At 68.7% G+C, this 53,799-nt stretch carries 56 protein-coding genes and 1 pseudogene (2 of these 57 only partly in view); 29 read left to right on the top strand and 28 right to left on the bottom strand.

Translation table 11 applies throughout. From position 1 onward, the window contains the following. Positions 1-409: the 5' end (the start) of a DNA primase regulatory subunit PriL gene (gene priL / locus DVH23_RS03450; protein WP_114576044.1), read on the bottom strand. 659 nt of this gene lie to the left of the window's left edge; the window shows 409 of its 1,068 coding nt (coding positions 1-409); it begins with the start codon at positions 407-409; the stop codon falls past the left edge of the window. A gap of 78 nt (positions 410-487) precedes the next feature. Between priL and DVH23_RS03445 the strand changes: the two genes are divergently transcribed. From DVH23_RS03445 to DVH23_RS03435, 3 genes are all read left to right on the top strand, one after another. After that, positions 488-1,366, top strand: a complete 879-nt coding sequence (locus tag DVH23_RS03445; RefSeq protein WP_114576043.1) for an alpha/beta fold hydrolase — start codon at positions 488-490, stop codon at positions 1,364-1,366. A gap of 70 nt (positions 1,367-1,436) precedes the next feature. Then, positions 1,437-2,546, top strand: coding sequence for an alanine--glyoxylate aminotransferase family protein (locus tag DVH23_RS03440; RefSeq protein ID WP_114576042.1), 1,110 nt, complete (start codon positions 1,437-1,439; stop codon positions 2,544-2,546). A 215-nt stretch (positions 2,547-2,761) separates the two neighbouring features. Continuing rightward, the gene (locus tag DVH23_RS03435) at positions 2,762-3,043 is read left to right on the top strand and encodes a hypothetical protein (protein ID WP_114576041.1); all 282 of its coding nucleotides are present in this window, start codon (positions 2,762-2,764) and stop codon (positions 3,041-3,043) included. Between the two features lie 290 nt (positions 3,044-3,333). Here DVH23_RS03435 and eif1A read toward each other — a convergent pair whose 3' ends face one another. Beyond that, complete coding sequence (gene eif1A / locus DVH23_RS03430) at positions 3,334-3,621, bottom strand: translation initiation factor eIF-1A (RefSeq protein ID WP_114576040.1); 288 nt, start codon at positions 3,619-3,621, stop codon at positions 3,334-3,336. Between the two features lie 95 nt (positions 3,622-3,716). Continuing rightward, a complete protein-coding gene (locus DVH23_RS03425; protein WP_114576039.1) occupies positions 3,717-5,201 on the bottom strand; it encodes a heme-binding protein in 1,485 nt (494 codons plus the stop codon). An 89-nt stretch (positions 5,202-5,290) separates the two neighbouring features. Here DVH23_RS03425 and DVH23_RS03420 point away from each other — a divergent pair, with 89 nt between their 5' ends. Next, positions 5,291-5,812, top strand: a complete 522-nt coding sequence (locus DVH23_RS03420; RefSeq protein ID WP_114576038.1) for a PadR family transcriptional regulator — start codon at positions 5,291-5,293, stop codon at positions 5,810-5,812. Here the strand turns inward: DVH23_RS03420 and DVH23_RS03415 are convergent. The 3 genes from DVH23_RS03415 to pyrH are packed head-to-tail and all read right to left on the bottom strand — an operon-like array spanning position 5,809 to position 10,131. Continuing rightward, on the bottom strand, positions 5,809-7,647 hold the full coding sequence (locus DVH23_RS03415) for a site-2 protease family protein (RefSeq protein ID WP_114576037.1): 1,839 nt from the start codon (positions 7,645-7,647) through the stop codon (positions 5,809-5,811). The two genes, DVH23_RS03420 and DVH23_RS03415, sit on opposite strands and share 4 nt — an antisense overlap. A 46-nt stretch (positions 7,648-7,693) precedes the next feature. Then, positions 7,694-9,394 carry a lysine--tRNA ligase gene (gene lysS, locus DVH23_RS03410; protein WP_114576036.1) on the bottom strand — a complete coding sequence of 567 codons (1,701 nt, stop codon included), beginning with the start codon at positions 9,392-9,394 and terminating at the stop codon, positions 7,694-7,696. Further along, positions 9,391-10,131, bottom strand: a complete 741-nt coding sequence (gene pyrH, locus DVH23_RS03405; protein ID WP_114576035.1) for a UMP kinase — start codon at positions 10,129-10,131, stop codon at positions 9,391-9,393. Before pyrH ends, lysS begins: the two co-directional genes overlap by 4 nt. A 126-nt stretch (positions 10,132-10,257) precedes the next feature. Between pyrH and DVH23_RS03400 the strand changes: the two genes are divergently transcribed. After that, complete coding sequence (locus tag DVH23_RS03400) at positions 10,258-11,103, top strand: molybdopterin synthase (protein WP_114576034.1); 846 nt, start codon at positions 10,258-10,260, stop codon at positions 11,101-11,103. A gap of 62 nt (positions 11,104-11,165) precedes the next feature. Here the strand turns inward: DVH23_RS03400 and DVH23_RS03395 are convergent, their stop codons facing one another. Beyond that, positions 11,166-12,158, bottom strand: coding sequence for a ribonucleotide-diphosphate reductase subunit beta (locus DVH23_RS03395; RefSeq protein WP_114576033.1), 993 nt, complete (start codon positions 12,156-12,158; stop codon positions 11,166-11,168). 35 nt (positions 12,159-12,193) lie between these two features. After that, positions 12,194-14,578: a ribonucleoside-diphosphate reductase subunit alpha gene (locus DVH23_RS03390; RefSeq protein ID WP_114576032.1), complete on the bottom strand. Its 2,385-nt coding sequence runs from the start codon at positions 14,576-14,578 to the stop codon at positions 12,194-12,196. A gap of 200 nt (positions 14,579-14,778) precedes the next feature. Here DVH23_RS03390 and DVH23_RS03385 point away from each other — a divergent pair, with 200 nt between their 5' ends. The 5 genes from DVH23_RS03385 to DVH23_RS03365 all read left to right on the top strand — a co-directional run bounded on the left by DVH23_RS03385 (position 14,779) and on the right by DVH23_RS03365 (position 19,337). After that, positions 14,779-15,681 (top strand): DMT family transporter, encoded by a 903-nt coding sequence (locus DVH23_RS03385; RefSeq protein ID WP_114576031.1) that lies wholly within the window; start codon positions 14,779-14,781, stop codon positions 15,679-15,681. A gap of 36 nt (positions 15,682-15,717) precedes the next feature. After that, positions 15,718-16,416, top strand: coding sequence for a molybdopterin-binding protein (locus DVH23_RS03380; RefSeq protein WP_114576030.1), 699 nt, complete (start codon positions 15,718-15,720; stop codon positions 16,414-16,416). Positions 16,417-16,618: 202 nt separating this feature from the next. After that, positions 16,619-17,692 (top strand): ATP-NAD kinase family protein, encoded by a 1,074-nt coding sequence (locus DVH23_RS03375; RefSeq protein ID WP_114576029.1) that lies wholly within the window; start codon positions 16,619-16,621, stop codon positions 17,690-17,692. 82 nt (positions 17,693-17,774) lie between these two features. Beyond that, the gene (locus tag DVH23_RS03370; protein ID WP_114576028.1) at positions 17,775-18,806 is read left to right on the top strand and encodes a phosphate uptake regulator PhoU; all 1,032 of its coding nucleotides are present in this window, start codon (positions 17,775-17,777) and stop codon (positions 18,804-18,806) included. Between the two features lie 27 nt (positions 18,807-18,833). Continuing rightward, positions 18,834-19,337 carry a DUF5797 family protein gene (locus DVH23_RS03365; RefSeq protein ID WP_114576027.1) on the top strand — a complete coding sequence of 168 codons (504 nt, stop codon included), beginning with the start codon at positions 18,834-18,836 and terminating at the stop codon, positions 19,335-19,337. Here DVH23_RS03365 and DVH23_RS03360 read toward each other — a convergent pair. Next, the gene (locus DVH23_RS03360; protein WP_114576026.1) at positions 19,334-20,374 is read right to left on the bottom strand and encodes a DUF5787 family protein; all 1,041 of its coding nucleotides are present in this window, start codon (positions 20,372-20,374) and stop codon (positions 19,334-19,336) included. The genes DVH23_RS03365 and DVH23_RS03360 overlap by 4 nt on opposite strands. A gap of 74 nt (positions 20,375-20,448) precedes the next feature. Beyond that, positions 20,449-20,898, bottom strand: a complete 450-nt coding sequence (locus DVH23_RS03355; RefSeq protein WP_114576025.1) for a bis(5'-nucleosyl)-tetraphosphatase — start codon at positions 20,896-20,898, stop codon at positions 20,449-20,451. Between the two features lie 128 nt (positions 20,899-21,026). Here DVH23_RS03355 and DVH23_RS03350 point away from each other — a divergent pair, with 128 nt between their 5' ends. From DVH23_RS03350 to DVH23_RS03340, 3 genes are all read left to right on the top strand, one after another. After that, positions 21,027-21,353 (top strand): uS10/mL48 family ribosomal protein, encoded by a 327-nt coding sequence (locus DVH23_RS03350; protein ID WP_114576024.1) that lies wholly within the window; start codon positions 21,027-21,029, stop codon positions 21,351-21,353. A 38-nt stretch (positions 21,354-21,391) separates the two neighbouring features. After that, positions 21,392-21,778, top strand: coding sequence for a hypothetical protein (locus DVH23_RS03345; RefSeq protein ID WP_114576023.1), 387 nt, complete (start codon positions 21,392-21,394; stop codon positions 21,776-21,778). Positions 21,779-21,840: 62 nt separating this feature from the next. Continuing rightward, positions 21,841-23,142 carry an amidohydrolase gene (locus tag DVH23_RS03340; protein ID WP_114576022.1) on the top strand — a complete coding sequence of 434 codons (1,302 nt, stop codon included), beginning with the start codon at positions 21,841-21,843 and terminating at the stop codon, positions 23,140-23,142. Between the two features lie 140 nt (positions 23,143-23,282). Here the strand turns inward: DVH23_RS03340 and DVH23_RS03335 are convergent, their stop codons facing one another. The 4 genes and pseudogenes from DVH23_RS03335 to DVH23_RS03320 form a co-directional block, all read right to left on the bottom strand. Beyond that, complete coding sequence (locus DVH23_RS03335) at positions 23,283-23,549, bottom strand: hypothetical protein (RefSeq protein ID WP_232833691.1); 267 nt, start codon at positions 23,547-23,549, stop codon at positions 23,283-23,285. Positions 23,550-23,568: 19 nt separating this feature from the next. Continuing rightward, a pseudogene (locus tag DVH23_RS25125) lies at positions 23,569-23,685 on the bottom strand (RNA-guided endonuclease TnpB family protein); the annotation flags it as partial. Positions 23,686-23,783: 98 nt separating this feature from the next. Further along, a complete protein-coding gene (locus DVH23_RS03325; RefSeq protein ID WP_114576021.1) occupies positions 23,784-24,107 on the bottom strand; it encodes a helix-turn-helix domain-containing protein in 324 nt (107 codons plus the stop codon). Positions 24,108-24,401: 294 nt separating this feature from the next. After that, entirely contained in the window at positions 24,402-25,790 is a 1,389-nt protein-coding gene (locus DVH23_RS03320) for a geranylgeranyl reductase family protein (RefSeq protein ID WP_114576020.1), read from the bottom strand. Between the two features lie 84 nt (positions 25,791-25,874). On the opposite strand from DVH23_RS03320, the gene DVH23_RS03315 reads away from it, so the two are divergent. Beyond that, positions 25,875-26,204: a 2Fe-2S iron-sulfur cluster-binding protein gene (locus DVH23_RS03315; RefSeq protein ID WP_114576019.1), complete on the top strand. Its 330-nt coding sequence runs from the start codon at positions 25,875-25,877 to the stop codon at positions 26,202-26,204. Between the two features lie 151 nt (positions 26,205-26,355). Next, positions 26,356-26,556 carry a hypothetical protein gene (locus DVH23_RS03310; protein ID WP_114576018.1) on the top strand — a complete coding sequence of 67 codons (201 nt, stop codon included), beginning with the start codon at positions 26,356-26,358 and terminating at the stop codon, positions 26,554-26,556. A gap of 67 nt (positions 26,557-26,623) precedes the next feature. On the opposite strand, the gene ftsZ is transcribed toward DVH23_RS03310, so the two are convergent. From ftsZ to DVH23_RS03295, 3 genes are all read right to left on the bottom strand, one after another. Then, the gene (gene ftsZ / locus DVH23_RS03305) at positions 26,624-27,745 is read right to left on the bottom strand and encodes a cell division protein FtsZ (RefSeq protein ID WP_114576017.1); all 1,122 of its coding nucleotides are present in this window, start codon (positions 27,743-27,745) and stop codon (positions 26,624-26,626) included. A 191-nt stretch (positions 27,746-27,936) separates the two neighbouring features. Further along, positions 27,937-29,277, bottom strand: coding sequence for a D-aminoacyl-tRNA deacylase (locus DVH23_RS03300; protein ID WP_114576016.1), 1,341 nt, complete (start codon positions 29,275-29,277; stop codon positions 27,937-27,939). A gap of 1 nt (position 29,278) precedes the next feature. Continuing rightward, positions 29,279-30,607, bottom strand: a complete 1,329-nt coding sequence (locus tag DVH23_RS03295; RefSeq protein WP_114576015.1) for a sodium:calcium antiporter — start codon at positions 30,605-30,607, stop codon at positions 29,279-29,281. A 183-nt stretch (positions 30,608-30,790) separates the two neighbouring features. Here DVH23_RS03295 and DVH23_RS03290 point away from each other — a divergent pair, with 183 nt between their 5' ends. The 4 genes from DVH23_RS03290 to DVH23_RS03275 all read left to right on the top strand — a co-directional run bounded on the left by DVH23_RS03290 (position 30,791) and on the right by DVH23_RS03275 (position 34,565). Next, positions 30,791-31,618 carry a shikimate dehydrogenase gene (locus DVH23_RS03290; RefSeq protein ID WP_114576014.1) on the top strand — a complete coding sequence of 276 codons (828 nt, stop codon included), beginning with the start codon at positions 30,791-30,793 and terminating at the stop codon, positions 31,616-31,618. 26 nt (positions 31,619-31,644) lie between these two features. Further along, a complete protein-coding gene (locus tag DVH23_RS03285; protein ID WP_114576013.1) occupies positions 31,645-32,298 on the top strand; it encodes a helix-hairpin-helix domain-containing protein in 654 nt (217 codons plus the stop codon). Between the two features lie 88 nt (positions 32,299-32,386). Continuing rightward, positions 32,387-33,916: an aminodeoxychorismate synthase, component I gene (pabB, locus tag DVH23_RS03280; RefSeq protein WP_114576012.1), complete on the top strand. Its 1,530-nt coding sequence runs from the start codon at positions 32,387-32,389 to the stop codon at positions 33,914-33,916. Further along, a complete protein-coding gene (locus DVH23_RS03275) occupies positions 33,900-34,565 on the top strand; it encodes an aminodeoxychorismate/anthranilate synthase component II (RefSeq protein ID WP_255565193.1) in 666 nt (221 codons plus the stop codon). Before pabB ends, DVH23_RS03275 begins: the two co-directional genes overlap by 17 nt. A gap of 119 nt (positions 34,566-34,684) precedes the next feature. On the opposite strand, the gene DVH23_RS03270 is transcribed toward DVH23_RS03275, so the two are convergent. Together DVH23_RS03270 and DVH23_RS03265 are read right to left on the bottom strand one after the other, a co-directional pair. Continuing rightward, positions 34,685-37,138, bottom strand: a complete 2,454-nt coding sequence (locus tag DVH23_RS03270; protein ID WP_114576011.1) for a cation-translocating P-type ATPase — start codon at positions 37,136-37,138, stop codon at positions 34,685-34,687. A 12-nt stretch (positions 37,139-37,150) separates the two neighbouring features. After that, entirely contained in the window at positions 37,151-37,957 is an 807-nt protein-coding gene (locus tag DVH23_RS03265; RefSeq protein ID WP_114576010.1) for a sulfite exporter TauE/SafE family protein, read from the bottom strand. A gap of 432 nt (positions 37,958-38,389) precedes the next feature. Here DVH23_RS03265 and DVH23_RS03260 point away from each other — a divergent pair, with 432 nt between their 5' ends. The 5 genes from DVH23_RS03260 to DVH23_RS24085 all read left to right on the top strand — a co-directional run bounded on the left by DVH23_RS03260 (position 38,390) and on the right by DVH23_RS24085 (position 42,732). Then, positions 38,390-39,565 (top strand): sugar phosphate nucleotidyltransferase, encoded by a 1,176-nt coding sequence (locus DVH23_RS03260; RefSeq protein WP_114576009.1) that lies wholly within the window; start codon positions 38,390-38,392, stop codon positions 39,563-39,565. Next, a complete protein-coding gene (gene glmS / locus DVH23_RS03255) occupies positions 39,565-41,361 on the top strand; it encodes a glutamine--fructose-6-phosphate transaminase (isomerizing) (protein WP_114576008.1) in 1,797 nt (598 codons plus the stop codon). Before DVH23_RS03260 ends, glmS begins: the two co-directional genes overlap by 1 nt. A 91-nt stretch (positions 41,362-41,452) precedes the next feature. After that, positions 41,453-41,707: a hypothetical protein gene (locus DVH23_RS03250; RefSeq protein WP_114576007.1), complete on the top strand. Its 255-nt coding sequence runs from the start codon at positions 41,453-41,455 to the stop codon at positions 41,705-41,707. Between the two features lie 3 nt (positions 41,708-41,710). Next, on the top strand, positions 41,711-42,508 hold the full coding sequence (locus tag DVH23_RS03245; RefSeq protein ID WP_114576006.1) for a hypothetical protein: 798 nt from the start codon (positions 41,711-41,713) through the stop codon (positions 42,506-42,508). Positions 42,509-42,576: 68 nt separating this feature from the next. Continuing rightward, complete coding sequence (locus tag DVH23_RS24085) at positions 42,577-42,732, top strand: hypothetical protein (protein WP_198667824.1); 156 nt, start codon at positions 42,577-42,579, stop codon at positions 42,730-42,732. Here the strand turns inward: DVH23_RS24085 and DVH23_RS03240 are convergent. The 4 genes from DVH23_RS03240 to DVH23_RS03225 are packed head-to-tail and all read right to left on the bottom strand — an operon-like array spanning position 42,729 to position 45,523. Then, positions 42,729-44,015, bottom strand: coding sequence for an amidohydrolase (locus DVH23_RS03240; RefSeq protein ID WP_114576005.1), 1,287 nt, complete (start codon positions 44,013-44,015; stop codon positions 42,729-42,731). The genes DVH23_RS24085 and DVH23_RS03240 overlap by 4 nt on opposite strands. Before the next feature lie 26 nt (positions 44,016-44,041). Then, on the bottom strand, positions 44,042-44,644 hold the full coding sequence (locus DVH23_RS03235; RefSeq protein WP_114576004.1) for an L-threonylcarbamoyladenylate synthase: 603 nt from the start codon (positions 44,642-44,644) through the stop codon (positions 44,042-44,044). Between the two features lie 43 nt (positions 44,645-44,687). Next, complete coding sequence (locus tag DVH23_RS03230; protein ID WP_114576003.1) at positions 44,688-45,182, bottom strand: redoxin domain-containing protein; 495 nt, start codon at positions 45,180-45,182, stop codon at positions 44,688-44,690. Beyond that, positions 45,182-45,523 (bottom strand): glutathione S-transferase N-terminal domain-containing protein, encoded by a 342-nt coding sequence (locus tag DVH23_RS03225; RefSeq protein WP_114576002.1) that lies wholly within the window; start codon positions 45,521-45,523, stop codon positions 45,182-45,184. The genes DVH23_RS03230 and DVH23_RS03225 overlap by 1 nt, the downstream gene beginning before the upstream one ends. Positions 45,524-45,641: 118 nt before the next feature. On the opposite strand from DVH23_RS03225, the gene DVH23_RS03220 reads away from it, so the two are divergent. Next, positions 45,642-47,006, top strand: coding sequence for a hemolysin family protein (locus tag DVH23_RS03220; RefSeq protein WP_114576001.1), 1,365 nt, complete (start codon positions 45,642-45,644; stop codon positions 47,004-47,006). A gap of 6 nt (positions 47,007-47,012) precedes the next feature. Here the strand turns inward: DVH23_RS03220 and DVH23_RS03215 are convergent, their stop codons facing one another. Next, complete coding sequence (locus tag DVH23_RS03215; RefSeq protein ID WP_114576000.1) at positions 47,013-47,693, bottom strand: hypothetical protein; 681 nt, start codon at positions 47,691-47,693, stop codon at positions 47,013-47,015. 45 nt (positions 47,694-47,738) lie between these two features. Continuing rightward, complete coding sequence (locus tag DVH23_RS03210) at positions 47,739-48,935, bottom strand: inorganic phosphate transporter (RefSeq protein WP_114575999.1); 1,197 nt, start codon at positions 48,933-48,935, stop codon at positions 47,739-47,741. A 151-nt stretch (positions 48,936-49,086) separates the two neighbouring features. On the opposite strand from DVH23_RS03210, the gene DVH23_RS03205 reads away from it, so the two are divergent. From DVH23_RS03205 to DVH23_RS03190, 4 genes are read left to right on the top strand one after another with little or no spacing between them, the layout of a single operon-like run. Continuing rightward, positions 49,087-50,103, top strand: a complete 1,017-nt coding sequence (locus tag DVH23_RS03205) for a transporter substrate-binding domain-containing protein (RefSeq protein WP_114575998.1) — start codon at positions 49,087-49,089, stop codon at positions 50,101-50,103. 3 nt (positions 50,104-50,106) lie between these two features. Then, positions 50,107-50,943, top strand: coding sequence for an amino acid ABC transporter permease (locus DVH23_RS03200; RefSeq protein WP_114575997.1), 837 nt, complete (start codon positions 50,107-50,109; stop codon positions 50,941-50,943). Then, positions 50,940-51,722: an amino acid ABC transporter ATP-binding protein gene (locus tag DVH23_RS03195; protein ID WP_114575996.1), complete on the top strand. Its 783-nt coding sequence runs from the start codon at positions 50,940-50,942 to the stop codon at positions 51,720-51,722. The genes DVH23_RS03200 and DVH23_RS03195 overlap by 4 nt, the downstream gene beginning before the upstream one ends. Then, positions 51,715-52,683, top strand: a complete 969-nt coding sequence (locus tag DVH23_RS03190; RefSeq protein WP_114575995.1) for an amino acid ABC transporter permease — start codon at positions 51,715-51,717, stop codon at positions 52,681-52,683. The genes DVH23_RS03195 and DVH23_RS03190 overlap by 8 nt, the downstream gene beginning before the upstream one ends. Before the next feature lie 30 nt (positions 52,684-52,713). On the opposite strand, the gene DVH23_RS03185 is transcribed toward DVH23_RS03190, so the two are convergent. The 3 genes from DVH23_RS03185 to DVH23_RS03175 all read right to left on the bottom strand — a co-directional run. Then, on the bottom strand, positions 52,714-53,430 hold the full coding sequence (locus DVH23_RS03185; RefSeq protein WP_114575994.1) for a DUF5828 family protein: 717 nt from the start codon (positions 53,428-53,430) through the stop codon (positions 52,714-52,716). Between the two features lie 63 nt (positions 53,431-53,493). Continuing rightward, positions 53,494-53,700 carry a hypothetical protein gene (locus DVH23_RS03180; protein WP_114575993.1) on the bottom strand — a complete coding sequence of 69 codons (207 nt, stop codon included), beginning with the start codon at positions 53,698-53,700 and terminating at the stop codon, positions 53,494-53,496. A gap of 41 nt (positions 53,701-53,741) precedes the next feature. Next, positions 53,742-53,799: the 3' end of a GTP-binding protein gene (locus DVH23_RS03175; protein ID WP_114575992.1), read on the bottom strand. 1,142 nt of this gene lie beyond the right edge of the window; only the last 58 of its 1,200 coding nucleotides appear in the window; its start codon lies off the right edge, out of view; it ends in the stop codon at positions 53,742-53,744.

Below are 53,799 nucleotides of genomic sequence, written 5' to 3'. Positions count from 1 at the left end.
AGCCCCCCTCGACCGCCCGAACGTCGCCCGCGAGGTCGAACTCCGAGAGGAGCGTCTCGCGGGTGAGTCCCGACGAGGCTGCCGACTTGAGCTCGACCGTCTCCTCGAACTCGGTGCGAAAACGGTCGTGGGCCTCCTCGGCCTCGGCGCGGGCGTACTTCCGGACGAGGACGTTCTCCTCGACCGCGGAGACGAGCACGCGCGCGACCGGGTACGAGAGCAGCTCCGTGCGGGTGTCCCGGCTTGGCTCGCCGGTGTCGCCGTCCTCGAGCGAAGCGACGACGCGCTCTACGGCGCGCTCGACGACCGCCGGATCGCGCTCGACGACCGTCGCGAGTTCGACCGTCTCGGAGGCGACGGTCTCGCGGGCGGCCTCGAGAAACGGGTAGCGCGCGTGCAGTCGCTGCATCGTCAACCCATTCGCGCGGCCGGTGTTAAGCGCCGTGGTTACCCCTCATTCAAGGCCCTCGCGCTCCTCGAAGCGAGCATGCCGTGGGCGCAAACGGACGCGGGCGTGGCGATCCACTACGAGCGCGACGAGGGCGAGGGGCCGACCGTGGTCTTTCTCCAGGAGATGGGGTACGGCCGGTGGCTCTGGCGCTGGCAGCGCGAGGCCCTCGCGGTCGATGCGGTCGCGCCCGACTGGCGGGGCACCGGCCGGTCGGACGTCGCCATCCCCCGGCCGGTTCGCGCGCTCCCCTCCCTCCTGCGGGGACCGCTGCTCTCTCGCTTCGGCTACACCGTGGAGGATCTCGCCGACGACCTCGAGGCCGTCCTCGCCGCGGAATCGATCCGGAACGCCCACCTCGTCGGCCTCGGCCTCGGCGGGATGGTCGCCATGAAGTACGCCCTCGAGGGCTCGCGAGCCGCATCGCTGACCCTCTGTGGAACGACCCACGGCGGGAGCGACGCCGTGGCGGTTCCCGAGGGGGCGGCGGAGGCGCTGTTTGCGCGTGCGGGCTCCGACCGGGCGACGATTCGCGAGCGGATGCGCCCCGCCTTCACCGAGCGCTTTACGAACCGCAACCCCCACCTGATCGACCGGATCGTCGAGTGGCGCCTCGAGGGCGAAGTCGGCGAGGCCGCCCGGCAGGCCCAGTGGCGGGCAATGGAGGACTTCGACGCGAGCGACCGCTTGGAGGAAATCCGGCTCCCGACGCTCGTCCTCCACGGGAGCGCCGACCGGGTGGTGCCGGTCGAGAACTCGTGGCTCCTCGAGGCGGGGATTCCCGACGCCAGGCTCGAGACTCGGCGGGGCGGCTCGCACCTCCTTCCCGTCGAGAACGCAGACTGGACGGCGGCGCGGATTCGGGCGTTCCTCGCCGAGCACGCCGACGGCGAGCCGGAGTCCCCGCTGGTCGCCTGAGCGGCGCGCGCCGTCAGTTTTCGGGGCTATCACAACGACCATACCCTCGCGCGACGCAGTTGTCCCCACCGTGACCGAGAAACGCGAGTACGGGGAGTATCCCGACAAGACGCTGTACATCCCGGGGCCGACCGAGGTCCGCGAGGAGGTCATCGCGGAGATGGCCCAGCCGATGTTCGGCCACCGGATGGACCGGATGACCGACCTCTATACGACCGTCGTCGAGGACACCAAGGAGTTCCTTGGCACCGACAACGACGTCATCGTCCTCACGGGCTCGGGTACCGAGTTCATGGAGAGTTCGATGCTCAACCTCGTCGACGAGTCGGTGCTCGTGACGACGTGTGGCAGCTTCAGCGAACGCCAGGCCAACGTCGCCGAACGCCTCGGCAAGGACGTCGACACCCTCGAGTACGAGTGGGGCCGGGCGGTCAAACCCGAGGACGTCCGGGAGGCACTCGAGGGAAGCGACGGCGAGTACGACGCCGTCACCTGCGTGATGAACGAGTCCTCGACGGGCGTCCGAAACCCCATAGAGGAGATCGGTGACGTCGTCGCCGACTACCCGGAGACGTACTTCGTCGTCGACGCCGTCTCCGCGCTGGGCGGCGACTACGTCGACATCGATAGCCATGGAATCGACGTCATCTTCACGTCGGTCCAGAAGGCGTTCGCGATGCCACCCGGACTCGCGGTCTGTGTCGTCAGCGACGAGGCATACGAGCGCGAGGTCGGCAAGGACTCCGCCTCCTGGTACGGCGGCTTCCAGCGCTCGCTCGACTACTACGACCGGAAGGGCCAGACTCATTCGACGCCCGCGATTCCGGTCATGCTCGCCTACCGTAAACAGATGAAACACATGCTCGATGAGGGCCACGACGCCCGCGACGAGCGCCACCGCGAGATGGCCGACTACACCCGCGAATGGGCCCGCGAACACTTCGAGATGTTTCCCGAGGAGGGGTACGAATCGCGGACGGTGAGCTGTATCGAGAACACCCGGGGCATCGACGTCGCCGCCACCATCGAGGCGGTCAGCGAGGAGTACGACATGGTCTTTGCGAACGGCTACGGCTCCGATCTCGGCGAGGAGACGTTCCGGATCGGCCACATGGGCGAACACGACGTCGAGAGCGTCCGGGCGCTGACCGACGCCATCGAGGACGTCGCCGACCTCTAGCCGGCGCTGGACCTCCCGACGACCGCCACGATCGTTCTGTACATAACCATAATCATACCGTAATGAGATGACCGTGTACCATGCTAGAAGCTACGTGGCGCAAGACGCGTCGATAAGGAGATATTGCTATATAAGGTGTGGTAACACCCATCTATTCCTACCAGAAATATGAAACACTATATACGCTGGAGACGTATTTCGATCCGAAACCCACCATGACGCCACATCCGTACCAACGCCGGCCGGACGTCCCACGAGACCAGCACACGACGACCGCCTCGATCCGCGGGAGCCTACTGTTCGCCCTCGTGGTGATGGGACTGTTCGTCGCGATCAGCTACCCCGTCTACGCCGTCGCCGTCGTCGGAACGGTCGCCGCCGCCGCGGCGCTGTTCCGTCTCGGGGCGCCACGACTCGCCCGGCGGCTCCACGGCCGGATGACCGAACTGGCGGTCCCCGGCATCGGCACCGTTCAGATCCGGGTCAACGGCCGATAAGAACGTTCTACTGTCGTCTGGATAGACCCCAACGGTTCGAAGAACCCAAGCGATGCCGTTCCCCGCGAGTGAGCGCCGTGAACGAGCGAGCCGACGAGCGACCACCGAGAGCGGAGTGCGTTTGGTCCAGCTTTTGCCGAGGGCTGGCTTCGCCAGCCCGTGGTTCGAAAGGCGCTTCGCGACTTTCGTCATACTGCAAGACGTTCGGTCTTGCATAGATCACAAACGCGAAACGTTTGCTCACTCACGAGAGAGCAAAGCTCTCTCTAACGACAGCGCAAAAGGTGGTTCTACTGAATATGCCCTTCCTGGCGGAGCTGGTCGGCATCGCTCTTCTCGTAGCGCCAGGTGATGTCGGCCTTCTCCTCTTGCCAGTCCCAGGGGGAGACGAGCACGACGTCGTCCTCGCGGATCCAGACGCGTTTTTGCATCTTGCCGGGGATCCGGGCCGTCCGCTCCGTCCCGTCGGCACACCGTACCTTCACCCGGTTCGCACCGAGCATCTCCGTGACGGTCGCGAAGACCTCGTCGTCTTCGGGCATTCGGAGGTTCGTGCGACCGCCGTCCTCGCCACTCATGTGCGAGCGTAGGACGGCGAGGCGTTAAACCTTTTACCGATTTTCGCCCGGCCGTGGACGCCTCCGGGTCGGGAGCCGGATCCGACCGGGGCCGATCAGGCCAGAAAGACGTGGCGGGGCCGATCCGCGAGGACGTCCCGGCCCCACTCGACGGTCTCGGCGAACTCCTCGCTCCGGAAGAAGGCCATCGCGTCCTCGCGGGCGTCCCAGCGGCTGGCGATGAACATGTCGTTTTCGTCCTCGCGGTTGGCCAGCAGGTCCGTCTTGCGGTGGCCGTCCATCCCCGAGAGGAGCCCGCCGACCTCCTCGAAGGTCTCCACGAAGTCGCCCCTGTGTTCGGGTTTGACGGCGTAGAACATCCCCATCGTTCCCCAGGAGTCGCCTTCCTCGTCTCCTGCCTGGCGAACGATATCGGGAAGCTCCGAGAGGAACCCGGAGGCCGTCGATGCGGCGCGTTCGGTCTCCCAGAGGCTGACGACGGCGGTCTCCGCGTCGCTTCCCTCGTAAACCGCCGTCTTCACGTGGCTATCGTAGTGTTCGAAGTTCGAGCGGAGGCCCTCGACCTCGGAGAACAGGTCGTCGGGATCGGCCGCCGAGTAGAGCACGACCGCGTGGACGTCCTCGCCGTGTGGACTCCCCGCGTAGACGCCTGCCTCCTCGAGTTCGTCGCGGACGCTCGTTTCCTCGTCGTCCTCGGCGCCGCCGTGGTCCTGGCCGTCATGGCCGGCGTGGCCGCCCTCCTCCCCTCCGTGGTGGTGTCCGCCGCCGTGGGCAGGGGAGACCTCCCCGTGGTGACCGCCCGGCTCGGCGTCCAGCGCCTCACCCCGAAGGTAACCACCCAGCCGGTCGGGCTCGAGCCGGCGGCCGAACCGGAAGCGGCCGAACTCCGCGAAGCGAGAGCTCGAGGGATCGAAGCGCATCTCGTATAGCAGGTCCTTGATGTCGGTCGGGTCATCGGCGAAGAGGGTGACTCCCCACTCGTGGTCGTCCATGCCGACGCTGCCCGAGATGATCTGGGTGACCCGGCCGGCGTACTCCCGGCCGATGTCGCCGTGGGCCGAGAGGTGCTCGGCGCGCTCCTCGAAGGGGAGGTCGTACCAGTTGTCCTCGGGCCCGCGCCGTTTGTCCATCGGGTAGAAGCTGACGTAGTCCTCCTCGGGGATCTCGGGGTGGAGCCGCGACTGGATGTAGTTCGCGATCCCCGGGTCTGCCTCCTCGCCCTCCTCGAAGTACTCCTCGGACATGTAGCCCGAGACCTCCGTCACCGAGAGGTACGAATCGACCTGCTCCGTGAACGCGGCGAGAGCCGTCCGCTCGAGCCCGCGCTCTCTGGCCTCGACCTCCTCGATCGAGGGCCGGAGGTGGATCGAGAGCAGGTCGGCCTCGTGGCCGACGACCGCGAACGTCGCCGATCCGCCCTCCTCGGGGGCCTCACAGTCGGCGAGGAACTTCCCTCCCTCCTCGATCGCCCGTTCCCGGCGCCGGTCGGGGGCCTCGCGCCAGGCGTCCCAGTCGATCGACCGGAAGTCGTGGAGGACGTACCAGCCCTCCTCGGTCCGTGGCGGTTCTCGTCTGTCCATGCTCGCCCTCCGGGCGCGGAGGGTAAGAACGGCCGGGTTTTCGTTGGCTGACCGAAACCCTTTACGCGCTCCCCTCTGAACCTCGCCCAATGCGGAAGAGCGGCCCGCCGAAGGGACTGATCGCGTATCTCGTCTTCGAACTACTCGAGGAGAAACCCCGGTACGGCTACGAGATCTTGAAGGAGATACGCGAGATCAGCGGCGGGCACTGGGAGCCCTCCTACGGCTCGGTGTACCCGATCCTCTACAAGTTCGAGGAGAAAGGGTGGGCCGAGCGAATCGACCGGGAGGACGAGCCCGACAGGAAATACTTCGAACTCACGGAGTCGGGCCGCGACGAACTCGCCGACCGGCGCGAGGACATCGCGGGGAAGGCCCGCGACTTCGCGGACACGATCCTCGGCTTCTTTCACGTCTACGCCGCGTTCTCGACCGACGACCGCTTCGAGGTCCCCGCCACCGAGGGGCAATGGCGCTTCGACGAGGAGTTTTCGGCCTGGATCGTCGAACAGCTCGTCCGCCACCACGACCACTACTTCGAGACCGAGTTCGAGCGCATCGAGGCGACGCCCGAAGAGTTCTACGAGCGCCACGGGATCGAGGACTCCTAGCCGGCGAACAGCTGGGGCCCGAAGATCATCAGCATGAAGCTGACCAGCATCGCCAGCCCGATGGTCGTCGTCACCGTCCGGACCATCCCCCGGGTCGCGTCGATCGGCAGCCGGGAGACGACCGCTTCCGTCGAGGTCCGGAGGATGTGCCCGCCGTCGAGCGGAAACGCGGGAATGCAGTTGAAGAATCCGAGCTGGACGTTGATCCAGCCGGTCCAGAAGAGGACGTTCGCGAGCCCGAGCACGCCGCCGGTCCCCACGAAAGAGAGGGGGCCCTGCGCCCGATAAAAGTTCTCGATCCCGCCGGCAAAGCCCGCGAAGTTGAACGGAAGCTGGCCGGTGATCCCCGCGATCGGGAGAAACAGCGTGACGGCGATCTTCCCGAGGAACGACTCGACGGCCCCGACGCCGGCCGCGTCGGGGTCGCCGCCGCCTAAGAGCACGAGGTAGTCGTTTGCGGGGTAGAGCTGGACCCCCGAATCGCTGATCGAGACGCCCGAGACCCCCGGCTGCCACTGATTGTAGCCCAGCACGCCGCCGCCCGTCTGGGCGCTTCGCTCGCCCAGCGTGACCTCGTAGCTCGCTCGCTCGCCGTCGACGTAGCCCGCGACGCTCACCTCGTCGCCGGGATCGGTCTCCCCGAGTGCGGCCTCGAGTTCGTCGTAGGCGGCGACCCGCTCGCCCTCGAACTCGGTCACGATCAGGTCCTCGCCGGCGGGCGCGCCGGCCTCCGCGATGGGACCGCCCTCGAGGACGGTGACCGTCGCGCCGATCGGGATCCGGTGGTCGCTTTCGGTGCCGTCCCGTTCGGCGGTCACCGTGGCGACCTCGCTGGCCCCGACCGCCTCGAAGAACTCGGCTTCGGTCCGGACCGGCTCGCCGTCGACGGCGACGATCCGGTCGCCCTCGATCAAGCCGGTGGGCCCCTCGGCGGGGGCGGCCATCACCAGCAGGGCGCGATCGACCGCCACCTCGCGGTCGCCGTCGATCTCGACGGTCACGTCGTCGCCCTCGGCCTCCGCGAGCGCGGCCTCGAGGCCGTCGTTGTCGGCGACCGGGGTCCCGCCGACGGCGGTGATCCGGTCGCCCCCGGAGATCCCGGCGTCGTCGGCGGGCGAGCCCTGGGGGACGCCGCCGACGGCGGCGCCGGGTGCGAGCCCGATCGAGGCGATCACGGGACCGAAGAGGAGCGCGAAGGCGACGACGGTGACCGCGAAGTTGTTGGTGACGCCGGCGGCGAACATCCGGGTCTGGGCGCCCCGGTCGGCCTCGTACTGCTCGTCCTCGTCGGGTTCGACGAAGGCGCCGATCGGGATCACGGCGAGGGTGGCGATCCCCATCGACTCGATCCCGATGTCCTCGACCCGACAGAGCAGCCCGTGGCCGCCCTCGTGGACGACCAGCCCGACCAGCAGGCCGGCGACGATCCCAGGCGTGGCCGAAAGCGGCAGGAAGTCGTTGACGCCGGGGATCACGAGCACGTTCCGGGGCTGCTGGATCGCCGTCGTCTCGGTGGTCTGGAGCGCGGCGTAGGCCGCAAACAGGAGCACGACGAACATGGCCACCATCACGACCAGGGCCATCCCGATGCCGACGTTCGCCCACGCCCGCCAGAACCGCTTCGGTCCGGCGAGGCGGTTCAGAAACGCCCGCCCCCGCTTCGTGTGGATCGTGGTCAGCGGCCCCTGGGTGCCGACGTAGTCGGGCAGGAGCCCCCGGCGACGGAGGACGATCAGGGCGAACCAGTAGGCGAGGAGCCCGACGACGACCCAGGTGAGTGGATTCGAGAGGGGAACCTCGGGGAAAGGAAACGCTGCAGCGGGGCCGACGTCCATTAGGGACCCCTCCGGGCGGCGCTCTCAAAGGGCTTTTGCCCCGCGGTCACCGCTCCCGGCGCAGCCTGGCGACGACGAACTCCCGGTCGACCTTCGCGAGGAACGGACCCAGCTTGGGACCCTGCTCGTCGTCGAAAAAGAGGCGATAGCCCGCCCCGAAGAAGTCGCCGACGTCGATGTCGTGGCGCTTTGCGGTCTCGTAGATCTCGCCCTGGATCGCCTCGGCGTCGTTGCCCGCCTCGATGAAGTCGGCGAGCTCCTCGAGCGCGCGTTCGGTGTCGGCGTCGAACTCGTGGTCCGGAAGGACCGTCCGCTTGAGTTCGTAATCGAACTCGTTTCCGGTCTCCCTGGCCCACGTCCGGGCGCGCTCGACCCGCGCCAGGGCCTCCTCGATCGCCCACTCGGGGGCGTCCTCGGGGACGTGTCCCTCCCGGCGTGCGATCTCCTCGCGGAGCGCGGGGTCGTCGGTCATCCCGAGGACTGCCGCAAAGGTGTAGGGCAGGCGGATCCGTTCCCGGCGGTCCTCGAGTTCGCCTTCCTCCTTACCGACCACGAGCGGGTAGACCCGGTCGGCGAACGCCCGCTCGTCCTCGCTGGCCTCGACTTCCCCGAAGTAGATCGCCTCGAACCGGTCGAACTCGTCGACGAGTTGGTCGAGGCGTTCGATGCTGAAGTCCCGGGCCGTGGTCGGATCCTTCGCGAAGAAGTATCGGAGGACCTCGGGCTCCAACATCTCTAAGACCTCGGAGACGAGAATGACGTTCCCTTCCGACGAGGAGAACGGTTCGCCGTCGAGGGTGAACCACTCGTAGACCATCGGAACCGGCGGCTCGATCGCCAGGACGTTCCGGGCGACGTCCTCGCCACTGGGCCAGGAACCCTCGGCGTGGTCCTTCCCGAACGGTTCGAAGTCCACCGTCAACGCCTGCCACTGGGCGGGCCACTCGAAGCGCCAGGGCATCTTCCCCTCCCGGAGCGTGGCGGTCCCCTCGTGGCCACAGCCCTCGATCGTCCGGTCGCCGGCCTTCATGTCGGTACATCGGTAGTCGACGGTGTTCTCGCCCAGATCGATGCCCGTGACCGTCTCCGTGATCTTGCCACAGTCGCTACACCGGGGGTTGAACGGGACGTAGTCGTCGTTGACCTTGTCCTGGTAGGCCGAGAGCACCTCCCGAGCGCGCTCGCGGTTGGCGAGGACGTGGCGGGTCGCCTCCTCGAGCCTGCCCGACTCGTAGAGCTCCGTCGTCGAGTGGAGTTCGATCGGGACGTCGAGGGCGTCGGCGCTCTGCTGGATGATGTTCGAGAAGTGCTCCCCGTAGGAGCCACAGCAGCCGAACGGGTCGGGAATCTCCGTGTACGGAACCCCCAGGTTCCGCCCGAGCGCGCCCGCGTCCACCTCGCCGAGATCGACGAGGTTCCCCTCGAGGTCGGCGAGGGTTCGGGGCAGCTTCCGCAGGGGATCGGCGTCGTCGGCAGTAAAGACTTGCCGGACGTCGTGGCCGCGCTCGCGGAGAACTTCGGCGACGTAGTACCCCCGCATGATCTCGTTGACGTTGCCCAGGTGGGGCACACCCGACGGCGAGATCCCGCCCTTGACGACGATCGGGTCGTCCTCGTCTCGCGTACCCGCTCGCCGATGGCGAGCGATCCGTTCTTCGACCCTGTCGGCGACCGTATCGGCCCAGAAGGCGTGGCGGTCGTCGCCGTCGTCCTGGAGGGTGTACGGCCCCTCCCTCTCGCCGCTCATCGCTGCTCGGTCCCGATCTCGTTGTCGGCCCAGTAGGTCGGCTTCTCGCCGACGCCCTCGGGGATCACGTCCGTGCCGTCGTGGTCGCCGTACCGGACCGCCCGGGCGATCCGGGCGGGGTCGGTACCGTCCAGAACGATGGTGCGCATCCCCGCACGCTGGATGATCTTCGCCGCGAGCAGATCGACGGGCGCCGAGGAGCCGGCGTCCATGTCGATGTCCGCGATGACGTCGACGAGGTCGGTCGCCGAGAGCTCGTCGTACTTCGTTGCGTCGGCGTCCTCCTCGGGATCGGCGCTGTAGACCCCGGGGACGCTCGTCGCGTAGATCAACAGGTTCGCGTCGACGTACTCCGCGAGGGCGGCGGCGACGGCGTCGGTCGTCTGGGCCGGGGCGACCCCGCCCATCACGCAGACGTCGCCCCCCCGGAGTGCGTCACCGGCCTCCTCGTAGTCGAGAGCCGGCGCCGTCGCCGCGTCCTCGCCCAGCGCCGCGATCAGCAACCGGGCGTTGAGCCGGGTGACGTCGATGCCGAGCTGGTCGAGTTCGATCTCGTTTGCGCCCAGGTCGCGGGCGGCCCCGATGTACTCCCGGGCGACGCCGCCGCCGCCGACGACGCAACCGACCCGGCAGCCGTCCTCGAGGAGGTCCTCGACGACGGCGGCGTGTTCGGCGACCCGGTCGGAACCGAGGTCGGGAACGAGCACGCTCCCGCCGATGGAGACGACCACTTTCATGCTACCGCGGTGTAGCCCGCTCCCTCTCTTAAGGGTTGCCAACTGGTCGGCAACGGAGGCGAGAGCGCCCAGCAGCGAGCGATGGCGAGCGACAGCTAGAAGGCCCGCCCGCGCGTCCGTCGGGACATGCACGTGCTCGGGATTCTCGACGGCGGTGCCGGCGAGGAGACCGTAGAACGCTGTCTCGACCGGCTCGTCTCCGAGCTTGGCGGTCGGGGCCGGGTCGGCGTCGTCCGCTACGACGCGACGATCGCCGACGGGCTCCACATGCCCGAGACGGGACCGGCAACCGGCAGCGACGTCACCTACGAGCTCGGCGCCGACGGCGACTGGCTCGCCTCCGGCACCGGCCTCTCGATCACGGAAGCCCTCGACTCGCTCGCGATCGACTGTGCGTACGCCGTCGTCGTCGGCGTCCCCTCGCTCGACGAGCCGACGGTCGTCGTCGGTGACGCCGATTCGGGGGTCGGCGACGCGGAGGCCGGCGAGATGCTCGCGGCGGTCTCCGGTCCGGGCGAACTCGAGCCGGACGGCGTTGCCGACGAGCTCGAGGACCACGAGCCCTACGAGACCCTCGAGTCGCTCGTCCGGGCGGTCAAACGCTCGCCACGGGCCGAGCGCGCGGGCGCCATCGCGACGTTCACGGGACGGGTCCGCGCGAAGGACTCGGCCGACGACGCCCGGACCGAAGCCCTCAAGTTCGAGAAGTACGACGGCGTCGCCGACCGGCGGATGGGCGAGATCCGCGAGGAACTCGAGGCCCGAGAGGGGGTGTATGAGGTCCGCCTCCACCACCGGACCGGGGTCGTCCGCGACGGCGAGGACATCGTCTTCGTCGTCGTCCTCGCGGGCCACCGCGGGGAGGCCTTTTCGACCGTTGAGGACGGGATCAATCGTCTGAAAGACGAGGTGCCGCTGTTCAAAAAGGAAATCACGGTCGAGGACGAGTTCTGGGTCCACGACCGTCCCTGAGTCGGTCTTGCCGGCCCCGAGAGGCTTCACCGGCCCTTCGCGGGGCGAGATCCCGGCGACGACTACCAGTCCAGCGAGCCTCCGCTCTGGTACTCCGTCACCTGCGTCTCGAAGAAGTTCTTCTCCTTGTTCAGGTCGACCTGCTCGGAGAGCCACGGGAACGGGTTCTCGGTCCCGTACTGGGGGTCCATCTCGAGTTGACCCAGCCGCCGGTCGGCGACGTACTCGACGTACTCGACGAACCCCTCGGAACTCATCCCGAGGACGTCCTCGGGACAGGCCTCACGGGCGTAGCGGGCCTCGAGTTCGACGGCCTCGCGGACGAGTTCCGCGATCTCGGCCTCGAACTCGTCGGTCCAGACCGCGGGATTCTCCGCGCGGATCTCGGAGATCAGGTCGGTGCCGAAGCCGACGTGGAGGGACTCGTCGCGCATGATGTACTCGAACTGCTGGCCGACGCCGACCATCCGGTCGCGGCGTTTGAGCCCGAGCATCATCGCGAACCCCGCATAGAAGAAGATCCCCTCCATGATGACGTAGAAGCCCACGAGGTCCCGGAGCAGGGCACGAACGTCCTCGGGGCCGTCGAGGGAGAAGTCGGGGTCGTCGATGGCCTGCGTGAGATCGACGACGAAGGCGTCCTTTGCCTCGATTGCGGGCACCCGGTCGTACATGCCATAGAGGTACTCGGGTTCGAATCCCAGGCTGTCACAGCAGTAGATGAACGTGTCCGTGTGGATCGCCTCCTCGTAGGCCTGCCTGAGGAGGTACTGGCGGCATTCGGGCGCGGTGATGTACTCGTAGAGCGCGAGGACGACGTTGTTCGCGGTCAGTGATTCGGCCGTCGAGAAGAAGCCAAGGTTCCACTCGACGAGCTGGCGCTCGCCCTCCGTGAGCGCGTCGCCGTTCCACTGGGAGACGTCCTCGCCCATCGGGATCTCGGCGGGCACCCAGTTGTTCGCGACCCCGGCCTCGTAGTACTCGCGGGCCCAGGGGTAGTCGATCGGGAGGATCTTGTTCGGGTCGTGTTCGGCGTCGGCGTCGATGACTGGCATGGTGTAGTGGAGGTTGTTCGGAGTAATCAGGGCGGTTACTGGCAGGCGTCGCAGGTCGGATCGGAGACGGTGGCGAGTCCCGACTCGCCGTCGCCGTCGGCATCGCGGTCGTGGGTCGAGCCGTACTCGGCCATGTCGAGCGTGGATTTCTCGATCCCGGAGGCGCCGAGGGTGCGGAGGTAGTAGGTGGTCTTCAGGCCGAGTTCCCACGCTGTCCGGTAGACCGAATCGAGCAGCGAGCCGTCGGTCGAGGGAAAGAAGACGTTGTGGGAGATCGACTGGTCGATCCAGGTCCCCCGGTGGGCCGTCAGGCGAAGCTGGTGGCGCGGGTCGATCTCGAAGGCGCCCCGGTACAGTTCCTTCAACTCCTCGGGGATCGACTCTACCTCCTGGATCGCCCCGTCGTGGTACTTGATCCGATCGACCATCTCCTCGTCCCAGAGGTCCCGCTCTCGGAGATCCGAGACGAGGTGGTCGTTGACGATGGTGAAGTCGCCGGACATGTTCGACTTCACGTAGAGGTTCGAGTAGATCGGCTCGATCGACGGCGAGGTGCCGTTGATCGTCGAGACGGTCGCCGTCGGCGCGACGGCCATCGTGTTCGAGTTGCGCATTCCGTGCTCGGCGACGTGTTCGCGAACCGGCTCCCAATCCAACTGTTCCTCGCGGTCGGTCGGGATCTTCCGTCCTCGCTCGGACTCGAGCAGGTCGACGGTGTCCTGGGGGAACAGGTCCCGATCCCACTTCGAGCCCTCGAAGGAGGGGTAGGCGCCGCGTTCGGCCGCGAGGCGGGAACTCCCCATGATCGCTTCCCGGGAGACGAACTCCTGCCAGCGGTTGGCGACCTCGATCGCCTCCTCGCTCGCCATCGGAACCCCGACCTCCATCAGCGCGTCGTGAAAGCCCATGACCCCGAGGCCGACCGGACGGTGACGGGAGTTCGAGCGTTCGGCTTCCTCGGTCGGATAAAAGCAGAGATCGACGACGTTGTCGAGCATCCTCGTCGCGGTCTCGATCGTGTCCTCCAGACGGTCGCGGTCCAGCTCTCCCTCCGTGACGTGGGTCGCAAGGTTGACGCTGCCGAGGTTGCAGACGGCGTGTTCGTCGCTCGCGGTGTTGAGCGTGATCTCGGTACAGAGGTTCGAGGAGTGGACCGTGCCGGCGTGGTCCTGGGGGCTGCGGACGTTACAGGGGTCCTTGAACGTGAGCCAGGGGTGGCCGGTCTCGAACAGTCGGGTGAGCAGCGTCCGCCAGAGTTCGGCGGCCTCGACGGTCTCGTGCTGGCGAAACTCGCCCTTTTCGGCCTGGCGCTCGTACTCGCGGTAGCGTTCGGCGAACGCCTCGCCCGTGAGTCCGTGGAGGTCGGGGGTCTCGTCGGGCGAAAAGAGCGTCCACTCTTCTCCTGCTTCGACGCGTTCCATGAACAGGTCCGGGATCCAGGCCGCTGTGTTCATATCGGGGGTGCGCCGGCGCTCGTCGCCCGTGTTGCGTTTCAGGTCGAGGAACGCGGGGAAGTCGGCGTGCCAGATCGCGAGGTAGGCACACGCCGCACCCCGCCGTTTCCCCGAGCGGTTGATCGCGCCCGTCACGTCGTTGCTGATCCGGAGGAAGGGGACGACGCCCGTCGATTCGACCCCCGTGGACTCGATGAGCGCGCCCTCCGCGCGGAGGTTCGTCCAATCGTTGCCCAGTCCGCCGCTCCACTTCGAGAGCTTTGCGTGTCCCTTGTAGCCGTCGAAGATCGCCTCGAGGTCGTCCTCGACGGTCGTCAGGTAACACGACGAGAGCTGTGGGTGGGTCGTTCCGCTGTGAAAGAGGGTGGGCGTCGAGGGCGTGAACTCCAGGTTCGAGAGCACGTCGTAGAACTCCCGGGCGCGGGCCTGGGGGTCGTCCTCCTCCAGGGCGAGGCCCATCGCGACACGCATCCAGAACCCCTGTGGGAGTTCCAGCGGGCGGCCCTCGTTCGTCGAGAGGAAGTACCGCTCGGTTAGCGTCACCATCGCCATGTACTCCAGCGAGCGATCGCGGTCGGGTTCGATGGCCGACGCCAGTTCCTCGAGATCGAAGCGTTCGGCCATCCGGTCGTCGAGGAGGCCGGTCTCGACCCCCTCCTCGATGCCCGCGACGAACGCCTCGCGGTAGCCCTCGGGGCCATCGGGCAGTTCGTCCGTGACCTCCCGATAGTGGCGCTCGCGGACGACGGCGCCGGCGACCGCTTTCAGTTCGGGCACCCGCTCAATCCGGGCCGAAAGGGCGTTGACGGTCGCCTCGTACACCTCTTCCGTGGAGGCGCCAGCGTAGAGATCGCGCTCGATCTCGCCGGCGAGGTCGTCCCATTCCGTGAAATTCGTTTCCTGGCCCGTCCGGGCCCGCTCGAGTATCGATCGAACGTCGTCGGATTGGATGGCGTTGTGACTCATGATATCGGAGTGGAGGGATGCGACGTGGCCGCCGCTTGCGGCCGTCGCGGGCGATCTCCCCGTCCTTCGTGCAGTAGCGACTGTCCGGCCGGCCCACCATAAATCTTCCCAACGTAGTTTCAGTAGAACAAGTTAGTTTTCACTCCGGTCTCGACGGCACATCCGGAACGGGTTTGGCTCCCCGGAAGCACGGCCCGAACGTGTTTCGGGACCTCCAAGTGACCCCCCTTGCGGCGCTGGCCTTCGCCGTCCTCGCGGCGAGCTCGAGCGCGATCCTCGTTCGGTGGAGCGCAGCCCCGAGTTCGGTCGCCGCCCTCTACCGGGTTCTGTTCACGGTGGGGATCGTCGCACCCATCGCCCTCGCCCGGCCCGCCGACCGAGCGGCGTTCGCGCGCTTTTCCCGCCGGGATCTCGCGTGGGCGGCGGTCGCGGGCGTCGCGCTCGCGGTCCACTTCTCGGCCTGGTTCGAGAGTCTGGGCCACACGAGCGTCGCCGCGAGCGTGACCCTGGTCCAGACCCAGCCCGTTTTCGTGGCTATCGGCGCCGCCCTCCTCCTGGGAGAGCGCGTCGATCGGGTCACGGTCGCGGGGATCGCCGTCGCCCTCGCGGGCGCGACCGCGATGACGTTCGGCGACGCGGGACAGGCCCCGATCTCGGATTCGACCTGGTACGGCAACTCGCTCGCCCTCGTGGGCGCGATCACCGTCGCGGGCTACGTGCTCGCGGGCCGGTCGATCCGCCAGCGCGTCCCCCTCTTTCCGTACGTTACCGTCGTCTACACGGCCTGTGCGCTGACCTTGCTCGGGATCGTCGTCGTCCAGGGCCACGGCCTGTTCGCGTACCCCGCCCGCGAGTGGCTTCTCTTTCTCGCGATGGCCGTCGGTCCCGGCGTCCTCGGCCACACGATCGTCAACTGGGTGCTCGAGCACGTGGAGTCCGTCGTCGTCAGCGTCGCCTGGCTCGGCGAACCCGTCGGTGCGACCCTCCTCGCGTTCGGGTTGCTCGCCGAAGTACCCGATACGATCACGGTCGGCGGCGGGGTCGTCGTCCTCGCGGGGATCTACGTGACGACGGTTCGACGCGAGCGGGGTACCGAGGGGTAGCGAGAGGCATTTGTTCGCCGGCCGCCAAGCCGGGCCATGAACTGCGCGGTCGTCACGGTCGGGGACGAACTGCTCGCCGGGCGGACGACGAACACGAACGCGACCTGGCTCTGTGCCCGCCTGCGCGAGCGGGGCGTCCGGGTCGAGCGCGTGACGACCGTCCCCGACCGCGTGGGCGACATCGCCCGCGTCGTCAACGAGTACCGCGCGGAGTACGACGCCGTCCTCGTCACCGGCGGGCTCGGCCCGACCCACGACGACCTCACGATGGAGGGCGTCGCGGCCGCCCTCGGACGATCCGTCGAAGAGAGTGCGGAGGCCCTCGAGTGGCTCACGGCCGAAGGCGGCTACGCCCGCGAGGACCTCGCGAGCGGGACCGCCGACCTCCCGAAGGGCGCGCGCGCCCTGCACAACGAGGTCGGGGTCGCACCGGGAGCGGCCCTCGCGGGCGTCTACGTCCTTCCGGGGGTTCCGGCGGAGATGGAGGCGATGTTCGAGGCGATCGAGGACGACTTTTCGGGCGAGGCGATCCACCGCGAGGTCGTCGTCGCCAACGAACCCGAGAGCGCGCTGCTCGATCGACTCGAGGAGCTCCAGGCGGAGTTTTCCGTCACCGTGGGAAGCTATCCCGGCGACTCCGTTCGGGTCTCGATCGAGAGCGGCGACGAAGAGGAGGTCGCGGCGGCCGCAGACTGGCTCCGGGCGCGGGTCGCGGGCGTCGAGGACGCCGAGTGAGCTACCGGTAGAGGGAGGCGAGCCAGGCGACGGTGATCAGCAGGCTGGCGACGAGGACGCCCCAGCCGAGGGGTGCGATCGGAACGCTCGCCGAGAGGATCACGGAGATCGGTTCGACCATGCCCGTCGGTCGAACCGCAGCCCCCTTAACAGTTCAGATGCCGACCGGGCGGCTTTTGGAGGCGCCATCCGAACCCGAGCCATGGACGCCGTCGGCGTCGTGGTCAACCCGATCGCGGGGATGGGCGGACGGGTCGGGCTGAAGGGGACCGACGACGCCCTCGAGGAGGCCAGAGAGCGGGGCGCCGAACCGCGCGCGCCCGACCGGGCCCGCGAGGCCCTGGAGGCGCTCGCCCGCCGAAAGCCCGGCCTGACCGTCTACGCCGCCGGCGGGGAGATGGGCGAGACGGAGGCCCGCGAGGCCGGCTTCGACCCCGAGGTCCTCACCGATCCCGGCGAGGAGACGACCGCCGAGGACACGCGAGAGGCGGTCCGGGCGTTCGTAGAGCGAGGGGTCGACCTGGTCTGCTTCGTCGGCGGCGACGGGACGGCCGTCGACGTCGCGGAGGTGCTGACCGACCACGGGGGAGAGACGCCGATGCTCGGCGTCCCCGCGGGCGTGAAGGTCTACTCGTCGGTGTTCGCCGTGAGCCCGGGGGAGGCGGGCCGGATCGCCGCCGAATTCGATCGAATCGAGCCCCGGGAGGTAAACGACATCGACGAGGCCGCTTACCGGGAGGGCAACGTCCGGTCGGAGCTCCGGGCGATCGTTCCGGTGCCCGTCGCCGAGGGGCTCCAGTCGAACAAACAGCTCGCGGGCGGGAGCGTCGAGGCCCTGGCCGCGGGGTTCGCCGCGGAGGTCGAGACCGACACGTGCTACGTCTTCGGGCCCGGGAGCACGGTCGGCGCCATCGAGGACGAACTCGGGTTCGCGGGCTCGCCGCTCGGCGTCGACGTCTGGCGCGACGGCGAGGTCCTCGCCAGCGATGCCTCCGAGGAGGGGATTCTGGAGGTGCTCGACAGCTGCGAGCGGACCGTGATCGTCGTCTCGCCGATCGGGGGCCAGGGTTTCGTCTTCGGGCGAGGCAACCACCAGATCTCGCCGGCAGTCATCGAACGGGCCGAGCGGGTCGAGGTCGTCGCCTCCGACGAGAAACTCGACGGTCTGGAGGTACTGCGGGTCGATATCGACGATCGCGAGATTTCGGAGGGGTTGCGGGGCTGGCGGCGGGTCAGAACGGGCCGGTTTACGACCCGGCTGATCGAACTCGTCTAACCCATCCCCACACCTAGTACCTCGTCCGGATGTATAATTGGTATATAGTCAGGATTAAGGGGTACTGATGCCTACCTCGGGTATGGAAACGCGGAAAGTACAGCGGCTGGGACCCTCGACGCTGGCGATGACCCTGCCCGCGGAGTGGGCGAGCGCCCAGGACGTCGAGAAGGGCGACGAGGTCTCGATCCGGACCAGCGGGAAGGGGACGCTGACGGTGATGCCCGAGTCCGCGAGCACCGAGGAGACCGAGGCGATCATCCACGCCGACAACCTCGATGCCGACGCCGTCGAGCGTGCGATCGTCGCCCAGTACGTCCTCGGCCGGCGGATCATCCGGATCGAAAACGAGGACGGCGCGCTCGCCTCCGACCACATCAACGCCGTCTACCGGGCGGAAACCCAGCTGATGGGCCTGGGCGTGATCGAGGAGACCCCCGAGAACATCTCGATTCGCTGCTCGGTCGACCCCGAGGACTTCACGCTCGACAATCTCCTCGAACGGCTCGAGCGCACCGGCCGGACGATGCGCGGGGAGGCGATCAAGGCCCTGGCCCACGGCAACCCCGACCTCGCCCAGCGGGCGTTGAACCGCGAACGCCAGGCGAACAAGATCTTCGTGCTCCTCCTCCGACTGATCTTCACCGCCTACCAGAACCCGAACCTCGCGCGGGCGGTCGGCCTCGACAGCGGCTTCCCGCTGATCGGCTATCGTTCGATCGCGAAGAACCTCGAACTGACCGCGGACAACGCCGAGGACATCGCCGACATCGTCATGGAGGCCGAGGGCCATTCGTTGAACGTCGACAACCCGACGATGCGCGAGATCCGGGACCTGACCGACCAGGTCGACGAGATCACCGAGATCGCGGTCGACGCCGCCGTCTCCCGGGACTACGACCGGACGATCGAGGCCCGAAAACTGTTCCACGAGATCACCGAACACGAAGGCGAGATCCTCGCGGCGCTCCCCGAGATGGAAAACGAGGATCTGCTCCGGATCCGGGAGGTGCTCGTAAGCCTCCAGCAGACCGCCCAGTACGCCATGCGAAACGCCGAGATCGCGGCGAACCTCGCGCTGAACGAGGAGTCCGAGCACATGACGATCAACTAAAGTTCCGGGATCCGACTACTCCCACGCATGACCCTCTCGGAGGAAGCCACGTCCCGCCTCGCCGACGTCGTCGAGCTCCAGCCGACGAAAAACAGCGAGCTCCAGGAGCGGTGGGGGATGGAAAGCGGCAGCGAGGTCCACCAGTACCTCGAGGGCGAACTCGGCGACTACTACTTCCGGGACGACAACAGCCTGATCCGGGCGACGAGCGAGGCCGCAGAGCTCGTCGACGTCGAACCGGGAATCGACAGCGACCCCGACTCGGAGGGGCCGCCCTCGCGCATCCGAGTTCCGGAGCTCCAGGCCCGGATCGTGGAGGTGCTCGCCGGCCCCGACGAGCGATCCGAGAGCGTCGTTTCCGTGCTCCACAAGCTCCGGGAGGCATACGACGTCGACCCGACGAGCGAGGAGGTCCGCGAGGGGCTCCAGGCGCTCCGGCGCAAGGACGTCGTGGAGATCGAGTACCGGACCGTTCCGACGTTCCGGCTCGCGGTCGAACGCGACGAGTTCGAGGTCTCGGTCGCCGACTAGAGGTCCGGACGCTGCCGACGCCGCCGCTCCTCCAACAGTCGCCGACAGCCCTTCCCCGGACCGCCCTCGATCGGCCAGCCCCGGCCGCGCCAGGCCGGGGGTTCGGGTTCGAAGCCCGGACACGACCCCGAACACTCACTTGCGGTCTGTTCGCGCTCCTTTTCGGTGCAGTGGGGCCGGAGCAGCTCCGACGCCGCTCCCGCAGGGCGTAGCTCGAAGCCCCGACAGTCCGGGCGCATCGAGTCGATATAGGAGCGCCACCCCCGCTCGTAGGCGCGTTCGGCGATCTCGAGTCGCGTCTCGACTTTCTCCTCGCCGGGAACGTACTCGAATCGGGCGGCGGAGGAATCGCCCCGGCCACCTGTCGGGCGTTCCTCGATTCGGGTCCCCGGCTCCGCGACCGACAGGGTTCGGGGATGCCAGGCGACCTCGGCCGACAGCTCCTCGGCATCGAACGCGAGAATGCCGACCTCGACGGGGAGGTCCTCGAGCAGTGCGGGCTCGACGGACTCGCCGGTCGTCCGGGTCGCGACCCACACCTCGTCGGCGAGCGCCAGCGCGACGTCGTGTTCTAGCTGGTCGCCCAGGACGCGGGCCGCGCTCGCCTCGAGGTCGGGCTTGTTCTCGATGGCGATCACCCGACGGAGCCAGTCGGGGTAGGGCCACTTCCGGCGGATCTCGATGCGATTACCCCGCTTTCGGGTCTCGAGGATCTCTCTATCCGCGGCCCGGTGGATCGCCTCGCGGACGTACCGCCAGGGGTAGCCCGGATGGGGGAGCGCCTCGCGGTAGTACGCCCACTCCCCGGGGGCGTGGCGGACGACGTCGAGCAGGTCGCCGTCGAGCCGGTCGGGGCCGAACCGCGCGCGTTCGCGGAGCCCCTCGGGGTCGCACTCGAGGACGATCGTGTCCCACCGCCGCCGTTTGGTTCCGAGCTGGCGGGCGACCAGCACCGCCCCCCCTTTCGGGGGCTCCCACTCGCGTTCGGCCCACCGGCACGTCCGGAGCTCGAAGCCGAACTCGCTGGCTCCGTCCATGCGGTCGGATGGAGTTCGGGAACCGAGAGGTCGTCGGTTCGTGGCGTCGCGATCCGGCTCTCCCCGGGTCGGGGTTACTCCTCTTCGGTCTCCTCGTCGTCGGCCTCGTACTCGTCCAGAAAGTCGTCGGCCTGTTCTAAGATCTCGCGGGGGCCGTCCTGGGTGACGGTGTTGACCGCCTGATCGTAGTCGCGCCACTGGAGGTCCCTGTGTTCGGCCGAGAGTTCGGCGCTCGCCTCGAAGGACTCGGCGACGAAGAGGTGGACGGTCTTGTGGATCGTCTTCCCGTTGGCCTGGAAGACGTAGTCGTAGTCCTCCCGGAAGCCGTCGAGTAGCCTGAACTGATCGATGCCTGCTTCCTCTTTGACCTCGCGGATAGCCGTCTGCTGGAGTTCCTCCTGGCCCTCGACGCCGCCCTTGGGGAACTCCCAGTCCCCCGGGCGGCTCTTGAGGAGGAGGTACTCGCGCCGGCCCCGCGTATCCCGGTAGAGGATCGCGCCTGCGCTCGTCGCTTCGACTGCCATTACACCAGTTACCGGGTGAACCGTTAAGAGAATATCGGACCGGTCGTCGGGCGAACACGTTCGTGGGCCGGCGTGGCGGGCGTTCCCGGTCTCAGCAGGTTTTTACCCCTCGGCCGGAAGAGACAGACATGACCTTCGTCACCCGGCTCCGGCTCCAGAGCGGCGACCGGACCGCCCTCGATGGCGTCGTCTCCGAGATCAAAGCCGACGCCGAACGGAAGGGTGCCCAGCTGAAAGGCCCACATACCCACCCGCCCGACGACCTCCGGGTTCCTCAACGGCGCCGGCTCCACGCCGACGACCGCCGGAGCTTCCCGGACTGGTCGTACACCGTCTTCAGCCGGGAACTCGAGATCCACGGCCACGACACCTTCGCCCGCGAGATCGCAGGCAGGGAGTTCCCGAGTTCGGTCCACGTCGAGGCCGAGGTCGAGCGGATCCACGGGATGGGTTAGAGCGAAAAGATATTGTCATCGCGCCGGGACGTTATCGCATGGTCGAGATCGACGTCGCCTCCGTCCTCTCCTTGCTCACCGTGACGGTGTTGGCCGCGGGCCTCACGACCCTGGTCCCGCGGGTCGACGCGATGACCAGGAGCTACCGGAAGTTCCTCGCGCTGACGACGCTCGGGCTCTCCTATCTCGTGCTCTTCCCGCTGCTCCTCTCGATCGTCGTCGAGATCCCGGGCGAGGACCCGATCGGAACCGTGCTGGCGATCGCCGTCGGCTCGTTCGTCCTCTTCGGACTCTCCCTGCTGTACGACGTCTTCGACGACTGGATCCGGCTCTTCGGCGATCCCGACTACAACACCTGGGTCGAGGCCTCACTCGCGCTCGCGGTCGTCGTCTTCCTGTTCGTGATCTTCCTGCTCGGGCCCTGATCGGGTCGGAGACCAACCTCGACATCCGCCAGAGCTTTGGCCTCGCCGCCGGAGTCGTCGGTATGGCCCACACGCAGGACGACCTCGATGACTCTCTCGCCGACCTCCGCCGCGGCTTCCATCGGATCCCCGAACCCGCCTGGTGTGAGTTCCGGACGACCGCCCGACTCGTCTCCGAGCTCGAGGACCGCTTCGAGCCCGACGAGCTCCACGTCGGTCCCGACGCGCTGGCGGGCGAGCACCGACTGGCGGTCCCCGACGACGCCGACCTCGAATCGTGGTACGAACGGGCCCGCGCGGCGGGCGTCGACGAGGACCTCCTCTCCCGCCTCGAAGGAGGCTATACGGGTGCGGTCGCCGTCTTCCGCCAGGGCGACCACGAGAACGGGCCGACGGTCGGCCTCCGGGTCGACATCGACGGCCTCCCCCGAACCGAATCCGACGACGCCGACCACGTGCCCGTCGCCGAGAGCTTCCGATCGGAACACGAGGGCGCGATGCACGCCTGCGGCCACGACGCCCACATGACGATGGGGATCGGGACGATCGAGCGGGTTCTCGAGAGCGAGTTCGAGGGCACCCTCAAGGTCTTCTTCCAGCCCGCAGAGGAGGTCATCGGCGGCGGGAAGGCGATGGCCGAGAGCGACCACATCGAGGACGTCGACTACCTGCTCGCGGTCCACATCGGCCTCGACCACCCCACCGGAGAGGTCGTCGCCGGGATCGGCGGCTTTCTGGCCGTCTCCCACCTCGAAGCACGGTTCACCGGCGAACCCTCCCACGCCGGTGGCCACCCCGAGGAGGGCCGCAACGCGATCCAGGCGATGGCGACCGCCGTCCAGAACTGCTACGGCATTCCCCGGCACTCCGATGGTGCGACCCGGATCAACGTCGGCGTCGTCGACGCCGGCAGCGCCGCGAACATCGTCGCCGAGGAGGCCGAGATTGTCGCCGAAGCCCGCGGCGAGACGACCCACCTCATGGAGTACATGGAAGAGAAGGCCGAGAACGTCCTCGAGACCGCGGCCGCGATGCACGACTGCGAGGTCTCGCTCACCCTCGGCGCGAAAGCCCCCAGCGCCGAAAGCGACGCGGAGATCGCCGCGCTGGTCGCCGATTCTGCGGGGAGCGTCGAGGGCGTCGATTCGGTGCTCGACCACGACGACCTCGGCGGCAGCGAGGACGCGACCTTTCTCATGCAGGCCGTCCAGCAACGGGGCGGCAAAGCCTGTTACGTCGGCGTCGGCACCGACCACCCCGGCGGCCACCACACCGCGACCTTCGACGTGGACGAGGCCAGCCTCCGCCAGGGCGTCGAGACCCTCGCGGGCGCGATCGAACGGATCGGGCGCGAGCGTCCATAGGAAGGTCAACCTGGAGGAATCGATGGATCGTTCTTGGAGAGGGTTTCATACGGATTGCTGTACCGATTTACCGGCGAAACCGCAGAACGGTCGCAGGTTCGCCGGTACTGATTTACAGAAGTCCGTATCAGGCCCGCAGGCTATGGGGTCTCGACCGGCGACTCGAGGTACGTTTCCATCTCCTCGATGACGGTCCGGACGAACGACTCCCGGAGGCGACCCTGACGGCGGACGATCGCGGCGTGTTTCGGCGACGCGACCGACCACGGGGAGGCGTAGCTCTGGCGTGGCATTCCGCCTTCGGCCCAGTCGTCCGGATCGATCGGCACGGTCGCGTCGTGGGGCGTCGTCGTCAGCGTGACCGTCATGTACTCCTCGTCGCCGAACGGGTGGGATGCGTTGGTCAACTACCCCACCCTACTTCGCTCACCCTGACGGGTTCGCTCGTGGAGGGTGGGGCTTGTCCATGAACTCGGCCTCGAACCCATCAGGGTAGGCGGTAAATCCGCCCTTCGGCGTCACCGTTCCAGACTTGAGAATCAGCCACGGTCGCGGGTTCTCGCCGGACTTGAACGGATCGGGTCCCCAGACGACGTCCCCTCGTCGGTAGGTCATTCCCCGTCCTCGACGGCGTGTTCCAGCTACTCCGCGACGTCCTCCTCGCCGAAGCGCTCGTTCGCGGTGCGAGTGCTCTCTGCCATATCGGTGTACGCTGCGACCTCCTCGTCCTCCCCGAGCGCCCAGTAGTTGCCCCTGTGGCGGACGAGGCCGCGCTCTTCCAGTCGGGAGAGGACCACGCTGATGCTGCCGGCTTTCACGCCGGTCGCGTCGCGGATCTCGCTCTGGGTGAACGCCCGGTCCGGGTTGGCGGCCAGAAACTCCATGACCCGCTCCGCGTTGGTTTCGCCGCCGTTCCGCAGTCGGTTCTCGGGCGACGACTCGAAGGTCTCGATATCGATCGGCATACGTATTCGTCGTCGCAGATTGTATTAGATGTATCGGCGTATTTCGCGCTGGCTGCGGACGGATTCTGGGTCGTCCGTCTCGCGTAATTGACCGTCTCAAACGATGGCCGCGAGCGCGCCCCGAGGAACTCGAGGGACGCGCGATCCGGGGAAGGGCAGGGGAGCAAGGTGACCGACCGCGCGACCGCAGGGAGCGCGGGCCGACGACCGACCCGCAGGGGAGGGAGGAGTGCTTTTCATCGACGTTTTGCCGAGGGCGCGACTTCGTCGCGCCCGCAGCGCAAAAGGTCGGTTCTAGTACTTCGGATCGGCGCCCGTCGTCTCGTACACCGACTCCATGACGTGGTCGCGTTCGGCCTGCCAGGCCGGGAAGTTCCGGGGATCGGAGGGATACTGCTCGTAGTGGGCCAGCACCTCGTCGGCCCGGCGTTTGGTCTTGTAGAGGTTCAGGATGGTTCCCCAGTGGCCGTAGCTCTTGAGGAGGGCCTCGAGTTTGAGTTTGAGCCCGATGTCGGTGCTGCCCGAGTAGAGGGCCTCGGCGAGTTTGTCGCCGGGCATTGCGGCGAGCAGGCCCATCAGGTCGTCGACGTCGACCGCCGTCGAGAGCACGTTGTAGACGTCGAGGGCGGCGTAGCGGGCGCCGTAGTGGTCCATCACCCGCTCGTTGTACTCCCAGAGGGCGGCCTCGCTCACGTCGCCCGATTCGATCGCCTCGATGGTCTGTTCGCCGGCGTACTTGCCGGCATAGGCGGCGCCGGCGATGCCGCCGCCGGTCGTAGGGTTGACGTGGCCCGCGGCGTCGCCGACGGCGACGAATCCAGGATGGACCGCCGAGTCGTACGGCCGGCGGGTGGGGAGGGCGGCGCCGAGTTTGTCGGAGACGCGCGCGCCCTCGAACTCGGGGCGCTCGCGGAGGTCGCGTTTCAGATCGTCGACGAGCTTCATCGGTTCCTCGGTCATCTGAAAGCCCAGGCCGGCGTTGATCTCGGTCTCGGTCCGGGGGAAGTACCAGAGGTAGCCCGCCGCGCGCTCGGTGGGTTTGAACACGAGTGCGTCCGACCACTCGACCGGTTCGTCGACGTGGACGATCTCGCGGTAGGCCGAACAGAACTGCGAGTAGGTGACGTTGGTGTCGAACGTCGATTCGGAGAAGTCGACTTTGTCCTGAAGGATCGAGAGCGCGCCCGCGCCGTCTACGACGACCTCGGCGGCGTACTCCTTCGGATCGCCTTTCCGCATCGCGCGCACCCCCGTCACCTGCCCATTGGGCTGGATGACGTCCTGGACGACGGTGTCGTAGTGAAAGTCGACGCCGGCATCGTTCGCGCCCGCGATGACCTGCCGGCCGTACTCCCAGCGATCGACGACCGCGAGCTCGCCGGGGACCGGGATCTCGAGGACGGTGTCCTCCTGGGGGATCTCGAAGCGGCCGTGGTCGACGTCGGTGTTCGTAAAGGCCGGTTCGAGGCGGGATTTGGGGATCACCTCGGGGAAGGCGTCGGCACCCTTCAGGGCGTCGCCACAGGCGATGTGGCCGGCTTCGGACTCGGTCTTTCGTTCAAGAATGCAGACGTCGTAGCCGGCTTCGGCGACGGTCGCCGCGGCGTAACAGCCGGCGGTGCCGGCACCGACCACGACGACGTCGTACTCGGCGGCGCCGGAGGAGCGCGAGGGGGAGCTCATACGGTGGCATGGAGAGCGAAGCGAGAAAACTGTTTATGAGCGGCGATCGCCCGGTCTTTTATACCGGAAGCGTGTAGACGGGCCATGGCCGAGTACACGGTCGAGTTCGTCGGAACGGGGGAACGGATCACCTGTTCGGACACCGAGACGATCCTGGGTCGGTGTATCGAGGAGGGGATCGCCCAGGAGTACTCCTGTCGCGTCGGGATGTGTCTGGCCTGTTCGGCCGAGATTCTCGAAGGAGAAGTGACCCAGCCGGCGGCCCGCGGGCTCACCGAGGCCGAAGCGGAGTCCTACGCCCTGACCTGCATGGCCCGCCCGCAGTCGGATCTCAGGCTCGACCGCGGGAAGTATCCCCCGAGCATCGAGGGCGACCTCGAGTCATCGCCGAGCGGGGCGACGGCCGACGACTGACCCCGGCGTCGGACGCCCGTCGGACGATCCGCGGTCGGTCCCGCTCCCCATGTGATGAACTGTCGTGAATCCGGGCTAATTGGGCGAAATCCGGGCGAGGAGAGGGGAACGAACACGCGAGGTTATGGGAGGACGGCCGAATGACTCCCTCGTGACGAAACAGTGTTCGAACTGCGGCTTTCTCGCAAGCAACCCCCAGCTTTCGGGGGTCTCCCAGCGGTGTCCCGACTGTGAGGAGTGGGTGATCTGGCAGCCCGTCGAGGAGACGGGGACCCGAGCGCCGGGAGCCGATTCCGAGGACGACCGGCTCTCGGCGCTCGCCGATCGGCTCCTTCCCCGGCGACGAGCGTGAAGTAACTCCGAGAGGCCGGTTCCGACGGCCGTCGTTTCGACCCGTTCTCCAAACGACTACGACCCCGTCAGTCGATGAAGTCGATGTCGTCGCCGACGGGCTGGGAGTCGGTCGCGGTCTGGCCGTAGATCTGGGGCGATTCGACGCCGGTGACGACGATCATCGTCCGCATCGAGCCCTCGAGGCTCTCGTCGATCGAGGTCCCCCAGATGATGCGGGCCTCGGGGTCGATCCGGTCGTAGATCTCCTCGACGACGCCCTCGGCCTCGCCGATCGACATGTCCGAGCCGCCGGTGACGTTGACCAGCGCCGAGCTCGCCCCGCCGATATCGACGTCGAGCAGGGGTGAGCGAAGCGCGGTCTTGACGGAGTCCTCGGCTTTCGTCTCCGAATCCGACTCGCCGAGACCGATCATCGCGACGCCGCCCCGCTCCATGACGGTCCGGACGTCGGCGAAGTCCAGGTTGACGAGGCCGGGCTTCGTGATGAGTTCGGTGATCCCCTTGACCGAGCGCATCAGGACCTCGTCGCTGACCTTGAACGCCTGTTTGACGGGGAGCTTGCCCACCGAATCGAGCAGGCGGTCGTTGGGAACCACGATCACGGTGTCGCTCACGTCACGGAGGCGTTCGAGCCCGGCCTCGGCGTTCGTCCGCCGGACCTCGCCCTCGGCGGTAAACGGCGTAGTGACGATCGAGATGGTGAGCGCGCCCTGGTCGCGGGCGGCCTTCGCGACGACGGGCGCCGAGCCGGTGCCGGTACCGCCGCCCAGCCCGGCGGTGACGAACACCATGTCCGAGCCCTCGATGGCGTCGTGGATGTCCTGTTGGCTCTCCAGGGCGGCCTCCTCGCCGACCTGGGGCAGCGAGCCGGCGCCCCGCCCGCCGGTCTTCTGTTCGCCCATCAGGATCTTCGTGTTGGCCTCGACCTCGACCAGGTGCTGGACGTCGGTGTTGGCGGCGACGAGTTTCGCGCCGTGGATCCCCTCCTCTTTCATTCGGTTTACGGTGTTTCCCCCGGCGCCCCCACAGCCGACGACCGTGATGTCGGTCTGGAGCTCCTCGAGGACGTCCTCGAGCTCGTCGTCGGTCATCGTCCCGGACTGGCCGACCGGGCTCCCCTGTCCGACCTCGCTCTCGCCGTTGCCGTCTTCGGCCTCGTCGATGGCGTTCTCGACAATCGAGTCCATTCTTGGACCCCTGTTTAGGACGGAGCGTAATTACCTTTCCCCTGTCGATCTAACACTTCGCGTACCTGTTAGAATCGGATTACCTTCCGGCCCGAAACCGATGACCCGGCGGTAACCCCGTTTTACTCGCCGTAAGGACAGTACGGCTGCGAGTCCGACGACCGGACCGGCGTTCGGGGCGGACGATCCGGTCAGCCCCAGCCATCGGGCAACGGGAAGCACTCGATGCGCTCGCCGGAGACCTCGTCGGGACCGATCTCCTCGCCCGCGATCTCCACCGCCTCGCCCCCCGACAGTCGCCCGAACGCCGGCCCCTCGGGGACCCCCAACTCGCGGGCGCGTTCGGGATCGAACGCGGTTTCGTGTGCGCGGACCTCGTCGCCGCCGACGCTCACCTCCTCGTAGCGCTCCCCGAGGATCGCCAGGAGTTCCTCGAGGATCCCCTCCGCGCGCTCGCCTGCCTCCGTCTCCGGCAGTGCGGCCCGTGCCCCGATCCGGTTGCCCCCCTCTCTCGTCTCGAAAGCGACGGCCTCCCGTTCGAGGAGCTCCCGGGTTCGGTCGGCGTCGATCCCCTCGGCGGCCCGGAGGAGTTCGGTCGGAAAGGGACGGACCGCGAACTCCCCGCGGGCCTCCCCGAACCGGATCCCCTCGTCGATCGGGCCGAGCGCGTCCTCGACCCGATCGACCAGCGCCAGGGGTCGGTCGCCGACGGCTCGGAGCCACCGCTCGCTCACGACCCGGTATCCGAGCTCCTCGACGGTGGTCTCGAGGGCGGGCCGGTCGCCCTCGATCACGGCGTGGGCGGCGCTGCTCGCTTCGAACGCGCGTTCGATGGTCGCGCGGTTCGATTCCGGGAGGCCCATCGCTTCCAGGGCCCAGTCGGAGCCGACGTGGCCGACGGCCCACGGAGTCTCGCGGACGATCCGCTCGAACCGGGGGGCGTAGTGGCCGCCGCCGAAGCCGACGACCTGTCGTTCGCGGTGGGGCGAAACCCCCCGTAGGTCGAGGATCGCGCGCGCGACGGCCGCCGCCCCCGCCGGGTCGGTCCACTGCTCGTCGTCGCTGCCGAGTTCGGCGAACAGCGAGGGGCAGCCGACGTTGGTCGGCCCGTGATGGGTACACTCCGTGCCGACGTCGTACCTCTCGGGGGCGTGCTCGTCGAACGCGGCGAGCAACGCGGGGAGGGCGTTGGGCGCCGCCTCGGCGAACCGACCGTCCTCGCCGCCGAACTCCGCCGGGCCGAAGTTGCCCGTGAAGTGCCCCGAAAGCAGCGGGCCGGTTTCCCCCGAGTGCCGCGAGGCGAAGACGAGCAGGTCCGGGTCGCACTCGAAGGCCGCGGCGGGCTCCTCGAGTTCGATGTGGAGCCCGTCGAACGTCCGGAGTTCGGCGCCGTCGGTCCGGGAGTAGGTGCCGCCGCCGTCGCCGTCGGCCCGCGAGGCGTCCTCGTGGACGTCCCAGTCGGCGCCCTCGCGGAGCGCGTCGGCGATGCGTTCGGAGGCCACGTCCGCGCGGCTCTCGACGATCGCGAGCACGTCAGTCGGCCTCCGGGACGCGCCCGCCGTGGATCGCCTGCCGGGCGGTCACGCCCGCAAGCGAGAGCAGTTCGGCGACGGAGTCGCGCCGGCGGACGAACAGCGCGAGCCCGAGAACGACGTAGATCAGCGTGAACGCGAGCAGCGACCGGTGGCTCAGCATCTCGGGGTTGGCGACAGGGAGCACCCGCAACACGAGGAACTCGATGGCGACCTGGGAGACGAACAAGGCGAGCAGGGCGACGGCCTCCCGGGCGGAGAGTTCGAAGTCGACCAGCAGGGACAGCGCGAAAAAGGACTGGGCGGCGGTCAGCCAGATCTCGAGGGACTGTTTGAACTCGAACTCGAGGACGCCGTACCGGCCGAGCGCGATCGAGTAGACGACCGCGAGCGTGCCGATGAGCAGCGTCCACTGGTTGAGCTTCGAGGAAATGAGGGCGTTGAAGCCGGCAGTCGAGCGCGACTTCATCACGAGGACGGCCACCACGATGAGTTCGGGGGACTCGCTGGCGAGGGGGGCGATCCACTGGATCATGAAGAACTTGGGGATCCCGTAGGCGACGCCCAGGCCCTCGAGACCGTGGGCGAACTCCTCGACGGCCAGCAACAACATGGCGCCGGAGTAGACGAAGAGGCCGATCACCGTCGCGATACGCCGGGGGCGGGCGTAGGCCTGGAAGTACGCCGGGACGCCGACGTGTTCGGCGGGCGCCTCGACGCCGGCCCGGAGGACGATCAGGATGTAGGCGACGTAGAGGCCGACGAGGACGACCGTGTCGAGGACGTCGATCCCGCCCAGAAGCGGGATGAAGAAGGCCCAGAGGGTGGCGACCCCGAGGAAGGCGATCTCGATCGAGATCCCCCGGTCGAGGACGACCGCGTCGGCCAGGCGCCCGTCGTAGTGGCGCACGGAGACGTCGGTCACTCGAAGCGCCCGCCAGATCGTAAAGAGCGCGATCGCCGACCAGCCCAGGCCGATCAGGATGCGGTTCGCGCCGGTCATGTTCGCGATCGCAAGGTTGCCGGCCTCGATGCCGCGTTCGGTGCCGGCCTGGGCGCCGGCGGTCCAGGCGTAGAGGGCGTCGACGGCGTACTCGGGGGCGACGGCCAGCACCGCGAGGACGGCGATCGCGAACGAGCGGGGGACGTCCTTCTCGGCGGTCTCGGCCGCCCAGGCCAGCAGGAACGACGAGCCGAGGATCGCGAGCCCGCTCAGGAGAACCGTCGTCCCGGTCGGAAAGTCGGCGCCGGAGGCGAGGACCCCGATCCAGGGCAGGGTCAACGCGGTCGCGCCGGCCGCCGCGGCCAGCGGGTGGCGAAGGGAGATCACTGGCCGCCCATTCAGGGGTGGGTAAGGAGTGTCTTACCATTTCCAGCGCGGCGGCCCCGCGGTCGGGGGCCGCCCGGACGGCGGGCGGCAGGCGGCAGCCGGAGGCGACGTCACCGGCCCGCGACCGGGCCCAAACGAGGGGCGAGCGGACGAGTTATTACCGCCGCGCCGACAGTCGGTGACATGCAGGTGTACGGACTCCTCGGCAACCCGGTCTCTCACTCGCTGTCGCCGCCGATGCACGAGGCGGCCTACGAGACCCTGGACATCGACGCCCGCTACGTCACGTTCGAACCCGACCCCGAAGCCCTCGAGGCCGCGATCGGAGGCGCCGACGCGCTCGGAATCGCCGGCCTCAACGTCACCGTCCCGTTCAAGGAGGCGGCTTGCGAGTCGTCGCTGGTCGCAGTAGACGACGTCGCCGCCCGGATCGGCGCGGTGAACACGATCGACTTCGCCGGGACCCCGACGGGCCACAACACCGACGCCGCGGGCGCGCTGCGCGCGCTCGACGAACACGACATCGCCGTCTCCGGCGCCCGCGCGGTCGTCGTCGGCGCCGGTGGCGCGGGCCGGGCGATCGCCTTCGGCCTCGCCGACGGCGGCGCCGACGTCGCGGTCGCCAACCGAACCGCCTCGCGCGCCCACGACCTCGCCGACGACGTTCCCGGCGCCGGCGGCTACGGGCTCGAGGCGGTCCCCACCCTTCTCGAGGGCGCCGACCTGCTCGTCAACGCCACGAGCGTCGGAATGGAAGAGGACGTCTCGCCGGTGGCGGCCGAGGCGCTCCACGGCGACCTCGCGGTGATGGACGCCGTCTACCGGCCCCTCGAAACCCGGCTGCTCCGGGAGGCCGCGGCCTCGGGCGCGACGACGATAGACGGCGCCTGGATGTTGCTCTACCAGGGCGTCGAGGCCTTCGAGCTCTGGACCGGACGGGAGGCCCCCGTCGAGGCGATGAACGCGGCGCTTCGCGGGCGGCTCCGAGCGGATTCGACCAACCCACTTTAAGTGTAGGCCCCGTTTACTCCCGATTAATGGTACTCCTCCAAAAGATAAAGGCGCTGCTCGGCCTCGGGGACTCGGAGGGAACGGACGGCGAGGACCGCGAGGTCGGCGTCACGGTCGAACGCGGCGGCTCGACGGACGACGCGGCCACGACGGGAACGACGGGACCGGCCACGGCCGACGAGCCCGATGGATCCGATGAACCCGCCGAGGGCGTGCCGGACGAGACAGTCCTCGGCGAGGAGTCGGTCGAGATCGAGGAGACGGGGTCCGAACCCGACCCGGACGACCCGCTCGCGGACGAGGAGGCCGACGATCCGCTCGAGGACGCCGACGACTCCGCCGGCGAACCCGAGGACGCCGCCGCGGCCGGCGCGGATGCCGCGGGCTCGACGGGGTCGATCACCGAGCCCGCCAACTCCCCCGAGGAGGCGACCGAGCCGGCCGAGGCGACCGGTCCCTCCGAGGAGGACGCGGTCCCGGAACCCGAGGCCGACGCCGGCGACGACCAGCCCGTCGAGACGATCAAGGGGATCGGGCCGGCCTACGCCGAGCGGCTGGCCGACGCCGGCGTCGAGACCGTCGGCGACCTCGCGGCGGCCGATTCCGAGGAACTCGCCGCCGAGACCGGGATCGCCCCCACGCGGGTCCAGGGCTGGATCGACCGCGTGAACTCCCGGTAACTCGGGCGAACCGTTCGTCTCGGCAGTCGGCGGAGATCGGCCGCCGGAACCGCAACACGATTACGAGCGGGCCGTCTTCTTCTGCCCGATGACCGACCCCCGGGTTCGGACCACCCTCGAGACGGTCCGCGAGGCCGCCCCCGCCCCGGGCCAGCGGACCCCGATCGAGCTTCGGGTTTCCATCGACGATCCGTTCCTCGCCTACCGGCGGGCCCGCACCGGCGGAGCGGGGGTCTTCCTCGAGACCACCGGCGGCCAGCCCGGCTGGGGCTACTTCGGGGTCGATCCGGTCGAGCGACTCACCGTCGGTCCCGACGCGGTCCGGCGAGACGGCGAGGGGTCACCGACGCTTTCCGCCCTCGAGGGAGTGCTCGACGGCGAGGAACTCGTCCGCGGGGAGTGTCGGGTGCCCTACCCCTGTGGCGCCGTCGGCTGGCTCTCCTACGACGTCGCCCGCGAGCTCGAGAGGCTCCCCGGATCGGCGGTCGACGACCGGGGACTTCCCCGGCTCGAGGTGGGGGTCTTCGACCGGCTTGCGGCCTGGGAGGATTCGGCCGGGGACGGGGAGATCGCTCTCCGGGTCGTCGCCTGTCCCCGACGCCGCGAGGGCGAGCCCCTGGACGCGCTCTACGACCGGGGCCGCGAGCGCGCGGCGGAGCTTGCGACCGCGGCCACCGAGGGCGATCCCGGGATCGAGGGCCCGCCGGTCGAGCTCGACCGGGCGCGCTTCGAGAGCGACTGCGGGCGGGCGGCGTTCGCCGAGCGGGTCCGGCGGGTCAAAGAGTACGTCCGCGAGGGCGAGACCTTCCAGGCCAACGTCTCCCAGCGCCTCGTCGCGCCCGCCGCCGTCCATCCGGTCGCGGCCTACGACGCGCTTCGAACCGTCAATCCGGCGCCGTACTCGGCGCTTCTGGAACTCCGGTCGGCGGACCTCGTGAGCGCGAGCCCCGAACTCCTCCTGGCACGCGACGGGGACTTCCTGCGGACGGAGCCGATCGCGGGGACCCGCCCGCGGGGCGAGAGCGACGAGGAGGACGCCGCCATGGAGGCCGACCTGCTGACCGACGAGAAGGAGCGGGCCGAACACGCGATGCTCGTCGACCTCGAGCGAAACGACCTCGGAAAGGTCGCGGCCTACGGCAGCGTCGAGGTGAGCGAGTACCGCCGGGTCGATCGCTACTCGGAAGTGATGCATCTCGTCTCGGACGTGACCGCCCGTCTGCGGCCGGAGGCCACCCTCGCCGACGCCATCGCCGCGGTCTTCCCCGGCGGGACGATCACCGGCGCGCCAAAGCCCCGGACGATGGGGATCATCGACGAACTCGAAACCACTCGGAGGGGACCCTACACCGGCAGCGTCGGGCTCTTCGGCTTCGACGGCCGGGCGACGCTCAACATCGTCATCCGGACGCTGGTCCGCCACGGGGAGGAGTACCACCTCCGGGTCGGCGCGGGGATCGTCCACGACTCGGTTCCCGACCGGGAGTACGACGAGACGCTCGCGAAGGCCCGCGCGCTGATCGCGGCCGTCGACGAGGCCCTGGGCGACCGGGCGGCGATGGCGGTCGAGGGCGACGGAGCCGGCGGCGACCCCGACGGGGGTGGCGACCGTGGATGAGGAGCCGCCGGCCGCCGGCCGCGTCCTCGTGGTCGACAACTACGACTCGTTCGCGTACAACCTCGTCCAGTACGTCGGCGAGATGGCGCGGGAGGTGGTCGTCCGGCGCAACGACGCGCTCTCGGTCGGAGACGTCCGCGAACTCGACCCCGACGCCGTGATCGTCTCTCCCGGCCCCGGGACCCCTGCGGAGGCGGGGATCTCGATCCCGCTGTTCGCCGGGACGGGGCTCCCGATCCTCGGGGTCTGTCTGGGCCACCAGGCGCTGTGTGCCGCCCACGGCGCCCCGGTCGTCCACGCCCCGGAGGTCGTCCACGGCAAGCCCTCGACGATCACCCACGACGAACGGGGGCTCTTCGCGGGACTCCCCGAGCGGTTCTCGGTCGGGCGCTACCACTCGCTTTGCGTCGAGCGCGACGACCTCCCCGACTCCCTCGAGGAGACCGCACGAACGACCGACGACCGCGGGGTCGTGATGGCGGTCCGCCACCGGGAGAAGCCCCACGTCGGCGTCCAGTTTCACCCCGAGAGCATCCTCACCCGGGACCTGAGCGAACCCCGCGAGGAAGGGATCTCGCTCGCGGTCGGAAAGCGGTTGATCCGGAACTTCTGTTCGTCGGCGGCCGAGAACGGTCGGTTCGATCCCTGAACCCGGTCACCGGACGGCGATCGCCGGGCCGGAGCCCCGCTTTCGCGGCGGGTACGGTGGTGGACTCGTCTCGGACCCTTCGGCCCGCCAGGGCCGAGACGAGCGAGCCGGACTCGGGCTCACTCGAGCAGCGACCGCGTCGAGTTCGTGACGACCAGCAGGCTGCTCGCACCCATCGCGAGGGCGGCGAAAAGCGGGTTGAGCAGTCCGGTCACCGCGAGCGGGATGGCGATCGCGTTGTAACAGAAGGCCCAGCCAATGTTGGCTTTGACCCGGCGATCGGTCGCCCGCGCGAGTTCGAAGACGGTCTCGACCGAGCCCAGGTCGTCGTCGACGAGCGCGACGTCGGCGGCGTCGGCGGCCATCGCGGTGCCGCCGCCGAGGGCGATCCCGAGGTCGGCGGCGGCGAGGGCGGGCGCGTCGTTGGTGCCGTCGCCGACCATCACCGTCCGGCCCGTCCGCTTGAGCCGGTCGACGGTCTCGGCTTTCCCCTCGGGCGGGACGCCGGCGAACACCCGGTCGACCGACGGCACCTCCCGGAACCGTCCGGCCGCGCGGTCGTCGTCCCCGGTGAGGACGACGATCTCGGTGTCGGTCGCGGCGATCGCTTCGAGGGTCTCCTCCCACCCCTCCCGGAGGTCGTCGCCGACGACGATCACGCCTTCGGCGATCCCGTCTCGGCCGACGGCAACCGGAACGCGTCCCGTCTCGCGGCCCGCCTCGATCCGCGTGGCGATCGACTCGGGTATCGTCCACTCGCGCCTGCGGAACAGATCCGGATGGCCGACGACGACCTCCTCGCCGTCGACGACCCCGGAGACGCCATTTCGATGGCTCTTGAACGAGTCGATGCCGTCGGCGGGTTCGTCGGCACCGGTCGCGGCTTCCCCCGCCTCGGTCGCCCCGGATGTAGGCTCGACCGTTCCGCCGTCGGCGAGCCGGCGTTCGGCGGCGATCGCCCGACCGACCGGGTGCGAGGACCGGGCTTCGAGCCTGGCGGCGCGCTCGAGGAGCTCGTCGTCGAGATCGGATTCGACGACGGTCATCTCGCCGGTGGTCAGCGTGCCCGTCTTGTCGAAGACGACGGTGTCGGCCTCGCGAACCCGCTCGAAGACGGTATCGTCGAAGACGACGATCGAACGCTCTAAGGCGTCTCGGATCCCGGCTGCGACCGCAAGCGGCGTCGCCAGCCCGAGCGCGCACGGACAGGAGACGATCAAGACGGTGAGCCCGACGAGCAGGCCGGCGGTGAGCCCGGCGCCGGTCGCGAGGTAGACGGCGGTGACGACGACCGAGAGGACGAGCACCACGGGAACGAAGACCGTCGCGAGCTTGTCGGCGAGCTTCTGGATCCCGTGGCTCGAGCTCTGGAGGTCCCAGACGAGCTCCGTGACCCGATCGAGGCTGCTCGTCGCGTCCTCGCCGACGCGGATCGTGACGGCGCCGTCGGTGACCAGCGAGCCGCCGACGACGGCGTCGCCGACGCTCTTACCGACGGGGAGGGACTCGCCGGTGATGACCGCCTCGTCGATCGCGACGTCGCCCTCGACGACCTCGCCGTCGACGGGGACGCGCTCGCCGGCCCGGACCAGCACGCGCTCTCCGGGCTCGAGGTCGGAGACGGCGACCTCGGCGTGGCTCCCGTCCTCGCGGATACGGCGGGCGTCGTCGATCCGGACGGCCGTGAGATCGGAGAGGCGTTCGGTCGCCTCCGCTTTGATCGTCGACTCGTAGTAGTTGCCGGCCGAGACGATGACGATGATCGCGACGGTGACGTCGTAGTAGACGTGGGCGCCGCCGACGACGACCGAGAGCGTGCTGTAGAGGTAGGCGCTGACGGCCGCGATCGCCACCAGGAGGTCCATGTTCGGCGATCGGGTCCTCGCGGCGACGTAGGCACCCTGGAGGATCGGCTTGCCGGTGACCCCGAGGATGATCGTCGTCACCGCGGCGATGGTGAGATAGAACGGCGTCGCGAGATCGCTCGAAAGCGTCTGCGTGAAGAACTCGGTCGTCCGCTCGTCGTAGAGCAGCCCGCCGAAGTAGGTGGGGTAGATGATGAGGACGTACTGCAACATAACGGTCATTCCCATGAGCACGCCGACGATGACCCGCCCGATCGACCAGTTGTCGGCCTTCCGGCGGCTGATCGCGTCGTCGCGCGAGTAGGCGCTGTAGCCGAGCCCGCTGATCGCCTCCTGGAGATCGGCTTCCGAGACGGCGTCGGGGTCGTGGTCGATCCGAACCGTGCCGGTCACGTAGCTCGAGTCGGCGGTGCTCACTCCCTCGGTCGATCGGGCGACCGACTCGATGAACGCCTCGCAGGTCGCACAGTGCATCCCGTCGACCTCGAGATACGTCGTCTCGTGGTCGTCGGGAACCACCCGTTCGCCGCCGCCTGCGCGCTCGCGGCGGACGTCCTCGGGGGTGACGTCCTCGACGTCTCCGAGGGCGTCGTGGACGTTTCGACAGCCCACACAGCAAAAGCGGTTCCCCTGGTCGTCGGTGACGTCGCTGCCCGCGACGGGGAGGTCACACAGCGTACAGCCGGCAGCGGGTTGGTTCTCGGTCATTTCGGTGGTGTTTCAGTGGTTGGCGTGGCCTCCGCCGGCCATACCGATGTCGACCCCGTCGTAGAAGGGGAGGCTCGGGTGTGGGACGTGGATTCCGATGCTCATCAGCCCGTGTGCGAGGAGGACGTAGCCGAGGACGACGAACGCGACCCCGAGCAACCGATGGACCCGCCGGCGGTGGACGGCGTCGACCGACTCGATGACCGTCCCGTAGGCGAACACGGTCGGGATGGTCCCGATTCCGAGGGCCGCGAGCGCGAGCGCGCCGCCGGTCGGCGAGCCGGTCGTGAACGCGTAGAGGTAGGCGGGGTAGAGCACGGGACAGGGAAGCAGCCCGTGGACCGCGCCGAGGGCGACGATCCCCGGGCCGTTCGCGAGCCGATCGACGTGGGAGAGCAGCCAAGCGCTCACCCGCTCGAGGCCGGGAATCGAGAGCCCGCCGGTGGTCCGCCCGGCCAGGTAGTAGAGTCCGGTCGCGATGACGAAGCCGCCGACGAGGAGCCCGACGCTGCCACGAAGCGGTTCGACCGCCGCGGTCACTGTGTCGGTGGTGACGAACAGGAGGCCGCCGAGCGCACCGAAGAGGGCCCCGATGACGGTATAACTCGCGGCCCGTCCGAGGTTGAACAGCGCGTGCTGGCGCACCTCGTACGTCGTGAGATGGGCTCCCCGGCTCCCGTGACTCTCGCGGCCCCGATCCATCCGCTCTGCGTAGATCGTCACGAGCGGGCCACACATCCCGAGGCAGTGGGCGCCGGCGAGCAGGCCGATGAACAGGAATAGCGCCACATCGACCCCGAGGAGGGGAAGTACGTCCATGATACGGTCCGTGTCTCGGCTATCGGCCCGACGAGGTAATGGGTTTCGCCTCCTCGCGCCCCTTCGAGGGGCCGACCGGACGACCGGTGGCGATCCGATCGCACGGTCCGGTCGGGGCCCGGACGAGGACGATCGAGCGTGTGAGCCCGACCGGAGCCCCTCGAGGGCGGTTTGCGACAGGCACGGCCCCCGGTACCGGACCGTTCGCGACTGTGTCCGCTCCGGAACACTCGTCCATTCGATATGCGGCCATCGGTGGAGTTTCAACGGCGTCATCGGATCGTGACCGGAGATCCATCCGGTCGTTCGGAAGAAAACCGACGGGACGTTTCCTAGCTACCCTTCGTGATGGACTATCGTCCACCGTACTCTCCCCGCGAGAGGGATACCAAAAGCCAAAGGGGTAGGAGAAGTAGGGTGGGGTAGACAGATATGACGGATATTTCTGCAATCGTCCTCGCGGCGGGCGAGGGAAACAGGCTCAGACCGCTCACGGCGAACCGGCCGAAGCCGATGCTCCCCGCGGCGACGACGCCGATCATCGAACACGTCTTCGACGAACTCCTCGAGGCGGGCGTCACCCAGTTGACCGTCGTCGTCGGCTACGGCCGCGAGCGGGTCCAGTCCCATTTCGGGCCGACCTACCGGAACGTGCCGATCAACTACGTCGTCCAGGAGAAACAACTCGGTAGCGGCCACGCCCTGCTGGCCGCCGAGGAGACGGTCTCGGGGACCTGCCTCGTCGTCAACGGCGACCAGCTCGTCGACCGGCGGATCATCGCCGACGTCATCGAGACCCACGACGCCGGGGCCGACGCGACCCTCGGCCTGATCCGCCAGGCCGACGTCTCCCACTACGGCGGCGTCATTCTGGAGGACGGCGAGATCACGGAGATCGTCGAGAACCCCCGCGACGAGCGCAACTACCGGCTCAACGCGGGCGTCTACGCCCTCGAGCCGTCGGCGTTCGAGGCCGCGCGGGCGGTCGATCCCGACGACGGCGAGCGGTCGCTCGTCGACGCGATCGCCGAACTGATCGACTCCGAGGCGGTCGTCCGCGGCGTCGTCAGCGAGGGGCTGTGGGTCGACGCGACCTACCCCTGGGACCTGCTCCGGGTCGCCGACAGCCTCTTTGCGGCAGGAACGGTCCCCGAACGGGAGGTCGCCGACTCCGCACAGATCCACGAGTCGGCGACGCTGCTCGAGCCGATCGTGATCGCCGACGACGCGGTCGTCGGCCCGGGTGCGGTCGTCGGGCCGAGCGCCTGTCTGGGCGAGAACGTCACCGTCGGCGCGAGCGCGGTCTGTGAACACAGCGTCGTCGACGCCGACACCCGCATCGGGGTCAACGCGACGCTCGTCGACTGCGTCACCGGTCGCGGGGTCCGCGTCGGCGCCGGCTCGACCGTCGGCGGCGGTCCCGGCGACGTCCACGTCGGCGACCGGATCCATCAGGACGAACCCCTGGGCGCCCTGCTCGCCGACCACGCGACCGACGACGGTGGCGTCACCTACGCGCCGGGGACGATCGTCGGCTCGGACGCACGGATCCACGCCGGCTCGACGGTCCGGGGAACGATCGGGGATGACACGGAGGTGCAGGGCTGATGTGTGGGATCATCGGCTACGTCGGCGACGGCCACGACACCGCCGACGTCCTCCTCGACGGCCTCTCCGGGCTCGAGTACCGGGGCTACGACTCGGCGGGCATCGCACTGGCCAACGCGACCCTCGACGTCTTCAAACGCGAGGGCGAGGTCTCGGCTCTCGAGTCGGCCCTGGAGGGTGCCGACGTCCACGGCGGAGCCGTCGGCATCGGCCACACCCGGTGGTCGACTCACGGGCCGCCATCCGACGCCAACGCCCACCCTCACACCGACGAGCGAAACCGGGTCGCCGTCGTCCACAACGGCATCATCGAGAACTACCAGGAGATCCGCGACGAGCTGACGGCCGCCGGCGTCACCTTCGTCAGCGAGACCGACACCGAAGTCGTCCCCCACCTGATCGGCCAGGCCCTGGACGCCGGCTACGACCCCGAGGAGGCGTTCCGGCGGGCGGTCGACCGGATCGAGGGCAGCTACGCGATCGCCGCCGTCTTCGTCGGCTCGGAGACGATCTACGCGGCCCGCGAGTCCTCGCCGCTCGTGCTCGGCGTCGGTGACGAGGGCCACTACCTCGCCAGCGACGTTCCCGCGTTCGTCGAGTACACCGACCGCGTGATCTATCTCGACGACGGCGAGTTCGCCCGGATCGAAGAGGGCGGGATCGTCGTCACCGACCGCGAGGGTCTCGTCGTCGAGACCTCCATCGAGACGATCGAGTGGGACCCCGAGGAAACCGGGAAAAGCGGCTACGACCACTACATGCAAAAGGAGATCTACGAACAGCCGACCTCCCTCCGGCAGTGTCTGCGGGGACGGGTCGACGAACTCGAGGGCGAGATCGTCCTCGAGGAACTCGCCGACCTCGCGGTCGAGGGCCCGGTCCAGTTCGTCGCCTGTGGCACCTCCTACCACGCCGCCCTCTACGGCTCCGCCTTACTCCAGGAGCGAGGAATCCCCGCCCAGGCGTTTCTCGCGAGCGAGTACGCGAGCGAGCGGGTCCCCGTCGGCGAGGACCACCTCGTCGTCGGCGTCACCCAGAGCGGGGAGACCGCCGACACGATGCGGGCGTTGCGGGAGGCAAGCGCCGCCGGCGCCGAGACCCTCGCGGTCACCAACGTCGTCGCGAGCTCCGCCGCCCGCGAATGCGATCACGCCCTCTACATCCGTGCGGGCCCCGAGATCGGCGTCGCGGCGACGAAGACGTTCGCGAGCCAGCAGGTCGCCCTGACCGCCCTCGCGTGTGTGATCGGCGGCGGGGACTCCCGGGAGGTCGTCCGGGGGCTCCGGTCGGTCCCCGACAAGGTGCAGACCGTCCTCGACGAGTCGACCGCCCGCGAGGTCGCCGCCGAGTACGTCGACGCCGACGCCTACTTCTTCATCGGCAGACACTACCAGTACCCCGTCGCCCTCGAAGGAGCCCTGAAGATGAAGGAAATTACGTACAAACACGCCGAGGGCTTCGCCGCGGGCGAGCTCAAACACGGCCCGCTTGCACTCGTGACCGAGCGGACGCCCGTCTTCGCGCTCGTCACCGGCGACGGCGAGATCGCCCGCAAGACCATCGGGAACGTCAAGGAAGTCGAAGCACGGGGCGCCCCCGTCGTCGCCGTCACCGACGGCCAGTCCGACGTCGAACAGTACGCCGACCACGTCCTCCGTGTGCCCACGAGCACGCCCGTCGCGGCCGCGACGGTCGCGAACGTCCAGCTCCAGCTCGTCGCCTACTGGGTCGCGAACATGCTCGGGCGGTCGATCGACAAGCCCCGGAACTTGGCGAAGAGCGTCACCGTCGAGTAGTCGCGAAACCGGACTCCCGAGATCCGCCCGGAACGTGTCACTCCCCGTCGAGAACCGTACACTCATATATCCTGAAGCCCTGACAACAGGTATGGACAGGCTACTCCGACTCGCCGGGCTGGGACTGCTCGCCGTGGTCGCGCTGTTCGTCCTCCTGGAGGTCGTGAGCGCGATCCTCGGTCTCGTCTGGTGGATCGCCAACGTCGTGGTCTCGCTCGCCGTCCTCGCCCTCCTGGCGTATCTGGCGTATCTCGCCTACGACCGGTTCTACCGCGGCGGAAACCGAGGAAATGGCCCCTCGAGGGGCCGGAGCCACGAGGACGACCGGGAACGGCTCCTCGAGTAGGTCGTGACCGTCGTTCTCGCCGGCGTCGGCGCCGACACCACGAACGTCGGGACCGTCGCGCCCCTGTACGACGACGGCCGGTTCGAGTACGTCCCGATCCCCGAGAAGACCCGCGAAACCGACGAGGAGGAGACGTTCGGCTCGTGGCCACTGCGGGGGCGGAAGGGCGTCGCCGCCGACCTCACGACGCGGATCCGGCCCCGACCGATCGGCGACGACGACCTCGTCCTCTCGGGGGAGGATCTCGCCGGGTGGCCCCTCCACCGCGACCCGAACTTCGAGGCGCTTTCCTACGGCGAGCACCGTGCGGGCTACGTCTCCCGCCTGCGCTCGCTGGAGGCGGGCGACGCCGTCGGCTTCTACGCCGGACTCTCGGATGGTGACCGCACCCACCGCTACCTGATCGGCTCGTTCACCGTCGAGGAGATCGCCGTCGTCACACCCGAGACCCCGCCGGAGGAACGGGAGGCGATCCTTGAGCGGTTTCCCGAGAACGCCCACGCCAAGCGTGCCTCCGGAACCGAACTCTACCGCGAGGAGAAGGCCGTCGTCCTCCTCGCCGGCCGGGAACCCGGCGGGCTCCTCGCGCGCGATCCGGTCCGGATCAGCGACTACTACGTCGCGGCGGGCAACGAACGGGCCCAGTACTACCTTCGGGAGAGGGTTTCGGAGAAGCTCTCGGTCGTCGCCGGCCGGGAGAACATGACGTTCAAACCCGCCTACGAGTGTTCGATCCCGGCCGAACGGTTCCACGAGCTGCTTGGCGAACCCGGCGACCGGCCCGTAGACGAGCCCGCGTAACGCGACCGCGGAACAGTACAGCGGCAAGGAGGCCCCGGATACTTGTGTCCCGGCGACCTCCTGTAGGTATGAGCTACAACGGATCAACCTACCGGACGACGATCGGCTGGTCGCTGCTCTCCTCGGGGCTCGTCACGCTCCTCTTGATAGTGCTGCCCTTCGACTCGCTGTGGTGGGGACTGCTCCTGATCGCGGCCGGGATCGTCGTGATGATCTACCGCTAGGCCCGCTCGGCGACCGCCTCGGCGCGCTTCTGGGCGCGCTCGCGGACCCCCTCCGAATCGAGGGTGAGCACCTCCCGGTTGCGCATGAGGACCTCGCCGCCACAGACCGTGTGCCGGACGTCCGAGCCCCGCACGGCGTACGCGAGGTGGCTCACGAGGTCGTGGCGCGGCGTCAGGTGTGCGGAGTCGAGATCGACCACGGCGATATCGGCCGGCGCACCCTCCTCGAGCCGGCCCCCCTCGATCCCGACGGCGTCGGCGCTGCCCGCGGTCGCCATCCCGACGACCGCGTCGGCGGGGACCGCGCTCGCGTCCCCGCTCGCGAGTTTGCCGACCATCGCCGCGTCGCGGGCCTCGCCGAACGGGTCGAGGTCGTTGTTCGAGGCCGCGCCGTCGGTGCCGATTCCGACCGTGACGCCCGCCTCGCGCATCTCCTCGACGGGCGCCATCCCGCTCGCGAGCTTCATGTTCGAGGCCGGACAGTGGATCACGCCCGTCCCCCTCTCCGCGAGCAGGTCGATCTCCTCGCGGTCGACGTGGACCGCGTGGGCCAGGAAGTCCTGGGGCTCGAGTATCCCCCGTTCGGCGGCGTAGACGAGCGGGCGGACGCCCTCCTCTTCGACGATCGGTGCGACCTCCTCGTCGGTCTCGTTGGCGTGGTAGTGGATCGGAACGCCCGCGTCGCGGGCCTTCGGGACGAACTCCTCCAGATACTCGGTCCCCACGGTCGTCAGCGAGTGGGGCATGAACGCCGTCGAGATCCGTCCGTCGGCCGCGCCGGCGAACTCGCGGGCGACCGCGAGGCTCTCCTCTGCGTCCGCGCGGGCGGCGGCGTCGTCCTTCCCGACCGTGACGATCCCGTGGCCCAGCCGCGCTCGCACCCCGGCGGTCTCGACCGCCTCGACGATCTCGCCCACCTCGAAGTACATGTCGGCGAACGCCGTGGTGCCGGCCTCGATCATCTCGAGGAGGCCGAGTTCCGCGCCCGCGCGGACGTCCTCGGCGGTGAGGGCGCCCTCCGCGGGCCAGATGTCCTCCCGGAGCCAGGCGTCGAGAGGTTTGTCGTCGGCATACCCCCGTAGCAGGCTCATCGCGACGTGACAGTGACCGTTGACCAGTCCGGGGATCACGAGTCCCCCCGAGGCGTCGAGGCGCTCGTCGCCCTCCAGATCCGAACCGATCTCGACGATCTCGCCCGCGTCTCGATCGACGAGGAGGTCCGCGCGTTCGACCGTCAGATCCGGAAGCAAGACCTGCCCGCCGATGATCGCAAGCGTCGTCATGGAGCGGGGTTCACGTCGGGGGTGCGTCAATCCTGCGTCTCGCCGGCGAGCCAGCCCTCGACTCGCTCGGCGAGCGCGCCGCGGCGGTGGATCCGTCCGTGTTCGACGTCGACGACGGTGCTCGGGGGAGCCTCGCCGTCGGCGGTCGCCGGATCGTCCGCGAGGACGACGGCGACCGCCTCGCGGATCGTCGGATCGAGGTCGGCCGCCCGCCGGACCGATGGCTCCCCGCTTCTGTTCGCGCTGGTGGCCGTGATCGGCCCCGCCCGCTCGGCGAGCGCGAGCGCGGGCTCGCAGTCGGGAACTCGGACCCCGACCCGGTCGCCGCCCGCGGTGAGGACGTCCGGGATCGCTCCCCCGCGCCGGCAGACGACGGTCACCGGACCGGGGAGGAACGCCCGCATGAACCGCTCCTCGCGCTCTCCCGCCCGGACGTACTCGAGGGCGCGGTCGACGCTTCCGACCGCAACGGAGACCGGCTTCGAGCGGTCGCGGCCCTTCGCCTCGAAGACCCGCTCGACGGCCGCGGAGTCGGTCGCGTCGGCTCCCAGCCCGTACACCGTCTCCGTCGGGTAGACGACGAGTTCGCCCCGTTCGATCGCCCTCACGGCGGCCTCGAAATCGTCCATGAGGACAGTGGCCGGCTGGCGGCCAAAAGCGCTGCGTCCCGGCTCAGAGCCGTGCGTCGACCTCGTCGTAGTCGGGGAACTCGGGCCACTCGCTTGCGACCCAGGCGTACTCGACGGTCAGGTCGTCCTCGAGCAGGAAGATCGCCGGCCGGGGTTCCTCGATTTCCGCCATCCCGTCGAGGTCGTTGACGATGCCGTACTCCTCGGCGACGCCGTTGGCCGGGTCCGAGAAGAGCGGGGCGTCGATTCCCCGGTCATCGATAAATCGCTTGTGCTCGTAGGGCGTCGATATCGAGAGCCCGACGACCTCGATGGCGTCGGTCCAGCCGCGGTCGCGGATCTCGTTCCACATGTAGGTCGCCGGAAAGGCGCCGTCCATCGGGTGACAGACCAGCAGGAGCCGTCCGTCGGCGACCGCCGACAGCCGGGCGTCCTCCCAGTACTCCCCGTTGACGAGCGGGCGCTCGAAGTCGGGCGCGTGGTCGCCCTCCTCGACGTGGTCGGTCTCGGGAAGCGAGACGACGTCGAAGTCGGGCATCAGTCGCCACCCCCAGTCCCGGCGTCGTGAGGCCCGTCGGTTGCCGCGCTCTCATCCTCGCGGCGCCCACTGATTGCCGCGCTCTCCCCGTACGTCCGCTCGAGGTAGTCGACGATGTTCGCGCTCTCGGACATCGTCACGCCCGTTCGAGGGTCGACGATGGCGGGCACCGAGCGTTTGCCCGAGACCCGCTTGACGACGTTCCGGTCGGAGTGCATCGGTTCGACGAATCGCGAGCGGTACTCGAGCCCGCAGGCGTCGAGCGTCCGGGTGACCCGCTCACAGAACGGACACGCCTGGAGACGATAGAACGTGATCGGGGCGTCGGAGTCGAGTGCCATACCCCCCGTTGGGACCCGCGTCCGGTAAGCGTGTCGTCGGTCGCGGCCCGGAGAGAACGCGTTGGAGTGCCGAAAGCGGAAACTGTTAATCGGCCCGGTGATAAATCGAGGGTAGTCAATGGTACCGTCCGCGATTCTCGAGGTTGCGCTTGCGACGTACGAACTCCCCGTGATCGGAACGGAGATCAATCAGACCGCGGTCACCGTCGCGGGCGCCCTCGTCGTCGTCATGTTGATCGGTCTCTCGGGGTTTTTCTCCTCGTCGGAGATCGCGCTGTTCAACCTCCCGAAACACCGCCTCGACGGGATGGTCGAGGACGGCATCCCCGGCGCGAAGCGAGTCGAGTCGCTCAAAGAGGACCCCCACCGCCTGCTCGTGACGATCCTCGTCGGGAACAACGTCGCCAACATCGCGATGACCTCGATCACGACCGCGCTGCTCGGCTTTTACTTCGGCGGGCTCTCCGCGGTCCTGCTCTCGACGGTCGGCATCACGGCGGTCGTCCTGTTGTTCGGCGAGAGCGGGCCCAAGTCCTACGCCGTCGAGCACACCGAGAGCTGGTCGATCCGGGTCGCACGGCCCCTGAAGGCCACCGAGTACCTCCTCTTTCCGCTCGTCGTCCTCTTCGACCACCTCACTCGCCAGATCAACAAGCTCACCGGCTCGACGGAGGGCGCCATCGAGAGCCCCTACGTCACCAGAGACGAGATCCAGGGGATGATCGAGTCCGGCGAGCGCGAGGGCGTGTTGGAGGAAGAAGAACACGAGATGCTCCAGCGGATCTTCCGGTTCAACCAGACGATCGTCAAGGAGGTGATGACCCCGCGCCTCGACGTCACCGCCGTCCCCAAGGACGCCGGGATCGACGAGGCGATCGAAACCTGCATCCAGAGCGGCCACGCCCGGATCCCCGTCTACGAGGGCAGCCTCGACAACATCCAGGGCGTCGTCCACATCCGCGACCTCGTCCGGGACCTGAACTACGGCGAGACCCACGACCTCGAGCTCGAGGACATGATCCAGCCGACCTTACACGTCCCCGAGTCGAAAAACGTCGACGAACTCCTCGCGGAGATGCGCGAGGGACGGATGCACATGGTGATCGTCGTCGACGAGTTCGGGACCACCGAGGGGATCGTCACGATGGAGGACATGGTCGAGGAGATCGTCGGCGAGATCTTGGAGGGCACCGAGGACGAACCCGTCGAAGAGATCGACGACCACACCGTCCTCGTCCGCGGCGAGGTCAACGTCGAGGACGTAAACGAGGCCTTAGAGATCGACCTCCCGGAGGGCGAGGAGTTCGAGACGATCGCGGGCTTCATCTTCAACCGCGCGGGCCGGCTCGTCGAGGAGGGCGAGGAGATCGAGTTCGACGGCGTCCGGATCACCGTCGAGGACGTCGAGAACACCCGGATCATGAAGGCGCGGCTGACGAAGGTAAAGCGAGAGGAACCCGCCGAGGCCGACGTCGAGGAGTGAACCGGGCTACCGGCCGACCATCCCCTCGAGGTCGCGGGCGACGCGGGGCGGGACCACGAGCCGGCGCGGACCCGGCACGTACACCCCGTCGGGCTGGGCGTAGGTGAGAGAGACGATCGCCCACTCGCCCAGGTAGCGTGCGGAGATCGCCTCGACGGTGGCGAGGTCGATCGCCTCCTCCGGTTCGTAGAGATAGATCGCCCCCTCCTCGGGGTCGAGGACCCCGACCGACCGGAGGGTGGTCGAAAGCGCGACCGCGACGAGCGCAAGCGGGAGCGTGAGCGCGGCGAGGAAGTTCCCGACGCTGCCGCCGACGACGAGCACGGACAGCACCATGAACGAGCCGACGACGACGGCGCCGGCGATGGCGTCGACGGCCCGCCCGGTGTCGGTTCCTGACTCGGCCTCGGGGTCGGAGGTGCCGACGCCCGGCAGCCATCCCTCGAGGCGCTCGAGCCAGACGCCGAGGTCGCCGGCGATCGCGAGGGCGGCGATCGTGGCCGCGAGAGCCGCCAGTGCGGCGATGACGACCGGCCGGGTGCCCGTGCCGCCGGCCAGTCCGAGGAAGCGTCCGAAGACGACGAGGACGATCGCGGCGAGGAAGGTGCCGGCGCCGAGCGCCCACAGCGCGCGGATCGGCGGCGACGTCGAGGGGTCCCGTCGCCACCGGACGGTGTGGTCGTCCATGGTCGATACGGGGTGCCGGCCGGCCAAAGGCCGTTCGGTTCCGCCTCAGAACAGGAGGAGGGAGACGAGGGTGTAGCCGAGATAGGAGAGCCCGAGCGAGATCGCAAGCGAGAGCACCCACGCGAGGACGGTGTATGCCATCTTGCGGCCGCTGACGCCGCCGCCGGCGCCGGAGGCGGAGGCGGCGTAGCCGCTCCCGATGATCGAGCTGACGATGATCTCGTTGAACGAGACGGGGATGCCGTAGAGGACGGCGATCTGGGCGATCGCAAACGAGGGGATCAACGCGGCGATCGACCGCCGGGGGCCCAGCGAGGAGTAGTCCTGGGCGATCGCCTTGATCATCCGGGGCGCGCCGGTCCACGACCCCACGAGCAGGCCGACGCCGCCGCCGACCAGCAGCGCCAGCAGGGGAAGCCCGAGGTCGCCCGACAGCGGGATCAGCGGGCCGATCGCGAGCCCGACCTGGCTCCCGCCCGCCGAGAAGGCGACGAGCGCGCCGAGCGCTAATAAGAAATGGCGCTGGCCCCGATCGACGTCGGCCCGCAGGTCGGCGGCGAGGACGACCGCCCAGAGCGCCATCACGGCGACCGTCACGAGCGCCGGACCCAGCAGCGAGGGGCCGCCGAGGCCGCCGCCGGCGGCGACGGCGATCGAGGCCCCGCCGTCGCCCGAGCCCAGCACCGCGAACTCGATGTTGGCGACGATCGCGCCGACGAGGGCGGCGAGGCCGACGACGGTGTAGCGTTCGGGGATCTCCACGTCTCGCAGGAGGCGAGCGATCGAGTAGGCGATCCCGCCGCCGGCGAAGGGGGTAAGGACCCACAGGGTTCCGATCTCCCGGTACTTCGCCCACGCCGGGTCCCCACCCATCGCCAGTCCGACGCCGACTACCGCACCCGTCACCGTAAACGCCGTCGCTATCGGGTAGCCCGCGAAGACGCCGGTCGCGACCAGGGCGGCGGCGACCGTGAGCCCGATCGTCGCCGCCTCCGGGGAGAGGACGACGCCGCCGATCAGGTCGCGCCCGACCGCCTCGCTGACGTTCGCACCCTGGAGGACCGCCCCCGCAAAGCCAAGCAGGCCGACGATAAAGCCCGCCCGCATCACTGAGATCGCGTTCGCGCCGACGGCGGGGGCGAACGGCGTCGAGCCGGACGAGCCGGCGCCGATCGCCCACGCCATGAAGAGGCTGGCGCCGGCGGCCACGAGGAAGGTTCCGAGCGTCGCGACGTCGACCATCTGTGTGTCGGTTGCCCGCGACCCTACAAGTGTGTGCCGACCTGGGGACGAGGCGCCGTCCCGCCGAGTGCCGGCGTGTGGGTCATGAGAGCGAGCAACGGCCGCGAACCGGACCCTCAACTACTAAGGAGTTGCTCCCGGAGTAGTAGCCATGGATCCGACCGACCGAATCGACAGACGACGGTATCTGGCACTGGCCGGTGCCGCGGGCGCGATCGGGATCGCCGGCTGTCTCGAGGACGCCGGCGGAAACGGGAACGGCAATGGAAACGGAAACGGGAACGGCAACGGAGACGGCGGGGGCGGAAACGAGACGGAGGAGACGGAAACGGACGAAGAGACGGCGGACAACGAGACCGACGGCAACGCAACCGGCAACGAGACGGAGACGACGGACAACGAAACCGCCGGCAACGAGAGCGACGACAACGCGACTGACGGTGCTGACAACGAAACCGACGGCAACGAGACGGCCGGCGAGGGTGGCCGCGAGATCGTCGCCGGCACCGCCTCGGGCTTCCCGCCGTTCGAGATGGTCCAGGAGGGCGAACTCGTCGGCTTCGACATCGACCTCCTCGAGGCGGTCGTCGACGAGACCGAGTACGAACTCACGGGGTGGGAGGACCTCGAGTTCGACTCGCTCCAGCCGGCGCTCCAGAACGGTAACATCGACGTCATCGCGGCGGCGATGACGATCACCGAGGAGCGCCAGGAGTCGGTCGCGTTCAGCGACCCCTACTACAGCGCCGACCAGTCGGTGCTGGTCGCAGAAGACGCGGAGTTTCAGCCCGAGGAGCTGGCGGATCTCGAGGACCGCGAGATCGGCGCCCAGTCGGGAACGACCGGCGAGACCGTCGTCAACGAGGACCTGATCGACGAGGGGCTGATCGGGGACGACCAGTACACCTCCTTCGACAACTACGTCCTCGCAGTCGAGGACCTAGAGCGGGGACTGATCGACGCGGTCGTCCTCGACGAGCCGGTCGGGGAGACCTTCCAGGCCGACCGCGCCGTCGAGGTCGCGTTCGTCTTCGAGACCGGAGAGGAGTACGCCTTCGCCGTCCGCCAGGACGACGGGGACCTCCAGACCGCCTTGAGCGACGGGATCGCCGCCGTCGAGGAGGCGAGCGACCTCGAGGAGATCACCCGCGAGTGGTTCGGCGAATAGGGGATGGAGGCGCTTCTGGCACCCGTCGAGACGGTCGCGGCATTCCCGCTCCCGGAACTTGCCGTCGCCGTGCCGAGCGAGGAGGCGGTCGACGAGGTCCTCGGCGAGGACTGGGCGTTCGTCTATCGCAACCGGTGGCACCTGCTCGGCGGAGCCGCGGTGACGGTCGCGCTGACAGCGACGAGCCTCCTGCTTGGATTTCTCGCGGGCTTTCCCGCGGGAGCGATCGAAACCTACGGCTCGGGCTACTCCCGATCTCTCGTCCGAAAGCTCGGCGTCCTCCTGCGGGGGACCCCGATCCTCGTCATCATGATCTACGCCTTCTTCGTGTTGCCGATCGGGATCGTCGTCGGCCCGGTCGTCGCGGTCCTCGAGGGGCTCGATTCCCTGCTCGCGCCGACGCCGCTTGCGGTCCCGGCGGTCGGCGAGGCGTTCGTCGCCGCGACGATCGCGCTGGGGCTGCGCAGCGCGGCCTACCAGTCCCAGATCTTCCGGGGGGCCCTGGCGAGCGTCGGCGAGGGCCAGATGCGGGCCGCCCGGTCGGTCGGGATGAGTAGGTTGGGCGCGATCAGACACGTGATCGTCCCCCAGGCGCTGCGCCGGAGCGTTCCGGGCTTTCAAAACGAGTTCACCATCGTCCTGAAAGACACCTCGATCGCCTTCGCGATCGGGCTGGGCGAACTCCTCAAACGGAGCAACGACCTCTTTACCCAGCAGACGACCGCGGTACTGGAGATCATTCTCGCGGCGAGCCTGATCTACTTCGTGCTCACCTTCGGGACGAACCGCGGCCTCGACTACGCCAGCGAGCGCTACGCGATCCCGGGTGAGGGAACGTGAGCCGGGAGACGGCGGGGACGGCGGACGACCGCGAGCCCGGAACGGACCCCCTCCTGCGCATCGAGGACGTCCGGAAGTCCTACGGCAGCGAGGAGGTGCTCCGAGACGTCTCGATGACGGTCGATCGGGGCGACGTCGAGGTGCTCGTCGGCCCCAGCGGGAGCGGGAAATCGACCCTGCTGCAGTGTATCAACCGACTGACCGAGGTCGATTCCGGACGGATCTTCCTCGAGGACCTCGAGATCACGGCGCCCGAAACGGATCCCAACGAGGTCCGAGGGCGCATCGGGATGGTGTTTCAGGACATCAACCTCTTTACCCATCTCACCGCCCGCAAGAACGTCACGCTCGGCCTGGAGAAAGTGCGGGGGATGGACCGAGAGGAGGCCCGACTGCGGGCCGACGAGGAACTCGACCGCGTCGGGCTGGCGGATCAGGCCGACTCCTACCCCGCACAGCTCTCTGGCGGGCAGAAACAGCGCGTCGGGATCGCCCGCGCGCTCGCGATGGACCCCGAACTGATGCTGTTCGACGAGCCCACGAGCGCGCTCGACCCCGAACTCAGCAACGAGGTGCTCGCGGTGATGGAGCAGCTCGTCGAGGAGGGGATGACAATGGTCGTCGTCACCCACGAGATGCGCTTCGCCCGCGGTGGCGCGACGGGAATCACCTTCCTCGACGAGGGAGAGATCGTCGAGCGCGGCCCACCGGAGACGCTCTTCGAGAACCCCGACCACGAACGGACCGCACGCTTCTTCGAGAGCATCCGCCATGACTGACCGTCCGGATCTCGGCCGGCTCCTGACCATCGTCGCCGCGGTCGCCTTCTGGGGTTGGCTCCTCTCGCGGTGGGCGACGGACTGGCTGCTCGCCCCCCTGGGGATCGGCCCCGGCCGCGGCGAGAACTACCTCTCGCCGGCCCCCCTCGAGGACGCCGCCGGGACGTTCGAGGGGACGGCGGCCGCGGTCGGTCCGCTCCGGGTTCGGGTCGATCCCATCGCGACGGTTCTCGACGGCGCGGCGCTGGCGGTCGAGGTCGCCCCCGTGCTCGCCGACGGCGCCTGGCACACGATCGTGCTGACGGCGGTGAGCCTCCTGCTTGGGCTGGCGATCGCCGTCCCCCTCGCGGTCGTGCGCGTCTACGGCGGCCCCTTCGCCTGGTTCGCGCTTCTCTACACCGAGTTGATCCGGGGGACGCCGCTGCTCGCCCAGCTGTTCGTCCTCTACTACGGCCTCGATCTCGCGGTCTGGCTCAACGACGTCGACGTCGTCGGCCGGGGGTTCGTCCCCGAGTACGCCTTCTGGATCGCGATCATCGGCTTTACCATCAACGGCTCGGCCTACCAGGCCGAGTACATCCGGGGTGCCTTGGAGAGCGTCGACGAGGGCCAGTTGACCGCGGCGCGGGCGGTCGGGCTCTCGAAATCGGAGGGGATCAGGTACGTCGTCCTCCCCCAGACGCTCCGGTACGCGATCCCTGCCTGGACGAACGAACTCGTCTACCTCATCAAGTACTCCTCGCTTGCGGGCTTCATCACGGTGCCCGAACTCTACTACCGCGCGAGCCGGATCGCCTCGACGACCCTCGAGTACACCCCGGTCTTCACGCTGCTCGCGCTCGTCTACATCGGCCTCGTGCTGACGGCGACCGACGCGATGGGCCGGCTGGAACGTCGCGTCGCGGTGCCGGGGCTGGGCGGTGGCGAGGGGCGCCAGCAGGCCCGGACCGAGGGCGAGTAAACGGGTCAGTCGGCCACGACGGGTCGACCGTCAGTTCGTCGTCGACCGGGAGTTATCCTCGGGTTCCGGCGGGGGTTCGGCGCCCTCGATGGCCTCGGCGGCCGTCGTGTCCTTTGGCGTCTCGACGTGCCAGCGGTCGACGTCGTCCTCGTACTCCTCTAAGATCCCCGAGACGTCGTCCTTCAAGACGTCGTCGTTGATGTTGACCTCGAAGACGAACGACTCGCCCTCCTCGCGGGCCGACTGCTGGACGTTGGCGCTGATGAGTTCGTTGTCGAAGTAGTAGGGGGCGAGCTGGGTCATCACCTTCCGGTAGACGGTGTCCTCGACCTGCCGGATCGCCTTTCGGCTCGCCGAGTCCGCGGCGCGGGCGACGTAGTCGATCGACTCCCGCCAGTTGCCGACGGCGTCCTCGCGGTCGTCCTCCTCGATGGCCTCGTAGGACTCCGAGAGCTTCTCGCCTGCGGTCTGGAGGTCCTCGTCGGGCTTCTTGCCCGCCTTCTCGCCTCTGCCCTCCCCGACGCTGGCCTGATCGGCGGTCTTCTCGTTGACATCGCTCTCTAAGGTCTCGTGGGCCTTCGGGCGCCACTCCTCCCACTCGTCGAACGCGCGGGCGAAACGGGCACCGTAGTCGGCGTCCGGGTCGTCGGCGCCGGCCTCCCGAAGGGCCTGCGTGACCCGTTCGCCGTGTTCGACGACCGCTCCCCAGTCGCCGCGAACCTCGAACCCGGAGATGCTCTCTTGCATTCGGCTGGAACGGTGGTATGAGCCCGACCCGTATAAAGCTCTCCGCTACGAGTCCAAGCCCGACTACTCGCTCGTCACGACGTAGGTGAGGACGACGAGCACGAGCGCGAACGCGACGACCCGCCCCCAGGAGAAGGTGGTGAGCCCGGCGAACGCCGAGAGCCACAGCAGGAGGGCGGCGAAGGCAGTGGAGAGCGCGACGTTGAGGGCGAACAACACCGCGGGGTGGCCCGAGGAGGAGTCGAGTCCCTCGGAGAGATCGCCGCTCATGCCCCGAGCGTTCTCCGCGATCCGACTTAAGGATACCCCGGCTACGCCCGGAGTACGGCCCGCTCGCCCTGCTCGGTCGGGAACGGATCCTCGCCGCCG

Source organism: Saliphagus sp. LR7 (assembly GCF_003344565.1).
Lineage (GTDB): Archaea > Halobacteriota > Halobacteria > Halobacteriales > Natrialbaceae > Saliphagus > Saliphagus infecundisoli.
This window is presented reverse-complemented; position numbering and strand designations above follow the sequence as displayed.

What these genes read in the sequence shown, in the direction of transcription:
- glmS (WP_114576008.1), top strand. Translation starts at nt 39,565, where the DNA reads ATGTGTGGGATCATCGGCTACGTCGGCGACGGCCACGACACCGCCGAC.
- DVH23_RS03220 (WP_114576001.1), top strand. Translation starts at nt 45,642, where the DNA reads ATGGTACCGTCCGCGATTCTCGAGGTTGCGCTTGCGACGTACGAACTC.
- DVH23_RS03400 (WP_114576034.1), top strand. Translation starts at nt 10,258, where the DNA reads ATGCACGTGCTCGGGATTCTCGACGGCGGTGCCGGCGAGGAGACCGTA.
- DVH23_RS03380 (WP_114576030.1), top strand. Translation starts at nt 15,718, where the DNA reads ATGAACTGCGCGGTCGTCACGGTCGGGGACGAACTGCTCGCCGGGCGG.
- DVH23_RS03190 (WP_114575995.1), top strand. Translation starts at nt 51,715, where the DNA reads ATGACTGACCGTCCGGATCTCGGCCGGCTCCTGACCATCGTCGCCGCG.
- DVH23_RS03420 (WP_114576038.1), top strand. Translation starts at nt 5,291, where the DNA reads ATGCGGAAGAGCGGCCCGCCGAAGGGACTGATCGCGTATCTCGTCTTC.
- DVH23_RS03315 (WP_114576019.1), top strand. Translation starts at nt 25,875, where the DNA reads ATGGCCGAGTACACGGTCGAGTTCGTCGGAACGGGGGAACGGATCACC.
- DVH23_RS03215 (WP_114576000.1), bottom strand. Translation starts at nt 47,693, where the DNA reads ATGGACGACCACACCGTCCGGTGGCGACGGGACCCCTCGACGTCGCCG.
- lysS (WP_114576036.1), bottom strand. Translation starts at nt 9,394, where the DNA reads ATGAGCGGCGAGAGGGAGGGGCCGTACACCCTCCAGGACGACGGCGAC.
- DVH23_RS03365 (WP_114576027.1), top strand. Translation starts at nt 18,834, where the DNA reads ATGACCCTCTCGGAGGAAGCCACGTCCCGCCTCGCCGACGTCGTCGAG.
- DVH23_RS03210 (WP_114575999.1), bottom strand. Translation starts at nt 48,935, where the DNA reads ATGGTCGACGTCGCGACGCTCGGAACCTTCCTCGTGGCCGCCGGCGCC.
- DVH23_RS03395 (WP_114576033.1), bottom strand. Translation starts at nt 12,158, where the DNA reads ATGCCAGTCATCGACGCCGACGCCGAACACGACCCGAACAAGATCCTC.
- DVH23_RS03185 (WP_114575994.1), bottom strand. Translation starts at nt 53,430, where the DNA reads ATGCAAGAGAGCATCTCCGGGTTCGAGGTTCGCGGCGACTGGGGAGCG.
- DVH23_RS03230 (WP_114576003.1), bottom strand. Translation starts at nt 45,182, where the DNA reads ATGCCCGACTTCGACGTCGTCTCGCTTCCCGAGACCGACCACGTCGAG.
- DVH23_RS03390 (WP_114576032.1), bottom strand. Translation starts at nt 14,578, where the DNA reads ATGAGTCACAACGCCATCCAATCCGACGACGTTCGATCGATACTCGAG.
- DVH23_RS03205 (WP_114575998.1), top strand. Translation starts at nt 49,087, where the DNA reads ATGGATCCGACCGACCGAATCGACAGACGACGGTATCTGGCACTGGCC.
- DVH23_RS03445 (WP_114576043.1), top strand. Translation starts at nt 488, where the DNA reads ATGCCGTGGGCGCAAACGGACGCGGGCGTGGCGATCCACTACGAGCGC.
- DVH23_RS03375 (WP_114576029.1), top strand. Translation starts at nt 16,619, where the DNA reads ATGGACGCCGTCGGCGTCGTGGTCAACCCGATCGCGGGGATGGGCGGA.
- DVH23_RS03240 (WP_114576005.1), bottom strand. Translation starts at nt 44,015, where the DNA reads ATGACGACGCTTGCGATCATCGGCGGGCAGGTCTTGCTTCCGGATCTG.
- DVH23_RS03355 (WP_114576025.1), bottom strand. Translation starts at nt 20,898, where the DNA reads ATGGCAGTCGAAGCGACGAGCGCAGGCGCGATCCTCTACCGGGATACG.
- DVH23_RS03370 (WP_114576028.1), top strand. Translation starts at nt 17,775, where the DNA reads ATGGAAACGCGGAAAGTACAGCGGCTGGGACCCTCGACGCTGGCGATG.
- DVH23_RS03345 (WP_114576023.1), top strand. Translation starts at nt 21,392, where the DNA reads ATGGTCGAGATCGACGTCGCCTCCGTCCTCTCCTTGCTCACCGTGACG.
- eif1A (WP_114576040.1), bottom strand. Translation starts at nt 3,621, where the DNA reads ATGAGTGGCGAGGACGGCGGTCGCACGAACCTCCGAATGCCCGAAGAC.
- DVH23_RS03425 (WP_114576039.1), bottom strand. Translation starts at nt 5,201, where the DNA reads ATGGACAGACGAGAACCGCCACGGACCGAGGAGGGCTGGTACGTCCTC.
- DVH23_RS03265 (WP_114576010.1), bottom strand. Translation starts at nt 37,957, where the DNA reads ATGGACGTACTTCCCCTCCTCGGGGTCGATGTGGCGCTATTCCTGTTC.
- DVH23_RS03250 (WP_114576007.1), top strand. Translation starts at nt 41,453, where the DNA reads ATGGACAGGCTACTCCGACTCGCCGGGCTGGGACTGCTCGCCGTGGTC.
- DVH23_RS03180 (WP_114575993.1), bottom strand. Translation starts at nt 53,700, where the DNA reads ATGAGCGGCGATCTCTCCGAGGGACTCGACTCCTCCTCGGGCCACCCC.
- pabB (WP_114576012.1), top strand. Translation starts at nt 32,387, where the DNA reads ATGACCGACCCCCGGGTTCGGACCACCCTCGAGACGGTCCGCGAGGCC.
- pyrH (WP_114576035.1), bottom strand. Translation starts at nt 10,131, where the DNA reads ATGAAAGTGGTCGTCTCCATCGGCGGGAGCGTGCTCGTTCCCGACCTC.
- DVH23_RS03360 (WP_114576026.1), bottom strand. Translation starts at nt 20,374, where the DNA reads ATGGACGGAGCCAGCGAGTTCGGCTTCGAGCTCCGGACGTGCCGGTGG.
- DVH23_RS03340 (WP_114576022.1), top strand. Translation starts at nt 21,841, where the DNA reads ATGGCCCACACGCAGGACGACCTCGATGACTCTCTCGCCGACCTCCGC.
- DVH23_RS03285 (WP_114576013.1), top strand. Translation starts at nt 31,645, where the DNA reads ATGGTACTCCTCCAAAAGATAAAGGCGCTGCTCGGCCTCGGGGACTCG.
- DVH23_RS03225 (WP_114576002.1), bottom strand. Translation starts at nt 45,523, where the DNA reads ATGGCACTCGACTCCGACGCCCCGATCACGTTCTATCGTCTCCAGGCG.
- DVH23_RS03325 (WP_114576021.1), bottom strand. Translation starts at nt 24,107, where the DNA reads ATGCCGATCGATATCGAGACCTTCGAGTCGTCGCCCGAGAACCGACTG.
- DVH23_RS03435 (WP_114576041.1), top strand. Translation starts at nt 2,762, where the DNA reads ATGACGCCACATCCGTACCAACGCCGGCCGGACGTCCCACGAGACCAG.
- DVH23_RS03260 (WP_114576009.1), top strand. Translation starts at nt 38,390, where the DNA reads ATGACGGATATTTCTGCAATCGTCCTCGCGGCGGGCGAGGGAAACAGG.
- DVH23_RS03270 (WP_114576011.1), bottom strand. Translation starts at nt 37,138, where the DNA reads ATGACCGAGAACCAACCCGCTGCCGGCTGTACGCTGTGTGACCTCCCC.
- DVH23_RS03235 (WP_114576004.1), bottom strand. Translation starts at nt 44,644, where the DNA reads ATGGACGATTTCGAGGCCGCCGTGAGGGCGATCGAACGGGGCGAACTC.
- DVH23_RS03415 (WP_114576037.1), bottom strand. Translation starts at nt 7,647, where the DNA reads ATGGACGTCGGCCCCGCTGCAGCGTTTCCTTTCCCCGAGGTTCCCCTC.
- DVH23_RS03290 (WP_114576014.1), top strand. Translation starts at nt 30,791, where the DNA reads ATGCAGGTGTACGGACTCCTCGGCAACCCGGTCTCTCACTCGCTGTCG.
- DVH23_RS03200 (WP_114575997.1), top strand. Translation starts at nt 50,107, where the DNA reads ATGGAGGCGCTTCTGGCACCCGTCGAGACGGTCGCGGCATTCCCGCTC.
- DVH23_RS03320 (WP_114576020.1), bottom strand. Translation starts at nt 25,790, where the DNA reads ATGAGCTCCCCCTCGCGCTCCTCCGGCGCCGCCGAGTACGACGTCGTC.
- DVH23_RS03350 (WP_114576024.1), top strand. Translation starts at nt 21,027, where the DNA reads ATGACCTTCGTCACCCGGCTCCGGCTCCAGAGCGGCGACCGGACCGCC.
- DVH23_RS24085 (WP_198667824.1), top strand. Translation starts at nt 42,577, where the DNA reads ATGAGCTACAACGGATCAACCTACCGGACGACGATCGGCTGGTCGCTG.
- ftsZ (WP_114576017.1), bottom strand. Translation starts at nt 27,745, where the DNA reads ATGGACTCGATTGTCGAGAACGCCATCGACGAGGCCGAAGACGGCAAC.